General features: G+C 66.4%; 36 protein-coding genes, 3 tRNA genes and 1 pseudogene. 22 read left to right on the plus strand and 18 right to left on the minus strand.

Annotation, left to right across the window (positions count from 1 at the left end; all coding sequences use genetic code 11):
- Positions 1 to 425, minus strand: a 425-nt coding sequence (bcp, locus tag QOD90_RS02380; RefSeq protein WP_526346300.1) for a thioredoxin-dependent thiol peroxidase, incomplete at its 3' end; no start/stop codon positions are given.
- A 107-nt stretch (positions 426 to 532) separates the two neighbouring features.
- Between bcp and QOD90_RS02385 the strand changes: the two genes are divergently transcribed.
- Positions 533 to 760, plus strand: coding sequence for a DUF3618 domain-containing protein (locus tag QOD90_RS02385; RefSeq protein WP_526346302.1), 228 nt, complete (start codon positions 533 to 535; stop codon positions 758 to 760).
- Positions 761 to 770: 10 nt separating this feature from the next.
- Here QOD90_RS02385 and QOD90_RS02390 read toward each other — a convergent pair whose 3' ends face one another.
- Together QOD90_RS02390 and QOD90_RS02395 are read right to left on the minus strand one after the other, a co-directional pair.
- Positions 771 to 944 carry a hypothetical protein gene (locus tag QOD90_RS02390; protein ID WP_526346304.1) on the minus strand — a complete coding sequence of 58 codons (174 nt, stop codon included), beginning with the start codon at positions 942 to 944 and terminating at the stop codon, positions 771 to 773.
- Between the two features lie 353 nt (positions 945 to 1,297).
- Positions 1,298 to 1,373, minus strand: a tRNA-Lys gene (locus QOD90_RS02395).
- 157 nt (positions 1,374 to 1,530) lie between these two features.
- Here QOD90_RS02395 and QOD90_RS02400 point away from each other — a divergent pair.
- Positions 1,531 to 2,754, plus strand: coding sequence for an Ig-like domain-containing protein (locus QOD90_RS02400; RefSeq protein WP_526346306.1), 1,224 nt, complete (start codon positions 1,531 to 1,533; stop codon positions 2,752 to 2,754).
- Between the two features lie 71 nt (positions 2,755 to 2,825).
- Here QOD90_RS02400 and QOD90_RS02405 read toward each other — a convergent pair.
- Together QOD90_RS02405 and orn are read right to left on the minus strand one after the other, a co-directional pair.
- Positions 2,826 to 2,899: transfer RNA gene (locus tag QOD90_RS02405), tRNA-His, on the minus strand.
- A gap of 43 nt (positions 2,900 to 2,942) precedes the next feature.
- Complete coding sequence (gene orn / locus QOD90_RS02410) at positions 2,943 to 3,590, minus strand: oligoribonuclease (RefSeq protein WP_526346308.1); 648 nt, start codon at positions 3,588 to 3,590, stop codon at positions 2,943 to 2,945.
- A 93-nt stretch (positions 3,591 to 3,683) separates the two neighbouring features.
- On the opposite strand from orn, the gene QOD90_RS02415 reads away from it, so the two are divergent.
- A complete protein-coding gene (locus QOD90_RS02415) occupies positions 3,684 to 5,258 on the plus strand; it encodes a helicase HerA-like domain-containing protein (RefSeq protein WP_526346310.1) in 1,575 nt (524 codons plus the stop codon).
- A gap of 5 nt (positions 5,259 to 5,263) precedes the next feature.
- On the opposite strand, the gene cmrA is transcribed toward QOD90_RS02415, so the two are convergent.
- Positions 5,264 to 6,070, minus strand: coding sequence for a mycolate reductase (gene cmrA, locus QOD90_RS02420; protein ID WP_526346312.1), 807 nt, complete (start codon positions 6,068 to 6,070; stop codon positions 5,264 to 5,266).
- A gap of 32 nt (positions 6,071 to 6,102) precedes the next feature.
- On the opposite strand from cmrA, the gene QOD90_RS02425 reads away from it, so the two are divergent.
- Positions 6,103 to 7,407 (plus strand): MFS transporter, encoded by a 1,305-nt coding sequence (locus QOD90_RS02425; protein ID WP_526346314.1) that lies wholly within the window; start codon positions 6,103 to 6,105, stop codon positions 7,405 to 7,407.
- Here QOD90_RS02425 and QOD90_RS02430 read toward each other — a convergent pair.
- Positions 7,404 to 8,168, minus strand: a complete 765-nt coding sequence (locus QOD90_RS02430; protein WP_526346316.1) for an MmpS family transport accessory protein — start codon at positions 8,166 to 8,168, stop codon at positions 7,404 to 7,406. The genes QOD90_RS02425 and QOD90_RS02430 overlap by 4 nt on opposite strands.
- Positions 8,169 to 8,322: 154 nt before the next feature.
- Here QOD90_RS02430 and QOD90_RS02435 point away from each other — a divergent pair, with 154 nt between their 5' ends.
- Together QOD90_RS02435 and QOD90_RS02440 are read left to right on the plus strand one after the other, a co-directional pair.
- Positions 8,323 to 8,538, plus strand: a complete 216-nt coding sequence (locus tag QOD90_RS02435) for a hypothetical protein (RefSeq protein ID WP_526346318.1) — start codon at positions 8,323 to 8,325, stop codon at positions 8,536 to 8,538.
- 23 nt (positions 8,539 to 8,561) lie between these two features.
- Entirely contained in the window at positions 8,562 to 8,717 is a 156-nt protein-coding gene (locus QOD90_RS02440) for a DUF6131 family protein (protein ID WP_526346320.1), read from the plus strand.
- Here the strand turns inward: QOD90_RS02440 and QOD90_RS02445 are convergent.
- Positions 8,714 to 9,331, minus strand: a complete 618-nt coding sequence (locus tag QOD90_RS02445; RefSeq protein WP_526346322.1) for an SACE_7040 family transcriptional regulator — start codon at positions 9,329 to 9,331, stop codon at positions 8,714 to 8,716. The genes QOD90_RS02440 and QOD90_RS02445 overlap by 4 nt on opposite strands.
- 90 nt (positions 9,332 to 9,421) lie before the next feature.
- Between QOD90_RS02445 and QOD90_RS02450 the strand changes: the two genes are divergently transcribed.
- The 5 genes from QOD90_RS02450 to QOD90_RS02470 are packed head-to-tail and all read left to right on the plus strand — an operon-like array spanning position 9,422 to position 15,490.
- Entirely contained in the window at positions 9,422 to 10,972 is a 1,551-nt protein-coding gene (locus tag QOD90_RS02450; protein WP_526346324.1) for a carboxyl transferase domain-containing protein, read from the plus strand.
- Positions 10,973 to 10,976: 4 nt separating this feature from the next.
- On the plus strand, positions 10,977 to 13,028 hold the full coding sequence (locus QOD90_RS02455; RefSeq protein WP_526346326.1) for an acetyl/propionyl/methylcrotonyl-CoA carboxylase subunit alpha: 2,052 nt from the start codon (positions 10,977 to 10,979) through the stop codon (positions 13,026 to 13,028).
- Entirely contained in the window at positions 13,021 to 14,181 is a 1,161-nt protein-coding gene (locus QOD90_RS02460; protein WP_526346328.1) for an acyl-CoA dehydrogenase family protein, read from the plus strand. The genes QOD90_RS02455 and QOD90_RS02460 overlap by 8 nt, the downstream gene beginning before the upstream one ends.
- Positions 14,178 to 14,678, plus strand: a complete 501-nt coding sequence (locus QOD90_RS02465; RefSeq protein WP_526346330.1) for a MaoC family dehydratase — start codon at positions 14,178 to 14,180, stop codon at positions 14,676 to 14,678. Before QOD90_RS02460 ends, QOD90_RS02465 begins: the two co-directional genes overlap by 4 nt.
- Positions 14,678 to 15,490, plus strand: a complete 813-nt coding sequence (locus QOD90_RS02470) for an HpcH/HpaI aldolase/citrate lyase family protein (RefSeq protein WP_526346332.1) — start codon at positions 14,678 to 14,680, stop codon at positions 15,488 to 15,490. Before QOD90_RS02465 ends, QOD90_RS02470 begins: the two co-directional genes overlap by 1 nt.
- 3 nt (positions 15,491 to 15,493) lie before the next feature.
- On the opposite strand, the gene QOD90_RS02475 is transcribed toward QOD90_RS02470, so the two are convergent.
- Positions 15,494 to 16,249 carry an enoyl-CoA hydratase gene (locus QOD90_RS02475; protein WP_526346334.1) on the minus strand — a complete coding sequence of 252 codons (756 nt, stop codon included), beginning with the start codon at positions 16,247 to 16,249 and terminating at the stop codon, positions 15,494 to 15,496.
- Positions 16,250 to 16,435: 186 nt separating this feature from the next.
- Between QOD90_RS02475 and QOD90_RS02480 the strand changes: the two genes are divergently transcribed.
- Positions 16,436 to 16,828: a DUF5994 family protein gene (locus QOD90_RS02480; RefSeq protein WP_526346336.1), complete on the plus strand. Its 393-nt coding sequence runs from the start codon at positions 16,436 to 16,438 to the stop codon at positions 16,826 to 16,828.
- On the opposite strand, the gene QOD90_RS02485 is transcribed toward QOD90_RS02480, so the two are convergent.
- A complete protein-coding gene (locus QOD90_RS02485; RefSeq protein ID WP_526346338.1) occupies positions 16,821 to 18,455 on the minus strand; it encodes a fatty acyl-AMP ligase in 1,635 nt (544 codons plus the stop codon). The two genes, QOD90_RS02480 and QOD90_RS02485, sit on opposite strands and share 8 nt — an antisense overlap.
- A gap of 839 nt (positions 18,456 to 19,294) precedes the next feature.
- On the opposite strand from QOD90_RS02485, the gene QOD90_RS02490 reads away from it, so the two are divergent.
- The 3 genes from QOD90_RS02490 (at position 19,295) to QOD90_RS02500 (ending at position 22,484) form a co-directional block, all read left to right on the plus strand.
- Positions 19,295 to 19,996, plus strand: a complete 702-nt coding sequence (locus tag QOD90_RS02490; RefSeq protein WP_526346340.1) for an SDR family oxidoreductase — start codon at positions 19,295 to 19,297, stop codon at positions 19,994 to 19,996.
- Between the two features lie 275 nt (positions 19,997 to 20,271).
- Positions 20,272 to 21,252: an alpha/beta fold hydrolase gene (locus QOD90_RS02495; RefSeq protein WP_526346342.1), complete on the plus strand. Its 981-nt coding sequence runs from the start codon at positions 20,272 to 20,274 to the stop codon at positions 21,250 to 21,252.
- A gap of 65 nt (positions 21,253 to 21,317) precedes the next feature.
- Complete coding sequence (locus QOD90_RS02500; RefSeq protein ID WP_526346344.1) at positions 21,318 to 22,484, plus strand: hypothetical protein; 1,167 nt, start codon at positions 21,318 to 21,320, stop codon at positions 22,482 to 22,484.
- Positions 22,485 to 22,487: 3 nt separating this feature from the next.
- Here QOD90_RS02500 and QOD90_RS02505 read toward each other — a convergent pair whose 3' ends face one another.
- Genes QOD90_RS02505 through QOD90_RS02515 form a run of 3 tightly spaced genes read right to left on the minus strand, consistent with a single transcriptional unit; the run spans position 22,488 to position 26,619 of the window.
- Positions 22,488 to 24,989 (minus strand): ABC transporter permease, encoded by a 2,502-nt coding sequence (locus tag QOD90_RS02505; protein WP_526346346.1) that lies wholly within the window; start codon positions 24,987 to 24,989, stop codon positions 22,488 to 22,490.
- 4 nt (positions 24,990 to 24,993) lie between these two features.
- A complete protein-coding gene (locus QOD90_RS02510) occupies positions 24,994 to 25,836 on the minus strand; it encodes an ABC transporter ATP-binding protein (RefSeq protein ID WP_526346348.1) in 843 nt (280 codons plus the stop codon).
- 6 nt (positions 25,837 to 25,842) lie between these two features.
- A complete protein-coding gene (locus QOD90_RS02515; protein WP_526346350.1) occupies positions 25,843 to 26,619 on the minus strand; it encodes a hypothetical protein in 777 nt (258 codons plus the stop codon).
- A gap of 353 nt (positions 26,620 to 26,972) precedes the next feature.
- On the opposite strand from QOD90_RS02515, the gene QOD90_RS02520 reads away from it, so the two are divergent.
- Genes QOD90_RS02520 through QOD90_RS02530 form a run of 3 tightly spaced genes read left to right on the plus strand, consistent with a single transcriptional unit; the run spans position 26,973 to position 29,719 of the window.
- Complete coding sequence (locus tag QOD90_RS02520; RefSeq protein WP_526346352.1) at positions 26,973 to 27,797, plus strand: SDR family oxidoreductase; 825 nt, start codon at positions 26,973 to 26,975, stop codon at positions 27,795 to 27,797.
- Positions 27,797 to 28,768, plus strand: a complete 972-nt coding sequence (locus QOD90_RS02525; protein WP_526346354.1) for a tripartite tricarboxylate transporter substrate binding protein — start codon at positions 27,797 to 27,799, stop codon at positions 28,766 to 28,768. Before QOD90_RS02520 ends, QOD90_RS02525 begins: the two co-directional genes overlap by 1 nt.
- Positions 28,769 to 28,798: 30 nt before the next feature.
- Positions 28,799 to 29,719: an EamA family transporter gene (locus QOD90_RS02530; RefSeq protein WP_526346356.1), complete on the plus strand. Its 921-nt coding sequence runs from the start codon at positions 28,799 to 28,801 to the stop codon at positions 29,717 to 29,719.
- 99 nt (positions 29,720 to 29,818) lie between these two features.
- Here the strand turns inward: QOD90_RS02530 and QOD90_RS02535 are convergent.
- The 4 genes and pseudogenes from QOD90_RS02535 to QOD90_RS02550 form a co-directional block, all read right to left on the minus strand.
- Positions 29,819 to 30,611, minus strand: a pseudogene (locus tag QOD90_RS02535) (metal ABC transporter permease); the annotation flags it as partial.
- Positions 30,612 to 30,676: 65 nt separating this feature from the next.
- On the minus strand, positions 30,677 to 31,462 hold the full coding sequence (locus QOD90_RS02540) for a metal ABC transporter ATP-binding protein (protein WP_526346358.1): 786 nt from the start codon (positions 31,460 to 31,462) through the stop codon (positions 30,677 to 30,679).
- Positions 31,449 to 32,240, minus strand: a complete 792-nt coding sequence (locus QOD90_RS02545) for a metal ABC transporter solute-binding protein, Zn/Mn family (RefSeq protein ID WP_526346368.1) — start codon at positions 32,238 to 32,240, stop codon at positions 31,449 to 31,451. The genes QOD90_RS02540 and QOD90_RS02545 overlap by 14 nt, the downstream gene beginning before the upstream one ends.
- Before the next feature lie 417 nt (positions 32,241 to 32,657).
- A tRNA-Arg gene (locus QOD90_RS02550) sits at positions 32,658 to 32,730 on the minus strand.
- 203 nt (positions 32,731 to 32,933) lie between these two features.
- Here QOD90_RS02550 and QOD90_RS02555 point away from each other — a divergent pair.
- From QOD90_RS02555 to QOD90_RS02570, 4 genes are read left to right on the plus strand one after another with little or no spacing between them, the layout of a single operon-like run.
- Complete coding sequence (locus QOD90_RS02555; protein WP_526346360.1) at positions 32,934 to 34,427, plus strand: wax ester/triacylglycerol synthase family O-acyltransferase; 1,494 nt, start codon at positions 32,934 to 32,936, stop codon at positions 34,425 to 34,427.
- Complete coding sequence (locus QOD90_RS02560) at positions 34,424 to 36,079, plus strand: HAD-IB family hydrolase (RefSeq protein ID WP_526346362.1); 1,656 nt, start codon at positions 34,424 to 34,426, stop codon at positions 36,077 to 36,079. Before QOD90_RS02555 ends, QOD90_RS02560 begins: the two co-directional genes overlap by 4 nt.
- A complete protein-coding gene (locus tag QOD90_RS02565; protein ID WP_526346364.1) occupies positions 36,076 to 38,415 on the plus strand; it encodes a glycerol-3-phosphate 1-O-acyltransferase in 2,340 nt (779 codons plus the stop codon). The genes QOD90_RS02560 and QOD90_RS02565 overlap by 4 nt, the downstream gene beginning before the upstream one ends.
- Positions 38,416 to 38,461: 46 nt before the next feature.
- Positions 38,462 to 40,468 carry a bifunctional copper resistance protein CopD/cytochrome c oxidase assembly protein gene (locus QOD90_RS02570; protein ID WP_526346366.1) on the plus strand — a complete coding sequence of 669 codons (2,007 nt, stop codon included), beginning with the start codon at positions 38,462 to 38,464 and terminating at the stop codon, positions 40,466 to 40,468.
- 8 nt (positions 40,469 to 40,476) lie between these two features.
- Here QOD90_RS02570 and QOD90_RS02575 read toward each other — a convergent pair.
- Positions 40,477 to 41,570 (minus strand): phytoene desaturase family protein (locus QOD90_RS02575; RefSeq protein ID WP_526346367.1); only part of this gene is annotated, 1,094 nt, incomplete at its 5' end.

Raw genomic sequence — 41,570 nt, forward strand, 5'->3', positions numbered from 1 at the left:
ACGTTGTACTGGGCGACCTCGATCTTGCCCTTCTCGTCGACGACGAACGTCGAACGGATGACGCCCTGAACGGTCTTGCCGTACATCGACTTCTCGCCGAAGGCACCCCACTCGGTGAGCACCTTGCGCTCGGGATCGGACAACAGCGGGAACGTCAGTCCCTCTGCGTCGCGGAACTTCGCGAGCTTCTCCGGCTTGTCGGGGGAGATGCCGATGACGTCGAGGGCCGCCTCGTTCAGCTCCGTCAGACTGTCCCGAAAGTCGCAGGCCTGCTTGGTGCAGCCAGGTGTGGACGCGGCAGGGTAGAAGTAGACGACGACCTTGCGGCCCTTGTAGTCACTGAGCTTGACGGCCTTGCCGTCGGCGTCGGACAGGCTGAAGGCGGGGGCCTTGTCGCCCACCGCGAGGCGGGGGGTCGTTGGCATGCGTGAATGTCCCTTCGGTCGGCCGGTGCACGACTGCGGTCGTATGGCTGTCGCGTGGCTGCTCTAGGGTAATTCCCCAAGACAGCAACGCGATTGAAGGGGCTGACGTGGCCGACCGGGATCCCGACAAGATCAAGCAGGACATCGACGTGGCGCGCGAGCAGCTCGCGAGCACGGTGGATGCCCTCGCCGAGCGGGCGAATCCCGCGCGGATCGCCGATGACGTCAAGGCAGGCGTGGTGCAGTTCGTGAAGAAGCCCGTCGTCGCGGTATCGATCGCGGGGCTGGGCACCGTCATCGTGCTGGTCGTGATTCGACGGTTCAGGAACCGCTGAAAAGCGGAGGTCAGCGGCGGCGTCGGCCGAAGCGGAAGAAGTTCTTGAACGAGAAGCCGGGCGGGTTGGCCGTGAGGCCGAGCCTGGTGCAGTTGTAGACCACCACGACGCGCTGCTCGCCGTCGGCACCGTCAACCGCGAGGGGTGACGCGACAGTCGAGGCGGCCGCACCTGCGGTGGACATCAGCTAAGACCTCGTTCCTGTCTGGGAAATCATAGCGGTTACCGATACTTATAGCTGTAGCTAACACGATGGTAGCAGTGAATACCCGATTTCGTGTTCTTGAAACCTCGACGTTATCCCAGGTCGGAGCTGACGCCGCCGCAGATTTCGTAGGTAGTTGGCGCAAAAACTAGGCGGTCAGCGCGGATCTCAGCACACGTCTGGCATTGGGGCTAGTAAATCTGAGTAATAATTTACCCTAGCGTCAGTCGCTATCCAAGGATCCGGGTGCTGCCAATCGCGGATTGCATTCAGCCACGTCGTCGGCGTTTGTGCAGAAACCAAAAAATCGGGCCGTCGCCGACCCGATTGTGTGGTGCGCCGTCAGGGTTTCGAACCCCGGACCCGCTGATTAAGAGTCAGCTGCTCTACCAACTGAGCTAACGGCGCGCGTGAGAGACGATAACAGCCTCTGGGCGCTGGGTGAAATCCGAATGTCCGAAGCGCGGGGGCCAGCAAAACCGAGGCGCTCGTGTCGTGGGATTCCCTTACACTACTGGCAAGTAGGTGGGAATTCGGTGTGAACCAGGTCGGAAGGTGTTAGAGCATGTGGCAGGTCCAATCGGCGACCCGTCCACGTCGGACGAGCAACTGGCTGGGGGTCGTTCTCCTGGTGCCCGCCGTCGTGTTCGGCATCAGCGCCTGCAACAGCACGCCTGCCCCGGCGCCCCAGCCTCAGACCATCACCGACAAGGGCACGCCGTTCGGTGACCTCCTCGTCCCCAAGCTCACCGCGTCGGTGACCGACGGTGCGGTGGGCGTGACGGTCGACTCACCCGTGACGGTCAGCGCGGAGGACGGGGTTCTCGGCGCCGTCACGATGACCAACGACGGCGGCGCCACGATCGCGGGTCGGCTCAGCCCCGACGGTCTGCGCTGGATGACCACCGAGCCGCTTGGCTACAACAAGAAGTACACGCTCAGCGCGCAGTCACTCGGGCTCGGCGGCGTGACGAGCCGTTCGATGACCTTCCAGACGCATTCGCCCGAGAACTTGACGATGCCCTACCTGCTTCCCAATGACGGCGAGGTGGTTGGCGTCGGCCAGCCCGTCGCCGTCCGGTTCGACGAGAACGTCCCGAACCGGCTTGCCGCGGAGAAGGCGATCACCGTCACGACCAATCCTCCGGTCGATGGCGCGTTCTACTGGCTCAGCAATCGCGAAGTACGTTGGCGCCCAGCGTCTTACTGGAAGCCGGGGACGACGGTCGACGTCGCCGTGAACACCTACGGCGTCGATCTCGGCGACGGGCTGTTCGGCCAGGAGAACGTCACGACGCACTTCACCATCGGTGACGAGGTCATCGCGACCGCCGACGACGACACGAAGACGCTGACCGTCCGTCGCAATGGCGAGGTCGTCAGGACCATGCCGATCTCGATGGGCAAGAGCAGCACACCGACGAACAACGGCACCTACATCATCGGTGACCGGCTCTCGCACATGGTGATGGACTCCTCGACCTACGGCGTCCCGTCGAACTCGCCGAACGGCTACCGCACCGAGGTCGACTACGCCACGCAAATGTCCTACAGCGGCATCTACGTCCACGCGGCGCCGTGGTCGGTCGGCAGTCAGGGCTATAGCAACGTCAGCCACGGCTGCCTCAACGTGAGCACCAGCAATGCGCTGTGGTTCTACGAGAACACCAAGCGTGGTGACATCGTCGAGGTCTCCAACACCGTCGGATCCGTGTTGCCGGGTACCGACGGCCTCGGCGACTGGAACGTCCCTTGGGAGCAGTGGAAGGCCGGCAACGCCAACGTCTAGCCAGCGCCACCGAGAACGCAGCGTGACCCAGAAAGCAGAAAGTCGGAGGGCGTACACGCCCTCCGACCTGCTGGCTGACTGACGGGACTCGAACCCGCGACAGCCAGGATCACAACCTGGTGCTCTACCAACTGAACTACAGCCACCATGACTGCGTTGCCCGTGAGGGCACTGCAGCGCTACCGATCTTAACCGCTCGGGCGGTCTGCGGCCGAATCCATTTGCGTCGAGTCTTCGGTGGGCGGTCCGAGCTCCGCAGCGACCGCGGCAATGTCGCTGGTCGTGGGTCCAGGGGCGGCCACGAAAGCAGTGCTGCGGTAATACTTCAACTCGCGGATCGACTCGTGGATGTCGGCGAGTGCCCGGTGCGCAAGGCCCTTCTCCGGCTGCCCGAAGTAGATGCGCGGATACCAGCGACGGCACAGCTCCTTGATCGAGCTGACGTCGATCATCCGGTAGTGCAGAAAGTCGTCCAATGCGGGCATGTCCCGTGCGATGAAGCCGCGGTCAGTGCCGATCGAATTGCCGGCCAGCGGCGCGGTGTTGGGCTGCTTGACGTGTCCCCGGATGTAGTCGAGGACCATCGCCTCAGCGGTGGGCACGTCGACGGTGGACGCCCGCACCTCATCGGTCAGCCCCGACTTGCGGTGCATCGTCGCGACCACGTCGACCATTCCGGCGAGCGCCGCATCGTCGGCGTGGATCACCACGTCGAGGCCCTCGCCCAGCAGGTTGAGCTCGCCGTCGGTCACCAGGACTGCAATCTCGATGAGTCGGTCTGACTTGAGGTCGAGCCCCGTCATCTCGCAGTCGATCCATACAAGTTCGTCACGCACAGCGATCAACAGTATTCGCACAGCCCGACAGGGTCCGTCTGGGGCGGCCCCAACCCCCTGCTCGATCGAGGCCCGCCCAGTAGTGTCGCCCGCATGAGTACAGAAGCGACTGCCACCCCCGCGCAACAGATTGCTGCTGGTTATGCCGTCGAAGGACAGGCCCTCGAGCTGGGCTCCGTGGTCGTGGACGGCGTCGCCGACCCGACCGCGCAGGTCCGGATTCCGCTGGCCACCGTCAACCGTCACGGTCTCGTCGCTGGGGCCACGGGTACCGGCAAGACGAAGTCGCTGCAGGTGCTCGCCGAACAACTCTCGGCCGCCGGGGTGCCGGTGGTCATGGCCGACGTCAAGGGCGATCTGTCGGGGCTGTCGCGCCCAGGCACGCCGGGGGACAAGACCACCCAACGGGCCGCCGACACGGGCGACAGCTGGACGCCGACCGCGTTCCCGGTGGAGTTCCTGTCGCTGGGCACCACGGGCATCGGCGTCCCGGTCCGTGCCACCATCACCAGCTTTGGGCCGATTCTGCTGTCGAAGGTGCTTGGGCTCAACGCGACTCAAGAGTCGACCCTCGGCCTGATCTTCCACTGGGCAGACCAGAAGGGGTTCTCCCTGCTCGACCTCAAGGACCTGCGCTCGGTGATCCAGTTCCTGACCAGTGATGAGGGCAAGCCGGAGCTCAAGGAACTCGGTGCGGTGTCGCCGACCACCGCGGGTGTCATCCTGCGTGCCCTGGTCAACCTCGAGGCGGAGGGCGCCGACACCTTCTTCGGTGAACCGGAGCTCGAACCAAAGGACTTGATGCGATTCGACGCGCAGGGTCGCGGTGTCATCACGCTGTTGGAGCTGGGCGCCCAGGCGGCTCGGCCGGTCATGTTCTCGACGTTCCTGATGTGGGTGCTGGCAGATCTGTTCACCACGCTGCCGGAGGTCGGTGACGTCGACAAGCCGAAGCTGGTGTTCTTCTTCGACGAGGCGCACCTGCTGTTCAACGATGCGTCCAAGGCGTTCCTCGAGCAGGTCGAGCAGACCGTCAAGCTCATCCGTTCCAAGGGCGTCGGCGTGTTCTTCTGCACGCAGTTGCCCACCGACGTGCCCAATAACGTGTTGTCTCAGCTGGGTGCTCGCGTGCAGCACGCGTTGCGCGCCTTCACCCCCGATGATCAGAAGGCGCTGACGAAGACGGTGCGCACGTACCCGAAGACCACCGTCTACGACCTCGAGGAGGCGCTGACGTCACTGGGCATCGGCGAGGCGATCGTCACCGTGCTCTCCGAGAGGGGCGCGCCGACGCCGGTGGCGTGGACCAGGATGCGGGCTCCGCGCTCACTGATGGACACCATCGGTCCCGACGCGATCAGCGCCGCGGCGAAGGCGTCCCCCCTGCAAGCCGAGTACGGCCAGACCATCGACCGGGAGTCCGCCTACGAGCGACTCAACGCCAAGGTGGCGCCACCAGAGGCCCCGCCGCCACCCGTCTCTGGCGGCGGGCTGGCCAGCGCATCAGGGAGTGGGAAGATCTCGACGCCCGCGCCGGAAGGCCCCAGCATGGTCGAGGAAGTGATTCAGAGCTCCGCCTTCAAGAGCTTCATCCGGTCGGCGGCTACCGTCGCCGGACGGGAGATCACCCGCAGCGTGTTCGGCACCGGCACGCGTCGGCGCCGCTGAGCGAGCTAGTCGCCACCGAGCTTCTTGTAGACCGCGCCGACGATCGGCGTGACGATGGATCGCGGGGCGTATCCGCTGGCCACCGACATCGCCTTGGACGTAACCCCGGGGACGACGCGCATCTTGTTGCGCGCCAGGCCATCCAACGACAACTTCGCGGTGTGCTCGGTGGAGATCCAGAGGAAGTCGGGGATCAGCTTCTCGACGAGTGACTGCTCGTCGGGATTCGGCAGCTCGGTGCGTACCGGCCCGGGTGCCAGCACGGTGACGTGGATGCCGAGCGGCTTGACTTCGCCGCGCAGCGACTCGCTGAACGTGTTCACGAAGGCCTTGGACGCCGCATAGGTCGCATTGTTCGGAATCGGGGAGTTGCCCGCCGCCGAGCCGGAGATCAGGATGCCGCCCGCACGTCGTGCGACCATCCCCGGCAGCACGGCCAGCACCAGGTCGTGGACGCCGAGCACGTTGAGCTGAACCTGCGCCTTCTCGCCTTCGACGTCGAGGTTGGCGACCGGGCCGAACGTGGCCGTGCCTGCGTTGGCGCACAGGATGGACACGTTGCGCTGCGCGAGTTCGGTGCAGAGTTCGGCGCGTTGGGTGGGGTCCACCAGATCGACCGGGCGCACCTCGACGGTGACGCCATAGCGGTCGGTCAGTCGGCTCGCCAGCCCCGTCAGCACGTCTTCGCGGCGGGCGGTGACGATCAGGTGGTGTCCACGGGCGGCGAGCTCGGTGGCCAATGCCTCACCGATGTTCTGGGAGGCGCCGGTGACGACGGCGCGCGCGTCGGGACTGGGAGCGGGTACGGACATGGCCCAATCGTAGGTACCAATAGAGTGCGGTCATGACCAACCCCGCGGGGACCAGAACCGCGGGGCGACTTCCCGTCGTGGCGTGGGCGTTGTGGGACTGCGGCGCCACCGGTGTGAACGCGATCGTCGTTACGTTCGTCTACTCGGTGTATCTGACCGAACAGGTCGGGGCGGGGCTGCCGGGGGCGACGACGCCCGCGAGTTGGCTTGGCCGGGTGTTGACGATCGCGGGGTTGTTCGTCGCGCTGCTCGCACCGGCCACGGGTGTTCTCGTCGACGCACCGCACCGCCGCCGCACCGTACTGGCCATCCTGACGGGGGTGGTCGTGGCGCTGACGTCGGTCATGAGCCTCATCCGCGCCGACTACCACTACCTGTGGCCGGGATTGGTGCTGCTCGCGTGCACCGCTGCGTTCAGCGATCTGTCCACGGTGCCGTACAACGCGATGCTGCGACAGCTGTCGACCCCGGAGACGTCGGGCCGGGTGTCCGGATTCGGTTCGGCAGCAGGCTACTTCGGCAGCGTCATGCTGCTGCTCGTCGTGTACCTCGGTTTCATCGAGGGTGACGGCGACACCCGGGGCGCGCTGTCACTGCCTCACGACGACGGTCAGAACGTCCGAGCTGCAATGCTTTTGACCGCCGCGTGGTTTGCGTTGTTCGCGCTGCCTTTGCTGATCACGTCGAAAGTCATTGACACCGAAGATCGCCCGCCGGCCGTGGGAGTGTTCGGTGCCTACCGGGCGCTGTGGCTGGAGGTGAAGGGGGAGTGGCGGCGCGACCATCACGTCGTGTACTACCTGTTTGCCAGTGCCATCTTCCGCGACGGCTTGACGGGGGTGTTCTCGTTCGGGGCTGTGGTCGGCGTGACGGTGTACGGGGTGTCGCCCGCCGAGGTCTTGCTGTTCGGTGTCTGCGCGTGTGTGATCGCGGCGATCGGCGCCGTCGTCGGAGGTCTGCTGGATGACCGCATCGGGTCCAAACCGGTGATCGTCGGCTCGCTGATGTCGATGGTCGTGGTGGGCATCGTGCTATTGACCCAGTCCGGTGTCGTGGCGTTCTGGATCTGCGGGCTGTTGCTGTGTCTGTTCGTCGGCCCCACCCAGTCGTCGGCGCGAACGATGATGATGCGGATGTCGACGGAGGGCAAGGAGGGCGTGGCCTTCGGCCTTTACACGACGACGGGCCGGGCCGCCTCGTTCCTGGCGCCGCTGCTGTTCTTCACCTACATCGACGTCTTCGGCTCCGACCGCGCCGGCCTCGGCGGGTTGGTCACCGTGCTGGTGCTGGGACTGGTGGCGATTCTGGGCGTGCGGGTGCCGACCCGTTCGCGCTAGCGGGTCCCCAATGACGTGCACAACGTCAAGCCCGTACCGGTGTTTCGTTGGGTTTCGGTGCCGTCGATGGTGATCGAGCAGGTGAGTTCCCGGCCGACGTTGACGATGCTGACGCTCGCGGAGCTGTTGGCCGCCCCTGCGAGCTGAACCTCCTTGGTCCACGGCAGCAGAACGTTGAACTCGGTCTGTAGAACGCCGCCGCTGTCGAGGTACAGGATGCTGATCGCGCGGCCCTCGCCTTCGACCGTGTAGACGACGGTGTGCGTGTCGCTCGGGTCCGTCTGATCGGGCGGGGCGATTCCGGGCGTAGTCGTCGGCGCGGTGGTGGTGGTTCGCGTCGTAGTGGGCGTGCGAGACGTCGTCGACGGCGCCGTCATGGTCGGCTCGATTGGCGTCTGTGGGGGCGCCACCACCGTGTTCTGTTGCGAGCTGTTGACGATCACCAGTCCGATGACCAGCCCGAGGACGATCAGAAGCGCGATGGCCGCCAGTATCCAGAGCCAGCGCCGCGGGTTGGGACCACCCGGCTTCGGCGGCTCGGGCGGCGGCTGGTTCGGCGGACCGTACTGCCCCGTTGCGTACGGGTTGTACCCGTATGGCGAATATGCCGGAAGTTGCTCGGTGGGCTGGGGCGCGGCGGGCGCCGGGTACGCCGATGGGTACGGCGCCTGCTGGCCGTACGGCGAGCCGGGAAAGGCGGGGTAGTTGTAGGTACCGGGATGTTCCTGGTCCCACCCGTCACGGCTTGATGGATCGGTCATGTCCACCTCATGTCTGCAGGGTACCTGCGCTGGCGACCCGGCCTGCCAGGTCCGATCGGGTCGCGATGGTTCACCGTTGCGGGGTTTATCGCAATTGTCGGCTGGGTAAACCCTAGCGACGCCGCACGGGCGGACAGTGACATGGAGGTCCAGCATGCGAGGAAGCGGAATCATCGGCACGATCGTGCTCGTCTGGTTGCTCATCGGGGTCTTCGCCGCGTATCAACGGGACTACTTCAAGACCGCTGAAACCAATTGCGCAACAGCAGGAACCATCGCTCTCACGGTGGTCGCCGGGCCACTGAACTATGCGGGTGCGAATCCCAAGGTGGCGAACTGCAACGTCAACGTGCCGCAACCCAGCCAGTAACCAACCCGTTCAAAGGAGTCACCATGATTGCCATCGGCGTCATTCTTCTCGTTCTTGGCTTGATCTTCGGCGTGCCGATTCTGACCTATGTCGGCGTCGTGGCCTTGGTCATCGGAGCCATCTTCTGGCTGCTCGGTGCGGCCGGGCACGCGGTCGGCGGCAGGCGCGTCTGGTACTAGGCGTGTCGGGCAGAGGCGAGCGCGGCCAGGGTCATCGACCTCAGCACGGCACGGGACGAGTCGCGCACCGCGCCGGGCCTAACGCTGTGCGGGGTGGAGTTGAGTAACCCGAAGGTCGCGTGTGCCATCAGCCGGGCATCGCTTTCGTCGAGGTCGCCCGACAGTCGACGCAGGACGTCGACCCAGGTTTCGACGTACTGGCGCTGAGCGCGTCGCACCTGGCGCTTCGCCGCGACGGGGAGGTGCGCGAGGTCGCGGTCCTGAATTCGAATCAAGTCGGGCTCGGTGAAGACGAAGTCGAGGTGGAAGTCGATCAGGCGGTCGAGCGCGACGGCTGGGTCGTCGGTGCCTGCGACGACGTCGGTGGCACCTGCCAGCAGTCGGGTGCTGATCCCGACCAGCAGTTCGACCAGCAGTGCTTCCTTATTGGGGAAGTGGCGGTAGATGGCGGGCCCGGTCACCCCGGCGGCCGCGCCGATGTCCTCGAGACGAACGGCCAGGTACCCGTGTTCCGCGACGAGCCGCTCGGCGGCGGCGATGAGCTGCGAGCGGCGATCTGACTTGGCCTTGCTGCGGCGCGTCGTCGTCGGGACCGGCGGTGACGTCTCCACCATTTCCGCCCCCTAGTGCCTGTAGACATTTCGGTTAATGCTCACTAACATACCACCAGTTAGTCATCATTAACTCAAATGAAACGGGTGGGCATGGCAGCGCTCGTATCTCATCGCGACCAACACCTCGCGTTGGTGGAACGGTTGCGCGAGAAGCTCGCCGTCGCCGCACGTGGCGGCTCCGAACGCGCGCGCGAGCGTCACGTCAGCCGGGGCAAGCTATTGCCGCGCGACCGAGTCGACGGACTGCTCGATCCGGGTAGCCCGTTCCTGGAATTGGCACCGCTGGCCGCCGACGGCATGTACGACGACGAGTGCCCCGGCGCGGGGATGATCACGGGCATCGGCCGGGTATCGGGTCGGGAATGCCTGATCGTGGCCAACGACGCGACGGTCAAGGGTGGTACCTACTACCCGATCACCGTGAAGAAACACCTTCGCGCACAAGAGGTTGCGGCCCAGAACCGGCTGCCGTGCCTCTATCTCGTCGACTCCGGCGGGGCCTTCCTGCCGCGGCAGGACGAGGTCTTCCCCGATCGCGAACACTTCGGCCGGATCTTCTTCAACCAGGCCAACCTCAGCGCGCAGGGCATCCCGCAGATCGCCGCCGTGCTCGGATCCTGCACCGCGGGCGGCGCCTACGTGCCCGCCATGAGCGATGAGGCCGTGATCGTGCGCAATCAGGGCACGATCTTCCTTGGCGGGCCGCCGCTGGTGAAGGCCGCCACCGGCGAGGTGGTGACGGCCGAGGAGCTTGGCGGCGGTGACCTGCACTCGAAGGTCTCGGGCGTCACCGACCATCTCGCACACGACGATCGCGACGCGCTGCGGATCGTGCGGAACATCGTCGCCACGCTGGGGCCGCGGACGCCGGCTCCGTGGGACGTCCGGCCGACGGTCGACGCCGTCGCCGATCAGAGCGAGCTCTACGACGTCGTGCCCATCGACTCGCGGGTGTCCTACGACGTGCATGAGGTCATCACCCGCATCGTCGACGGTGGCGAGTTCGCCGAGTTCAAGGCCGAGTATGGCACCACCCTCGTCACCGGGTTCGCCCGAATCCATGGTCACCCCGTCGGGATCGTGGCCAACAACGGCGTTCTCTTCGGCGAATCAGCGGTAAAGGGAGCGCATTTCATCGAGCTGTGCGACAAGCGCTCCACACCGCTGCTGTTCCTGCAGAACATCGCCGGCTTCATGGTCGGTCGCGATTACGAGGCGGGCGGCATCGCCAAGCACGGCGCAAAGATGGTGACCGCCGTCGCGTGCGCGCGGGTACCCAAACTGACCGTCGTCATCGGCGGGTCATATGGTGCTGGCAACTACTCGATGTGTGGGCGCGCGTATTCGCCTCGCTTCCTCTGGATGTGGCCGAACGCGCGAATCTCGGTGATGGGTGGCGAACAGGCCGCCTCGGTGCTGGCTACCGTTCGCGGCGAGATGACTCCCGAGGAAGAAGAAGCGTTCAAGGCCCCCATTCGCGAACAGTACGAACACCAGGGCAACCCGTACTACTCCACGGCACGGCTCTGGGATGACGGTGTCATCGACCCTGCCGACACCAGAACGGTTGTCGGCCTGGCCCTCTCAGTCGTGGCACAGGCTCCTCTCGAGCCCGTGTCCTACGGCGTCTTCAGGATGTGACCCCGTGACCTCTACGACTTCCAAGACCGCGCGGAGTTTCGACACCGTGCTGGTTGCCAACCGCGGAGAGATCGCCGTGCGGGTCATCCGCACGTTGCGGGCCATGGGAATTCGCTCCGCCGCGGTCTACAGTGACGCCGACGCGGGGGCTCGGCACGTCGCCGAGGCTGACGTCGCCGTCCGCATCGGGCCCGCGCCGGCCCGGCAAAGCTATCTCTGCATCGACGCGCTCCTCGATGCAATTCGGCGCACGGGAGCCAATGCGGTCCACCCCGGCTACGGATTCCTCTCGGAGAATGCCGAATTCGCGCAGGCGCTGCAGCGAGCAGGCGTCGCGTTCATCGGGCCACCGGTGACGGCGATTCAGACCATGGGCGACAAGATCGCGGCCAAGGCGGCCGTGTCGGCGTTCGGCGTACCCGTGGTGCCAGGCATTTCCCGGCCCGGCCTCACCGATGACGATCTGATCGGCGGTGCGCCAGAGGTCGGCTTCCCCGTCCTCGTCAAGCCGTCCGCAGGTGGTGGCGGCAAGGGCATGCGGGTGGTGCACCAGGCCTCCGAGCTGCCGGCCGCCCTAGTCTCCGCGCGCCGTGAGGCCGCCTCCGCCTTCGGTGACGACACGCTGTTCCTCGAGCGGTTCGTGTTGAACCCCAGGCACATCGAGGTCCAGGTCGTCGCCGACGGGATCGGCCCAGGGAAGGGCAACGTGGTGCACTTCGGTGAACGCGAGTGCAGTCTGCAGCGCCGTCACCAGAAGGTCATCGAAGAAGCACCGTCGCCGCTGCTCGACCCGGCCACTCGCGCCAGGATCGGTGCCGCGGCGTGCGACACCGCCCGCAGCGTCGACTACTCCGGGGCGGGCACCGTCGAGTTCATCGTCTCCGCTGACCGCCCCGACGAGTTCTTCTTCATGGAGATGAACACGCGGCTGCAGGTCGAGCATCCGGTCACCGAACTGGTGACCGGTGTCGACCTCGTCGAGCTGCAGGTGCGCATCGCGGCAGGAGAGACGCTGCCGTTGACGCAGGACGACGTCACCATGTCGGGCCACGCCATCGAAGCTCGGGTGTACGCCGAGGACCCGGCGCGAGACTTCCTTCCGACGGGTGGGACGGTGCTCGACATCGTCGAATCACGCACCGCAAGAGTTGATTCAGGCATCTACCCGGGCACCGTGGTGGGCAGCGACTACGACCCGATGCTCGCCAAGATCATCACTCACGCCGAGGACCGGCCGTCGGCGCTGAAGGCGCTCGATCGCGCCCTGGCCGACACCGCGGTGCTCGGTGTGACCACCAACATCGACTTCCTGCGCTTTCTGCTCGCAGACCCCGACGTCGCCGCGGGTCGACTCGATACCGGGCTGCTCGACCGTCGCACCCCGGACTACGTCGGGATCCAGGCCAGCGACGAGGAACTGATCACCGCCGCCGCCCGCCGCTGGCTGGCACTGTGGCCCTCCGCGCCGGGGGACCTCTGGGCCGTACCGTCGGGCTGGCGGGTCGGAGAGCGAGCGCCAAGCACGTTCCGGCTGCGCGCGGGCGAACGCACCGATCACGTCCACCTCAGTGGTACCCCCGATGCGGCCACCGCCCGCATCGAGGACGGCGAAATCCATACGCTGTCAGCTAAATTGGTCGGCCGCGATCTGGTCGTCACCATCGATGGGCTGCGCACCGAGTACGTCACCGCCGCCGCCGACGGGACGATCTGGCTGTCGGGCAACGGGCGGACGACCGCGATCGAAGAGGTACGCGAGGCGCCCGTCCGCCCCGACGAGGAACACAGCGGCGACGCCGAACTCGTCAGCCCCATGCCAGGATCGGTGGTCGCCATCGGCCCGGCGGACGGGGCGACCGTCACCGCGGGGACGACCGTGGTCACCGTCGAGGCCATGAAGATGGAACATGCACTGTCCGCGCCCGTCGACGGTGTCGTCGAACTATTCGTCGCCGTCGGCGACCAAGTCAAGGTGGGCCAAACGTTGGCCCGGATCACCGCCGGCGGTGCCGGCAATGCCATGGAAGCCAAAACCGAGGAGCCCAATCATGAGTGACTTTTTGTCCACCGGCACGCTGCCGGATCACTACGAGCAGCTCGCCAAGACCGTCCGCGACTTCGCCAGGACCGTCGTCGCCCCGGTGTCGGCCAAGCACGACGCCGAGCACTCGTTCCCCTACGAGGTCGTTTCGGGGATGGCCGACATGGGATTGTTCGGGCTGCCGTTCCCCGAGGAGTACGGCGGCATGGGCGGTGACTACTTCGCGCTGTGTCTGGCCCTAGAGGAACTCGGCAAGGTCGACCAGAGCGTCGCGATCACGTTGGAGGCCGGCGTATCGCTCGGTGCCATGCCCGTGTACCGCTTCGGCAACGACGCGCAGAAAGAGGAGTGGTTACCACTGCTGGCCAGCGGCAAGGCGCTCGGTGCCTTCGGTTTGACCGAAGCTGGTGGTGGCACCGATGCGGGCGCCACCAGGACGACCGCGAAGCTCGACGACGGGCACTGGGTGATAAACGGCTCCAAGCAGTTCATCACGAACTCGGGCACCGACATCACCAAGCTGGTCACCGTGACCGCCGTGACCGGGGAAACCGATGGGCGCAAGCAGATCTCGTCGATCTTGGTGCCGGTCCCCACCGCGGGATTCACCGCAGAACCGGCGTATGACAAGGTCGGCTGGAACGCGTCGGACACCCACCCGTTGAGCTTCGACGACGTGCGGGTGCCGCAGGAGAACCTGCTGGGTGAGCAGGGTCGCGGCTATGCGAACTTCCTGCGCATCCTCGATGAGGGCCGGATCGCGATCGCCGCGCTATCCGTCGGTGTCGCGCAGGGCTGCGTCGACGAATGTGTCAAGTACGCCAAGGAACGCGAGGCGTTCGGCGTCGCGATCGGAACCTACCAGGCGGTCGCGTTCAAGATCGCGCGCATGGAGGCCCGCGCCCACACCGCCCGCACCGCCTACTACGACGCCGCCGCACTCATGTTGGCGGGCAAGCCCTTCAAGAAGGCTGCATCGATCGCCAAGCTGGTGGCCAGCGAAGCCGCCATGGACAACGCCCGCGACGCCACGCAGGTCTTTGGCGGCTACGGCTTCATGAACGAGTACCCGGTCGCGCGTCACTACCGTGACAGCAAGATCCTCGAAATCGGCGAGGGTACGACGGAAGTCCAGCTCATGCTGATCGCGCGGGAGGTCGGCCTGTGAGCGACAAGCGGGTGATAGTTCAGCGCGGGCTGTGGTTCGAGGAGTTCGAGACCGGCGTGCTGTACCAGCACCGCCCCGGTCGCACCATCACCGAGGCCGACAACGTGCTGTTCACCACGCTGACCATGAACACGCAGGCGTTGCATCTGGATGCTGCCTTCGCTGACGCGCTGCCGCCGTTCAATCAGCGGCTGGTCAATTCGATGTTCACGCTGTCGACTCTCGTCGGACTGTCGGTGGCCCAGCTGACCCAGGGCACCATCGTCGGCAACCTCGGCTTCAGTGACGTGGCATTTCCCAAGCCGATGTTCCACGGTGACACCCTCTACGCCGAGACCGAGATCACCGACAAGCGTGAGTCGAAGAGCCGCCCGGGGGAAGGCATCGTCACGTTCTCCCACGTCGGCCGCAACCAACACGGTGACGTCGTCGCGACGGCGTCACGAAAGACCATGGTGCGCAAGCTTCCTGCGAGCGAGACGGGCGGTGTGAACTGATGGCGCTTGGCAACGATGGGCCTGGGTGGCTGTTCTGCCCCGCCGACCGACCCGAACGCTTCGCGAAGGCCGCTGCTGCCGCTGACGTCGTCATCCTCGACCTCGAGGACGGTGTCGCGGCCAAGGATCGCGACGCCGCAAGAAGGGCGTTGATCGACACCCCGCTGGACCCGGCCCGTACGGTGGTGCGGGTCAATCCCGTTGACACCCCCGACCACGCGCTCGACGTCGAGGCCCTCAGGGGAACCGAGTACACCACGGTGATGCTGGCGAAGACCGAGACTCCCGAACAGGTGCGCTCATTGGCGCCGCTCGACGTGGTGGTGCTCATCGAAACCCCCTTGGCCGCACTGTCGGTCGCCGATCTGGCGCGGGTCGACAACGCCGTCGCCGTGATGTGGGGCGCCGAAGACCTGTTCGCCGTGCTCGGCGGCACGGCCAACCGCCACACCGACGGTAGCTATCGCGACGTCGCCAAACACGTTCGCTCCCAAAGCCTTCTGGCCGCCAAGGCATACGGGAAGATGGCGCTGGACTCGGTGTACCTCGACATCAAGAACCTCGACGGGTTGCGGGCCGAGACCGACGATGCGGTGGCCGTCGGGTTCGACGCAAAGGTGGCCATCCATCCGACGCAGGTCGCGGTGATCAGGGCTGGCTACGCTCCGACCGACCAACAGGTGCGTTGGGCGCACGACGTGCTCGCCGCGGCGCGTGCGGAGCGGGGCGTCTTTCAGTTCGACGGTCAGATGGTGGACATGCCGGTGTTGCGCCGCGCGCAGCGGATCGTCCAGCTCGCGCCAGACGCCTAGCGGCTACGAGCGCCGCTGCGCGGCTGCCAATCGGGCTGCGAAGTCGGGCGATTCGATTGACGCCGCTTGCGGACCGATTTCGACGTCGACCGCCATCCGGTGCTGGTCGGAGTCGACGACTCCCGGGTTGGCGGTCGCGCGCATGGAGGCCTTCGTCGCGATGACGACGTCACGCGGCGCGGACGCGGGACCCATCGCCAGTTCACGTGCAGCGGCGACGGGGTCGTCGGCGACCCGTAATGCCAACCCGTAGCGCACCGATGCCTCCGCGTCGAAGCGCATCCCGAACAACAGCGATGCGCGCGCGACCTGTGGTCCCACCGCCCGCTGCAGCATCCACGTGGCGCCGCCCCCGGGGTGGATGCCGAGCTTCTGAAATCTCGGATCGAACAACGCTGCCGGACCGGAGATCCTGACGTCGGCGGCCAGCGCCAGGTTCAGCCCCGCACCGACCGCGGCCCCGTTGACTGCAGCGATCGTCGGCAAGGAACAGTTCGCCACGGCGAGGAAGCCGTCGTAGATCACCCGCAGGCCCTCGTCGGCGGCCGCTCCGAGGGCCGTCAGGTCAGCCCCGGCGCAGAAGGCCTTCCCGGCCCCGGTGACGATGACCGCGTGGACACCCGCGTCGTTCTCAGCCGAATCGACGGCCGCCCGCAGGGCCGCGGACATGTCGGCGGTGACGGCGTTGCGACGGTCGGGATCGTTGACGGTGATGAGTGCGACGCGGTCCACGACCTGCGTCAGTACGAGATCAGCCACGGGTAGAGGGTAGTGGAACCGAAGCCGCTCCTGGACGACATGCGTAGGCTCATTGGTGAGCCGCTTCGCTCGCCCGACGGCCTTCCTCAATCGCGAAGGATCGCACGTGATGGCCCCCAACCTCTGCGCATCGACGTCGACAGCCGCAGCGTGACCACCGCGCCGTCACGACGAACGGCGAGCCCCGTGCGCCTCACCCTGGGTAGTGCGCTTGGCCGGCGGGTCGACGGCGCGTGGTGGCCCCACTCAAACCAGCTGGCCAGGGAGCTTCCCGAGCTCGTCGGCGTTCTGCATGGCCGGCTCGGCGAAGTAGTCGACATCTCGGTCAACTGGTCGTTGTCCGAGAGCTTGCCTGACCTGAATTCGCGGCATTGGCAGAACAAGCACCAGCACCTCATGGCCGTCAAGGGTCGAAACGCCAGCGCCAACCTGCTGATCATCCCGAGCTTGACACCGGGCACCCTGGCGGGCCTGCTACTGCGGATCGCGGCTGGCCTGCCTCTGACTGCCGCTCATCAGGACACGCCGCTCTTTCGCACCGCCGCGGAGATCATCGACGCGGCGCGAGGTCCTAGTTGACGAGGGCCAATGCGTGCGCGCGCCGCAGCTTTCCCGACGGCGTCTTCGGGATGACGCCCGGCTGGAGCACGACGACGTTGCGGGGCCGCACGTCGACGTCGGCGAAGACCTCGTGTGCCACCTGACGCTCGATCCGGCGGACTTCCTCGACGTCGGCGAAGTCGTTCGATTCGACTGCGACGGCGAATGTTTCACGCGACAGGCCCGCGTTGAGTCGCACTGCGACCGAGCAGCCGGGACGCACGCCGGGCACTCTGGTGGCGGCGCGCTCGATGTCGGTGGGGTAGATGTTCTTGCCAGCCATGATGATGACGTCCTTCACCCTGCCGCAGACGACGATGTCGCCGACCTCGGTGAGGTATCCCATGTCGCCGGTGTCGTACCAGCCCGCCTTGTCCTGGGCCCCGATGAAGCCGGCCATCGTGATGTAGCCCCTGGTGACCGACTTGCCGCGCACCTGGATGACCCCCACCGCGCGGGAGGGAAGTATGGTGTCGTCCTCGCCGACGATGCGGACCTCCAGTCCGTCGATGGGCTGGCCCAACGCAACCAGACGGCGGGTATTGCCCTTCGTGGCGGGCACGGCGCGATGGAGGACCGCCAGCAGATCGGCGTCGACCTCGTCGACGACCATGCCCGCATTGCACTCGGTGAACGACACCGCCACCGTCGTCTCGGCCATGCCGTAGGCAGGCACGATCGCGTCCGGCCTCAACCCGAAGCGAGCACCGGCTTCGCATAGGTCTTCGACGTCGGCCGGGTCCACCTGTTCGGCGCCGGAGAGCGCCCAGCGCAGCGACGACAGATCGAACTGCCCTTCGGTGGCCTGCCTGCGCAGTCGCTTGGCGAAGAGGTTGTAGGCGAAGTTGGGCGCCGCGGTCATGGTGCCCTTGTACTTGTCGATCAGCTTGGCCCACAGCAGGATGTCGCCGAGGAAGTCCATCGGTGTGACCTTGACCAGTTCGGCGCCGAAGTACATGGGCACGGTCAGGAAGCCGGTCATCCCCATGTCGTGAAAACAGGGCAGCCAGCTGACGATCACGTCGGTGTGGGTATCGAAGTGGGCGCCAACGAACATGGCTTCGGCATTGGCCACGATGTTCGCGTGCGAGATGCACACGGCCTTCGGAAAGCCGGTGGATCCTGAGGTCAGCTGCATCAGGGCAAGATCGTCGTCGTCGGTGTCCACGGGGTCGATCGGATCGTGGGCAAGTAGTTGCTCGACGGTCAGCACGCTGATTCCACGCTCGACCAACACGGGTGCCGCAGGCATGAACGGGTCGGACACGATGACGACCTTCGCCTCGATCATCCCGATGACGTCCATGGTCTCCTGCGCCCATCGCTGCAGGTCTGTGCGCGGCGTGGGCTGGTGAAGCATGGTCAGGCTCGCGCCGCGCATCCAGATGCCTTGAGCAGTGGGAGCGATCTCCACCGGGGCGCCTGCCAGAACGGCAACGGCGTCACCATGCTCGATGCCTGCGGCTTCGAGCCCGCCTGCGATGCGACGTGCGCGCTCGTACACCTCTTTCCAGGTGTGCCGAACCGGCGTGCCAGGATCTCCTGTGGTCATTCCGTTGCGACTGGTGCTCGCGTTGGCGAACATGGTCTCGGTGAAACTACTCACGAAAGTCCTTTCGGGCTCTGGCGCGTTCGCGGTGATACAAGACGTGATTTTCGAACTATCGTCCCTCTGTCGAGCACCTTCAAGAGGCTGAGCGGGACTTGGCGCCATTGCCGCGTCGGCAGCACGGATGAAGCAATCATGGACATCGCGCGCCGATGAAGGGCGAAGCGCGAACTCCTGCTGGTTGGTCGGACGCACTGACTGTACAGACTGAACCCCTGAATCGAGACCTGGCGCGGCGATCTGAGGACGATCGACGCCTCGCTGTCAACAGGGTTAATTTCGGGGCGGCAACCGTGATCGGTTGCTCGATGTCCGGCCGTAGCGGTCATCGATCTTGAATCCGTGCCCGACCGTTGTCCAGCATGGTCGCTGAACTGCAGGTTCGCGGAGAAAAGTTGCATAATCAACGACATCGGAGGCGCCTCGCGATGTTCGCGGAGATCTGCACACGTCGTCACATTGCGCCTGATTTCGGGTCGGCTTCGGGTGGACGAGGTCTTCGTCGTAACCCCATGTTCGACCGCGCACTGACACGACATGCCGCGCCGCGCCGCGCAGTGATCAAAAAGTAATGGGGCGCAACGGAAGACTGCCGCACGGTGAAACGGGCGCTTTGATGTTCACAATCGAACGGCCCCTAGTCAACACGCCCACCGAGCACATCGCTCACGCTCCGAGAAGCGCCCTGCACCGAAACCGAAAACTCTGTGCGGCAAGGGAATACGTCGCTTGTGGCGATCGGTGGGTGTGGCGACGCGCAGCCCGTTGTCGAGTGGATCCGGCCCACCTTGCCGGGAGTCGCGGCGCTCCGCGCCCTCAAGGTGCAGGATGATCGGATGGACATCTCCAACGCCACTGCCCTCGTCACGGGCGCGAACCGCGGGCTCGGTCGCCAGTTCGCCACTCAACTTCTCCAGCGCGGTGCAAAGGTGTACGCCGGCGCGCGCAACCCAGACTCGGTCGACGTCGACGGTGCCATCCCACTGGAGGTCGACATCACCGATCCAGCGTCAGTGGCTGCCGCGGTGGAGGCTGCCGGTGATGTGACGCTGCTGATCAACAATGCCGGAATCGACACCGGCTCGAATCTGCTCACGGCAGACCTCGATGGCGCGCACCGGGAGATGGAGACGAACTACTTCGGCACGCTGTCCATGGTTCGGGCGTTCGCACCGGTGATCACAGGCAACGGTGGTGGCGGGATTCTCAACGTGTTGTCCGTGCTGTCGTGGGTGAGCTTCCCGGCCCTCGGCGGATACTGCGCCTCGAAGTCGGCGGCCTGGTCGATGACGAATGCGGTCCGCGCCGAGTTGGTCGACCGCGGGGTCGTGGTCACCGCACTCCACGTGGGCCTAATGGAGACCGACATGGCGGCGGGTATGGACGCGCCCAAGGCCAACCCGGCCGACGTCGCCGCCCTCGCCATCGATGCCGTCGCGGCCGGGGACTACGAGGTGCTCGCCGACGACACCAGCCGCGGAGTTCAAGCCGGCCTCTCCAACGGCGTGGCGGGCCTCTACCCACAGCTTGCGAGGTAAGTTCCCGCGTCGGCTACCGCCTGCGGCTTTCGAACCTAGCCAGGCCGTCGACTCTCGCGCGGCCGCGGCGTACCGCCGTAGGGATTGCGCGGCGGCCTGCGGGTCATCGGCGTGGGGTTTGGCTGCGCACCGTAGGGAAAGCCGGGCCTGGTGTCGTATGTCATCGGTGGGCCTCCATTCGGACGTGCCACCAGTATTGCGCCAACCACCGACGAATCGCGGGTGCCACTCGCCGGCCGGTGTCATGATTCTCCGGTGACTGAAGGTGGCTCCCGATGGGCGTCCTGAGAACGCCGGACGAGCGGTTCGCGAACCTGCCCGACTACCCCTTCCCGCCGAACTACGTTCAGGTCGAGCCCGGGGGCGTCGGCCAGGGGATCGACGCTCTCCGAATGCATTACGTGGACGTTGGGCCCGCGGACGGGCCGGTGGTCCTGCTCATGCACGGTCAACCAACGTGGTCGTACCTGTACCGGAAGGTGATCGGCGTCCTGGCCGAGGCCGGCCTGCGGGTCGTGGCGCCCGACAACATCGGTTACGGACGCTCCGACAAGCTCACGGAGCCAACCGATTACACGTTCGCGAGGCACGTCGACTGGCTGCACGGTCTCGTCTCGGGCTTGGACCTGCACGACGTCACGCTCGTCGTTCAGGACTGGGGCGGGCCGCTCGGGCTGAGTGTGTTGGCCCGCGATCCGGACCGCTTCGCCCGCATCGTGGCCACCAACACCATCCTGCACACGTGCGATCCCGCGCTGGAGGGCGAGCTCACCTGGGCGCACCACGGGGTGGGCACCGGTCGAATGATGTTGCAGGAGACACTTCTCGACTACTTAGCGTTCTACCAACGAGCGCCGGACATCGTGCCGAGCTTCTTCCTCGATGCGGTCGCGGGTCCGCTGCCCAAGGACGTGCTGGCGGCGTACGACGCGCCGTTCCCGGACCGTTCCTTCAAGGCGGGCCTGCGTCAACTCATCGCCCTGATTCCGCTCACGCGCAACGACCCCGGTGCTGCCATCGGCCGCGCCACCATGGCGGTGCTCGAGCAGTGGCAGAAGCCATTCCTCACCGCCTACTCCGACGGGGATCCCGCCACCCAAGGCTGGGACCGCGTGTTCCAGCGGAAGGTGCCAGGCGCCCGCGGACAGAACCACGTGACGATCGAGGGAGCAGGCCACTTCGTCCAGGAGCAACGGGGCGAAGAACTCGGGCGCATCGTCGCGGAGTTCGTTCACACCACTCCATCAGCGAACTAGCAGGGAGCCCTGGCAACCTCGACTGAAGGAATCGTCGGCAGGCGGCGAGGTGGCAGGGGGCATCCGTGGTCAGCGTGCTCGAGCGCGACGATCCGCCGCGCGGCGTGGCGCCCACGTCGCACCGCGTGCGGCGGCGCCGGCGCTGGCCCCGCATCGTGCTCGCGATGACCATCGTTGCCGCGGTAGTCATCGGCGGGTGCGTCGTCGACGCGTTGCGCGTTCCCGGGACGGACGGCATCGCGGCCAAGCTCGCCGAGTGGGGCCGCAGCCACGGCTTCAACTCCGAGGTGACCTGGCTCGAGAAGGAGATGTACCTACGCAATCAGCCTGCGATCGGTGGGCAGCCGGTCGGTGGCATCCCCGCTGCCGCCGGTGTGGTGCCGCAGGCCGCCGCCTCGGCGACGTTGTCCACCGCGCCGCTCGCGCCGCTGGGTGGGACGTCCCCCTTGCCCGATGAGGGCAGCTGGCACACCGTGGTGAGCGTTCGTGGCAAGCCTGCCGTTCAGGTGGCGGCACTGCGTCCCGATGGTCAACACACCTCGTTCGTCGTGGGTGTGCTGCGCATGGACCCCGCCCTGGTGCGGGGTGAACTGCGCCCTGGCACCACCGACCCGGGAGGTACCTGGCGCGCGTCGTCCTCGCTGACGTCCGACGAAATGCGCAGTGTCGCCGTCGCATTCAACGGCGGATTCCGGCTGACCGATCCAAGCCATCCCGGCTACTACAGCCAGGGGCGCACCGTCTCACGGCTGATCGACGGCGAGGCCAGCATGGTGCTGCAGGCCAACGGCACGGCGGACGTCGGTAGCTGGAACAAGGAGGTGCGGATGACGCCCGACGTCGTCAGCGTCAGGCAGAACCTCGTTCCCCTGGTCGACGGCGGCGAGCTCAACCAAACCTGCGCGACCGGAGGTACGAAGGAGTGGGGGACCACCATCGGGCAGACCGCCTTCATTCACCGCTCCGGATTCGGTGTCACGGCAAGCGGAGTCGAGGTCTACGCGGCAGGTCCGGCATTGTCGGTCTGCACACTGGGGCGCATTCTGCAGGATGCGGGCGTCGTCCGCGGCATGGAACTCGACATCAACCCGGACTGGGTGAGCGGGGCCTACTTCCATCCCCAGCCCAGAGGCGCGCCGCAGAGCTTCAAGCTGTTCCCCGACGAGAAGGTGTCTCCGCGGCACTATCTGGATCCGTCGACCCGCGACTGGTTCGCCTGGTTCACCCGCTGACGATCAGTCGACGCTGACCGCTTCGACGATGTTGAGACGTGCCGCGCGCAACGCCGGCGGGACGGATCCGAGCAAGCAGATCGCCAACGCGCCAAGGCCGATGAAGATCATCGACGGGTTGGGCCGCCACGCAACGTCGATGCTGAGCACGTTGGTCAACGCGATGGACGTCAGGTATTGGATGGCGGCGCCAAGGACGAGGCCCAGCAACCCACCAACGATGCCGATTCCCGCCGCCTCGGCAAGGATGGCCTTCAGCGTGAAGCTCCTGGTCGCTCCGATGGCGCGCAGCACACCGATCTCGCGCCGTCGGTCCAGGACCGACAGCATCAGCGTATTCAGCAGTGTGACAGCCGAAACCACGACGACGATCCACGCAATGATGGTGATGACTGCGATTACCTGGTCCAGCGCGCTGGCCACGCCGTCGAGCGCCTCGGCGCCCGAGTAGACGAAGCTCTCGGACGAGACGACCTTGCGGATGGCGGCCTCCACCGAGGCTGGGTCGGCGCCGGGGGCGACGGTGATCTCCAGATCGCTGGCTCCGGGGCGGACGAACCAGCCCTGCATCGCATCCAGGCTCATGGCGATCGTGCCCGTCATCCCGGAGAAGTACGGAACGAGCGCCAGCACGCGCACGGTGCGCTGGCCCGTGGGTGTCTGCAGCGTGATATGATCGCCCGCAACGACTTTCATCGACTTACCGAGGTCGCGCGACAACGCGACACCTTCACCGGCAAGTAGTTCCTGGCGGTCCCGCGGCGCCAACGACGTGTAGATGTCCCGATGTGAATCCGCGGCGACGCCGAGGAGCATCACGCGGGTGTCGCCCACCGTGGCGAAGGCCATCTGATCCGGTACGACGCGTTGCACGCCGGGAACGGCGGCGACGTTGGCCGCTGTCTCCGGCGGGAGGAGTGCCGACGAGTAGTCGGTCGCGGCGGCCGAACTAACCCACACGTCGGCCTTGGCGATCGAGGCGAAGGACGCGACCGTCGAGTCGACCGCGTTGGTGGTGGCACCGGTGACCGCGACGGTCGTGACGACCGCGGTCAACACCGTCATCATCGCGACCCACATGCGCCGTGGCGCGCGTTCGATGGTGGCCGCGCCAAGCACCCCCGCCGCCCCGAATCGACGCGCGACCGCCGCCGCGGCCGCGATGATGGGTCCGGAGAAGGCGAAGCACAGTGCGCTGAAGCCGATGAACGACAACGCGATCGATGCGATGGCGAGCTGCCCAAGATCGGCGGTGACGACGAGGACGGTGACGGTCAGGAGGGACGTCCCGGCAATGCCTGCGATAGTCCTGAGCCGACGCGAACCAGGTTCAGAGGTCGCCGCGCCGCCGGGTGCCAAGGCCTCGATCGGAGCCACTCCGTGGACCTGTCGCGCGGCCAGCGCCGAAGCGGTCAGGCTGGCGGCGACGCACGCCGTCACGGCAAGCGGCACTACCCACATCGGCAGCACGTACTCGAGGCGGGCATCGAGCGTCTGCACCATCGTCGACGGTAGTTTCCCGATGGCGAGGTAGCCGATGACGATTCCCAACACGGATCCGGTGACACCGCCGAGGAAGCCCACCAGCGCGGCCTCGGCGAGCATGTCGGACATGATCATTCGCCTGCGACCACCGAGTGCCCGCATCGTCGAGATGACGGGTCGCCGCGCTGCGATCGCGATGCTCATGGCGTTGTAGCTCAGAAAGGCGGCCACCACCAGCGAGACCGAGGCAGCCAACAGCGTCATCGCCTGCAGGATGGCGAACGAGCTACTTGCCTGTGCGGCACGGAAACTCGGCGTCGCGACAACTGCCCGTCCGTCGAGTGCGGCCGTAACGGCAGTGCGAACCTTGGCCACGTCCGCATCCGGCTTGGTGAACAGCAGGATCGAGTCGAGGCGGTGTTCTCGGCCCGAAATACGTTGCGCGAGTGCGAGCGGCGCTATCACGAAGTGGGCGTCGTTCAGGCGGCGGGCGGCCCGACCGTCGACCACGGCCATCGCCGTCACCGTCGTCGAGCCCGACACCTGGAACTGCGCGCCCTTGGCGATCCCGAGGCCGCCACCCACGATGACGCCGTTGGGCGCCGATGTCACCGGCGTCCCGGCTCCGAGCTGGTCCTGAATGGCGGCCTGGAGGTCGGAGTGCAGTTCGGAGGCATTTTGGGCAAGCCCGATCAGAAGGGCCGGTTGGCCGTCGGCGGTGATTCGCGTCCGGATGAGTGGCACAGCGGCGGAGACGTTTTCGACGCCGTTGACGGTGCCGAGCATGGTGTCGTCGACACCGTCACCGGTTATGCCGGAGACCTCGAGGTCGGCGTCGCCACCGATGCTGGTGGCGAGCCGGTCGATCGAGCCGGTGATCGACCCCGACACGCCGAGGACCGAGACGAGAAGTGCCGCAGCCACCGCGACCACCGCGATCGATGCGACCGCCCGCCCCCAGTGGGTGCGCAGTTCACGGACGTTCAGTACCTTCAGTCGGCTGAAGGCGGGAAGAGGCACCGGGCTAGAACCGGTGTGCCGAATGCCTGCCGCGCCGCCTCGCCGGGTCTGCGACGAGGTGACGCCCGGTGAGCTCGCCGTGGCGCACGTTCGGAATGATCTCGGTCGGCTGGTCGCGCGCACCTGCCGAGTGCCGTCCGCGCGCTGGTGCGGGCCTCGGGACGACGTCGGACGTGACCGCACCGTCCTGCACCGTGATGACCCGATCGGTTTGTGCCGCGGCCGCGAGATTGTGCGTCACCATTACGACCGCACGCTCGGAGCCGTCGGTGCGGGAAACGTCGCGCAGCAGTTCCATGATCGCTGCGCCGGTCGACGAATCGAGGTTGCCCGTTGGCTCGTCGGCAAGGATGAGCGGGGGATCCATCATCAGGGCGCGCGCCACGGCCACCCGCTGCATCTGTCCGCCGGACAGTTCGGCGGGACGATGGTCGATCCGGTTGGCCAGCCCGACGCGGTCCAGCAGGTGGACGGCATCAGAGCGAACTTGGCGTAGTTTCTGCCCGTCGAGCAGCATCGGCAGTGCGACGTTCTCCCATGCCGTCAGGGTGGGCAGGAGATTGAAGAACTGGAAGACGAACCCGATCTGGTGGCGGCGAAACGTCGATTGCTGTTCGTCGGTCATGGTGGCGATCTCGGTGCCGTTGAATTGAATCGAGCCGGAGTCCGGCGAGTCCAACGCACCGAGCAGTTGCAGGAGCGTGCTCTTGCCTGCGCCCGACGGGCCGACGATGGACGTGAACTCGCCACCGATGATTCGCAATGTGACCCGATTGAGGGCGCGGACGGTGTGCCCACCAGTGCGGTACTCGCGTACCACGTTGGTCAGGTCCACTGTCAGCGGCATGTCACCTCACCTCGCGGCGAACTGTTCCAGGCTGGGCATCGTCTTCTCGGCGAAGCAGTCCCGAATCTTCTGTCCCACCTTGCGATTTCGACGCTCGGCGATGCCCATTAGCGATGGAACGTGGGCATAGACCGCCTGATTGTTCGGGGCGTCCATGTGCGTGAACGGGGGCGTCCCCGCGAGCGGTATGAGCGGCAGCCCGAGAATGTCACGCGCTGCCCTGACGACGGGTGCGTCCAGAACTGCCACGAAGTGCTGAATGTTCTCGTGCATCGCGGCTAGGGCGACGACGCGCATGATCTGGACGTGCGTTGCCGCGAGCCTGCGACGGTAGCGGCGGGGGATCGCCGCGGTGGCGCCGTCCCAGCAGCGGTCGAGATCGTCGATTCCGTGGTGGCGCATGACGTCGGCGACCGGGATTACCGCGGGCGCGATGGGGGACTTGATCGAGTCGTCGAGGTCGACGATCGTCTTGAGGCCCGCCGAGGAATTGCGGATCATCCGCAGCACGCCGGCGGGTACCTTGTCGTGCGTGTCGACGGCCATGAAGAACACGCTGCTCTCGTCGTACGGGCCGTACTCCTTCTTCATGGTGGCGGAGTCGTTGCCCCACGAGTCTTCGAAGACCTCGCGCTCGAGCTGTCGCGCGATGTTGGCGTAGGGGTCGGTGCTCTCCAGCGCGAAGCAGGCGAAGCGGTTGCAGCCGAGTTTCTTGGTACCGAGGAATTGTTCTGTGAGCGCGTCGCGCTCGGGATCCGACATGTCGTAGACGTATTCCGTCACTCGTCGGTGCTCCCACCTATCAGCTCGCGTTCCGGCAGGCCGACTGCTGTCGCGGAGATCACCCGGCGCCGGGTTGCGACTGACCATGCCATCCGCCGGGACGAGACGCAAACCCGCCGGACGGGTTCTCAGCGGCCTCCCAACCACACCGCAGGCGCCGAGCAACCTTGCCGCTGCTGCTGGGTAGCGAGGCTGCCTCAATGAATTCAACGCATTAGCAAATATTGATCATCTGCTGTCGCTTACAGTCCTCGCATCACCCGCCACGGACGATGGGACATGTCGATGACGGCCCAGAAATTGGCGGATCCGGCAGCCGGGTGCAGGTTGTGATTCCGAACATCAAGAGAGCAATGCGGCTGGCCGGAATGCGTCCGCTACCAGGATCGTCCGCACGCGCGTCGGTAGATCTGCGCGGCAAGCGGATTCTGCTGACCGGCGCGTCGTCGGGAATTGGTGCGGTTGCGGCGCAGAAGCTTGCCGCAACGGGGGCGACGGTCATCGCGGTTGCACGTCGGGAGGCGCTGCTCGCCGACGTCGTCGAGCAGATCACCGCGTGCGGGGGCAACGCCGTTGCGATGCCAGCTGACCTCGCCGATCTCGATCAGGTCGATGCCCTTGTCAATGCAGTTGGCCCCGTTGACATTCTGATCAACAACGCAGCGAGGTCGATCCGCAGGCCGTTGATCGAGTCGCTGGACCGCTGGCACGACGTCGAACGCGTCATGGCGCTCAACTACTACGCGCCACTGAGACTCATGCGGGGCCTTGCACCCGCAATGATGGAGCGCGGCGACGGGCACATCATCAACATTGCCACCTGGCGAGTCTTGCCGGAGTCCTCACCAATGTTCGCGGCCTACAACGCATCCAAGGCCGCCCTGAGTGCCGTCAGCCGTGTCATCGACACCGAGTGGGGTCACGCCGGCGTGCACTCGGCCACCATCTACTACCCCCTCGTGGCCACGCCGATGATCGCCCCCACCCGCGCCTACGACGGGATTGCCGCACTCACGGCCGAGGAGGCCGCCGGGTGGATGGTGACCGCCGCCAAGACGAGACCGATCCGCATCGCACCTCGAAAGGTGCTCGCGCTTCGTGCGCTCGACGTCGTGGCGCCCCGCACGCTCAACAACGTCCTGGAACGCGAAACCATTCGGATGAACGCGAGGCTTTGATGATCAGATGCGCGGTGGCGGTCGTGCTGGCGACGTCGCTCGTCCTGACCGGTTGCCAGGATTCCGAGTCGACGTCCGCAGGGGAGACCTATCCGTCGGGACCGGTGACGATGACGGCGGGAGCCAACCCGGGGAGTGGATTCGACCTCACGATCCGCTCGGTCGTCGACGCCTTACAGAAGGAGAGGATCGTCAAAGTGCCGCTGCCGGTACAGAATCGACCTGGCGCAAGCGGAGCCGACTTCCTTGCCGCCATGGTGGAGCAGTACCGGGGCGACGACGACCAGGTGTCCGTGACGTCCCTGTCGATGATGATGAACGAGATTCGCGGCACGTCCAAGTTTGGGTTCGCCGACGTCACGATGATCGCCCGCCTGATGACCGAGTACTTCGTCGTCGTCACGGGTCCTGATTCACCCTTCAAGAACCTCGAGGACGCCATGACGGCGATCAAGTCCGATCCTCGCCATGTCGCCGTCGGCGCGGCCAACGACGACGAGGCCCCCTTCGACCTCCTGGTGTCGGCAGCGGGCGGTGACCCGTCATCCGTCCACTACGTCACCCACGAGGGAGGCGGTGACCAGAGCAGAGCGCTGCTCAATGGCGACATCGCCGTTGCCATCGGCGGCGTCAGCGAGTTCATCGGCCAACTGAAGTCCGGACACCTCACCGCACTCGGTGTGCTCGCCGAGAACCAGTTGCCAGGACTTGACGCTCCCACCGCCAAAGCGCAGGGACTCGACGTCACCCTCTCGAATTGGCGAGGCCTCTACGGGCCGCCGGACATGCCGGCGTCCGCGGTGACCTATTGGCAGAAGGCACTCGGCGAGATGGTGGAGTCGCCCACCTGGAAGCAGATCGCCGAAGATAGACAGTTCACCACGACCTTCATGGTCGGTGACGAGTTTCAGACCTTCTTGGCCAAGACCCAGTCCGACGTCACGGCTGCCCTCAAGGCGGCGGGTCGGTGACCCAACTCCGACGTTTGCACGAGTGACGTGGTGACGTCCCAAGAGCAGGGCGCCCACCGACCCGAGAACCTCGCCGCGGGAGCAGCTCTCACGACCGCCGCATTCTTTTGCGTCGCGTTGGTCGGCACCTTGGCGAAGGTGTCGGGGCAGTACACCTCGACCGGGGTACTGCTGCTGGTCCAGAATCTGATCTGTCTCGTATTCATCACTCCCGCGGCGCTGCGCGGTGGTCGGTCGACGCTCAGGACCAACAGGATGGGACTGCACGTCCTGCGCGCGACGACCGGTACGGGGTGCTGGTACGCACTGTTCTTCGCAATCACGCAGATACCGCTGGCCAACGCGACACTGCTGACCTACAGCGCCCCGTTGTGGATGCCGTTGATCGCGTTGGCGGTCTCTCGCCAACGAGTCGCAACGGCGACGTGGATCGGGGCGGGGATCGGCTTCGCCGGGGTGATTCTCGTATTGCAGCCCCAAGGACACGGGTTCGGCATCGGCGAGACGTCCGCTCTCGCAGGCGCACTCTTCTTGGCCGTGGCGATGATGTCAGTGCGGTGGCTCGGAGCGACCGAACCCATCGTCAGAATCCTCTTCTACTACTTCTCGTTCTCCACCGTGTTGTCCATTCCCATCGCCTTGTTCGACTGGCAGCCGGTCACCGGGCAGGCGTGGGGATGGCTGATCAGTCTGGGGTTCGCGCAGTTGCTCTCGCAGCTTCTCATCGTGGTGGCCTACCGGTACGCGTCAGCGGAGAAACTCGGCCCGTTCATCTACTCCGTCATCGTCTTCGCCACCCTGATCGACTGGATCGTCTGGAACCACCCGCCGACTCTGTTCGTCTATCTGGGGGTGGCGCTGGTAATCGGCGGCGGACTCATCGCCATCCGCGCGAAAACCGCTGCAACACAAGCGGTCGTCGTCAACGGGTGTCAGAGTCGCTCGAAGTAGGTGGTGACTCGGCGGGTGACGGCGTTGGCGTAGGTGGCCCGCCCCTGCGGCGTCGCCAGATTGAGGCCGGGCGCTCGCTGCGCGACGTGCTGCCGGGTTGGTCCAATCCCTTGGCCGTGGCTCGCACCCTCCGGTCGGCCAGCCACACCACCAACCACACGGTGCAGGCGATGGTCACGATCAAAAAGCTTGGGGGCATGTTGAACATGGCCGAGGCCGCCAGCCCGGTCCACACCGACACGACGCTGATCACCGTCGACACCACCATCGCCATGACCGGTCGCGGCGTCAGCATGATCGCGGTGGCGGCCGGGGTGACGACCAGTGCGAACAGTAGAAGCGTCCCGACGGCCTGGACCGCCATCGTCACCGTGAGGCCCAACAGCGTCATGAAGATGATCGAAAGGGCCCGCACAGGGAGGCCCTTGGCCTCGGCGACCGGAGCGTTCACCGAGGAGAACAACAGCGGGCGGTAGATGAAGCCGATGCTCACGGCGAGAACCACGAGTAGCCCCGCGAAAGTGAGCAGCTGCTCGTGGGAGATGGCGAGCAGGTTGCCGAACAGGACGTTGGTCATGGTGCTGGAGCTCTTCGTGGCCAAGGAGTTGAAGAAGAGCCCGAGCCCCGTCGCCATCGCCAGTACCGTGCCGGTAGCGACTTCGCGGTCGGCAGCCCGTTTTCCCAGCACGCCGATCACCAAAGCGCCACCGACGCAGAAGATTCCGAGTCCCACCCCTACTGGCAAGCCGACCAATACGGCGCCCGTGGCGCCGGGCAAACCGATGTGAGCGAGCGCGTGGGTGGCGAAGGCGGTGTGCCGCACGATGATGAAGTAGCCGATCAACCCCGCCGCCAGGGCCACAATCGTTCCGCCGATCAGTGCGTTGCGCATGAACGGCGAGGTGAGAATGACCCACCAATTGCTTTGGTAGCCAAGGGCAACCACGTGTGTGGTCACTAGACGCTCCTCATGTACAGCTCACCCAACGGAGTTCGCGCCACCTCGATTGGAGTGCCGTAGAGGTGTGTCAGCAATTCCTCGTCGACGACATCCCCGACCGGCGCGTAGTGGGCGTGGCCGTCGAGCAGATAGATGGCGCTGTCGAGGACCGGCAGCAGCGGGTTGAGGTCATGGGCCACGACGACGATCGTCACTGCCAGCTCGTGATGCAAACGGGTGAGGAGGCCGATGATCTCGCGCTGGTTGCGTAGGTCGAGTGAGGCCAGCGGCTCGTCGAGGATCAACATCTTGGGTTGCGCAACGAGAGCTTCGGCGATCGCCACCCGTTGACGTTGCCCACCAGAGAGAGTGGCGAGTCGGCGATCGGCAAAACCGGAGGCCTCGACCGCTTCCAGCGTCTGCTCGACGCGACGTCGCTGGGTGGCCGACGCACGGCCGAACGCCCAACGAGTTCCCGTCAGTCCCAGCAGGACTGCATCCCGAGCCCGAATCGCGTCCCCCGCGCTGGCGGCATAGTTCTGCGGTACGTAGCCGATCGAGTTGTTGTCGGCCCCCGCAGGACGACCGAAGACGGCGAGTTGCCCCGTGGCGGCTGGGATCAGCCCCAGAATCATCTGCAGCAGGGTCGTCTTGCCCGCCCCGTTGGCTCCGATGACGGCGACGACGCCACCCGCGGGCACCTCGAAGGTGGCCTGCGACCAAATGACCCGACCACCGCGAACGGCGCTGACGTCCTCGAACGTCAGCGCCGCGTCGTCGTGACCTCCGCTAGGCGGCGACACCGAGCGCCTTGGCCAACGCCGAGAGTTGATCGTCCTGCCAGGCTTCGAACGAGGGCTTCCCCGGGGCCACCGTCTCGGTGACCTCGACGACGGGAACGCCAGCCTTCTCCGCAGCGGAGCGGATCTGCTCGGGGATCGAGCCTTCGGTCTGGGTGTTGTAGATCAGTACGTCGACCTGACGATCGCTGAGTGCCTGCTGGAAGGCGGCGATGTCAGCCGGGGATGGATCGGTCTCGTTGGCCGAGGCGGTCTGATACCCGGCTGGGGTCTTGTCGACCAGCCCGAGGGCTTCGGCCTGATAGTCGAAGATCCCCTCGGTCGCGGCATACGACTTACCCGCTGCACCCGCCTTGATCTTTTCGATGAGCCCATTGTAGGGGGCCATCGCCGTCGTGAATGCGGAGCGCCGATCGGCGAAATAGCTGCCTGCCTGAGCGTCCAACTTGGTCAGCTCGGCGGTGACGGCGTCGGCCACAGCGGTGACAGCCGATGGGCGGTACCACAGGTGGGGATTGCCACCGTCGGCCGTCTTGGTGAGCTCGCCGGCGTTGACGACCGGTGCGCTCGACGCGGAGGTCGCGGCGAGCTTGGACGCCCACGGGTCGTAGTCAGCGCCATTGACGACGACGAGTTGGGCACCGGCGAAGGACGCCGCGTCCGCTGGCGATGGCTCGTATTCGTGAGGATCGACCGACGAGCTGGCCAGGATGGTCTTCACGTTTGCGCACTTGCCGCCGAGTTCGGAGACGATGTCACCCCACTGGTCGACGCTGACCACGACGTCGACGGGGGCGGTGGGGCAGTCCGCGGCTGATTGCGCACCTGCACTCGAGCCGGTCTGCGTGCTCCCGGAAGTGCCCGTGCCCGACGAGGAGGTGTCACTCGACGAGCATGCGGCGAGTGCGAAGGGAGCGAACAGCAGGAGGGCGGCGCCGATGTGAGCCGCACGCGGGATGGACGTCATAATGGAAACGATAATCGTTAACAGTAATTTTTGCGAGTCGGCCCCGCGTGCCGCTGACGAGGGGTAGGTGACCGCGCCTCCAGCGTCGGGTCATCAGCGGACGATGGCTTGGGCGCATACAGCGGGAGGTTTTGTCGCGCAGCGCATTCGCGCCGATTGCCGCCCGAGTCTCGCCGTCCGGGCCCTGCGAGTGCACCGGTAACCCCGGGTCGGCACGCGTGCCCTGACCAGCGCCCCCGGCAGGGATCGAACCTGCGACCAACCGCTTAGAAGGCGGCTGCTCTATCCGCTGAGCTACGGAGGCAACCCGGACACTTTAGCCGGATGGCCACGAGCCGATGGATGGCTCATTCCCAGTCTTGGGTCGATGGCCAAGCACGACACCGGGGACGAGGTCGAGCTGTCGGACACAGTCGTTGGCTGATCTCGGCGAACACTGGCGCGCACCGATAGACCGCCGACTACCGTGGGCTTTGCGCGGACTACTACTGAGGAGATCGGCAGACGATGAGCGACGTGCCCGAGATCGACGGGGCCGGACTTCCCGAGGAACTGAGTGCGGTCGACCAGTTGTTGCACCGCGGGGAGGCCAATCCCCGTACCCGCTCGGGCATCATGGGCGTCGAACTGCTCGACGCAACACCGGACTGGGAACGCTTCCGGTCACGCTTCGAGAACGCGTCCCGCAAGGTGCTGCGACTCCGCCAGAAGGTGGTCATGCCGACGTTGCCGACGGCGGCGCCGCGCTGGGTGGTCGATCCGGACTTCAACCTCGACTTCCACGTGCGACGGGTTCGGGTGCCCGCGCCGGGCACGCTGCGAGAGGTGATGGACCTCGCCGAGGTCGCCCTGCAGTCGCCGATGGACATCTCGCGGCCACTCTGGACCGCCACCCTCGTCGAAGGGCTCGCCGACGGCAACGCCGCGACGATGCTGCATCTAAGCCACGCGGTCACCGACGGCGTCGGGGCCACCGAGATGTTCGCCAACATCTACGACCTCGAGCGTGACCCGCCGCCCGCGAAGGTGGCGCCGCTGCCCATCCCCGAGGACCTCTCGCCCAATGATCTGATGCGCGAGGGCCTCAACAAGCTCCCCGGCTCGATCGCCGGCGGCATCGTCGGCGCCATCGGGGGAGCTGCCTCTGCCCTCGGCAAGGCGGTCCGCGATCCGGTCTCCGCCGTCGGTGGCGTCGTCAACTACGCCAAGTCCAGCGCGCGGGTGATGGGGCCGGTGGCCGAGCCGTCGCCGCTGCTGCGCCGGCGCAGCCTGTCCTCGCGCACCGAGGCGATCGACATCAAGTTCGGCGACCTGCACAAGGCGTCGAAGGCGGCAGGCGGCTCGATCAACGACGCTTATCTCGCCAGCCTGTGCGGCGCGCTCCGGCTCTATCACGAAGCCAAGGGCATCCCGATCGCCACGCTGCCCATGGCGGTACCCGTCAACCTGCGATCCGACGACGATCCCTCGGGCGGCAACCGCTTTGCCGGGATCAATCTCGCGGCGCCCGTCGGCGTCGTCGACCCGACGAAGCGCATCCTGAAGGTGCGTGCGCAGATGATGATCAAGCGTGAGGAGCGGGCGATCGACATGGTCGGTGCCATGGCGCCGCTGATCAGCCTGCTTCCCGACTCGATCCTCGAATCGGTGGCCGGATCGGTGGTCAACTCCGACGTGCAGGCAAGCAATGTCCCCATCTATCCGGGTGACACCTTCGTCGCGGGCGCGAAGATATTGCGGCACTACGGGATTGGGCCGCTGCCCGGTGTGGCGATGATGGTGGTCCTGGTTTCGCGGGCCGGGTACTTCACCGTCACCACCCGCTACGACCGCGCGGCCATCGCCGACGAGGCGCTGTGGGCCAGGTGCCTGCAGGCCGGCTTCGACGAAGTGCTGGCGCTCGGCGGCGAAGGACGATCGACGCCCGCCTCTTTCGCCTCCGATGTCTCCGCTCCGACTACTTCGGTGTCCACCTCGGCCAATGGGAGTGCCGCGCAATGAGTTCGCAGAACGGACAACCCACCCGTCCGGGAGACAACGTGATCCTGCGGCTGCCCGGTTCGGTCGCCGAGATCGACGCCAGCCCGCAGGGCCCGGAGGTCGGTGCCTTCTTCGACCTCGACGGCACCCTGGTCGCCGGCTTCACCGGCGTCCTGATGACGCAGGACCGGCTGCGGCGGGGCCAGATGGGTGTCGGTGAATTCATCGGCATGGTTCAGGCCGGACTCAATCACCAACTGGGCCGCTCGGAGTTCGAGGATCTGATCGGCAAGGGCGCCCGCATGTTGCATGGCAACTCGATGAGCGACCTCGACGAGCTCGGGGAGCGGCTGTTCGTCCAACACGTCCAGAAGCGCATCTATCCCGAGATGCGCGCTCTGGTGCGTGCTCACATGGCGCGCGGCCACACCGTCGTGCTCAGTTCGTCGGCGCTCACCGTGCAGGTCGAGCCGGTCGCCAAGTTCCTCGGCATCGAGAACGTCCTGAGCAACAAGTTCGAGACCGACGACGACGGCCTGATCACCGGCGAGGTGCGCACCCCGATCATCTGGGGGCCTGGCAAGGCGCGTGCGGTGCAGGCCTTCTCGGCCAAGAACGACGTCGACCTGGCCAAGAGTTACTTCTACGCCGACGGCGACGAGGACGTCGCACTGATGTACCTCGTCGGCAACCCGCGGCCGACGAATCCTGCTGGCAAGCTGGAAGCCGTTGCCGTCAAACGCGGTTGGCCCGTACTCAAGTTCAGCAGCCGCAGCGGCAGCAGCCCGGTGGCACAGCTACGCACCGCGGCGGGCATCGCGTCTCTGGTCCCCGCGGCGGCAGGCGCCATCGGGCTCGGACTGTTGACGCGCAATCGCCGCACCGGTGTCAACTTCTTCACCTCCACGTGGAGCAGGCTGCTGATGACCTCCATCGGCATCGACCTCAACGTCAACGGGGAGGAGAACCTGACGGCCAAGCGGCCCGCGGTGTTCCTCTTCAACCATCGCAACCAGGCCGACCCGTTCATCGCGGGCCGGCTGGTCAGCGACAACTTCACCTCGGTCGGCAAGAAGGAGCTCGAGAAGGATCCCCTGATGGGCACCATCGGCAAGATGATGGATGCCGCGTTCATCGACCGCGACGACGCCAAGGCCGCCGTCGAAAGCCTGCACAAGATGGAAGAGCTTGCCCGCAAGGGACTTTCGATTCTCATCGCGCCGGAGGGCACCCGGCTCGACACCGTCGAGGTTGGAGAGTTCAAGAAGGGCCCGTTCCGGATCGCCATGGCGACCGGAATTCCGATCGTGCCGATCGTCATCCGCAACGCGGAGGTCATCGCCGAGCGCAACTCGAGCACGTTCAACCCCGGCACGGTGGACGTGGCGGTGTTCCCTCCGATTCCCGTCGATGACTGGACCACCGAGAACCTCTCGGAACGCATAGCCGAAGTGCGCCAGCTCTATCTCGACACCCTCAGGGACTGGCCACGCGGCGCGCTGCCCAGCCCCCCGCTCTACCAACGGAACGCGAAACCCGTCAAGAAGGCGCCAGCCAAGAAGGCGGCCGCCAAGAAGGCGGCCAAGGCGCCAGCCAAGAAGGCCGCTGCCGCAAAGGCGCCGGCGAAACGGGCTGCCGCCAAGGCCAATCCCGTCAAGAAGGGTCGGCCGTGAAGATCACCGCCGACGCCCTGCACAGTTTCACCCCCACCGATGATGCTCTGGTCCTCGCGTCGGTGGACTCGCCCGCCGAGGTCGAGATGCTCGACGACTGGCTGGCCGCGCAACGCCAAGCGCACCCCGACGCCCGCATCGAAGTGCTCCAGCTCCCCACTGACGACGACCCGCCGCCCGCCGTCCTCGCCCGGCTCGTCGAACTCCTCGAGGTCGACGAGGCCCGCTCCGTCGTCCCGGTGCGGGTGTTCTGGATTCCCGGCGGTCTGCCCACCCGTTCCAAGGTGGTGGCCTTCCTCGGTGGCCGCGACACCTATCGTCCGCCGAAGTTGTTGCAGCGCGGCATCCTCCGCAAGGACGCCGCCCGCGCCCGGGTGGTGGCCGGCGAACCGGCGAAGGTGTCCGAGCTGCGGCAAAACTGGAGCGACACCACCGTCGCCGAGAACCCGCGTGACTTCGCCCGGTTCGTCATGCGGCGCGCCGAGCTGGCGATCGAACGCGTCGAACTACGGCTGCTCGGACCGGAATACAAGTCGCCGCGATTGGTCAAACCGGAGATGTTGGCGTCGGCCCGCTTTCGGGAGGGACTCGAGCAGATCCCCGGCGCCACCCTGGAATCGGCGGGGGAGATGCTCGACGAGCTGGCGACGGGATGGAGTCGATTCTCCGTCGACCTGATTCCCACGTTGGGCCGCGCGATCTTCAGCAGAGGGTTCGACCCCAACATCGACTACGACCGTGCCGAGGTCGAGGCGATGCGAGTGGCGCTGGAGAATCATCCTGCGGTGCTGCTGTTCTCGCACCGCTCCTACCTCGACGGCGCCATCGTGCCTGTCGCGATGCAGGAGAACCGGCTGCCTCCGGTCCACACGTTCGCGGGCATCAACCTGTCATTCGGACTGATGGGACCGCTGATGCGCCGCTCGGGCGCCATCTTCATCCGCCGCAAGCTCGACGACCCCTTGTACAAGTACGTGCTGCGGGAATTCGTCGGTTACATCGTCCAGAAGCGGTTCAACCTGAGCTGGGCCATCGAGGGCACCCGCTCGCGAACCGGAAAGATGTTGCCGCCCAAGCTCGGTCTGCTCGCGTACGTGGCCGACGCGTACCTCGCGGGACGCAGCGACGACATCCTTCTGCAGCCCGTCTCGATCAGCTTCGACCAGCTGCACGAGACGGCGGAGTACGCCGCCTATGCCCGCGGCGGCGAGAAGACGCCGGAAGGGCTGTCCTGGCTGTACAACTTCATCAAGGCGCAGGGCGATCGCAACTACGGCAAGATCTACGTCCGGTTCCCGGAAGCCGTCTCGATGCGCAAGTACCTTGGCGAGCCGCACGGCTCGATGACCACCGACGAGGCAGCCAAACGTCTTGCGATGCAGAAGATGGCCTTCGAGGTGGCATGGCGCATCCTCCGCGTCACGCCGGTCAACGCCACCGGTCTGGTGTCGGCGCTCCTGCTCACCACCAACGGGGTCGCGTTGACGCTCGGTCAGTTGCATCACACCGTGCAGGACGCGCTGGACTACCTGGAGCGCACGCACACTCCGATGACCAACAGCACCATTCGGTTGCGCACCCCCGATGGTGTGCGGGCCGCGGTCGACGCTCTGTCCGGCGGCCATCCCGTCACTCGGGTGGACGGGGGCCGCGAGCCCGTCTGGCGCATCGCGCCGGAGGACGAACACGAGGCCGCCTTCTACCGCAACACCCTGATTCACGCCTTCCTCGAGACGTCGATCGTGGACCTGTCTCTGGTGTACGCCGGGCGCGCGGAAGGCGACCGAGTCGAAGCCTTCTGGGCACAGGCCATGCGGCTGCGCGACCTTCTGAAGTTCGAGTTCTACTTCGCCGACTCGGCGGCGTTTCGCGAGCACATCGCGAACGAGATGTCGTGGCACGACGACTGGGAGCAGCACGTCGCCGCAGGCGGTGGTGAGGCCGACGCAATGCTTCGCGCGAAACGGCCGCTGATCGCGGGTGCGATGCTGCGGCCCTTCATCGAGGCGTACGAGATCGTCGCCGACGTGCTCAGAAACACACCACCCGAGATCGACGAGAAGGAGCTGACCAAGCTCGCGCTCGGCGTCGGCGGTCAGTACATCGCGCAGAGCCGGGTCCGCAGCAACGAGTCGGTGTCGGCGCTGCTCTTCGCCACCGCGCGCCAGGTGGTCGCCGACCAGAACCTGCTGAAGCCGGCCGCTGACCTCGAGGAACGGCGCACGGCGTTCCTCGCCGAACTTCGCAGCATTCTCGGCGACATGGACAAGGTCGAGCAGTTCTCGCGTGAGCAGTTCTTCGTCCGCGAGTTGGTCATGCGCAAGGAAAGCGGCTGACGGCAGCCGGTTGGGGCGCGTCAGGAACGCGCCATACGCTGTTGGCATGACCACGACGGAGGCGCGCGCAGCGGCACGTACCAGCACGGTATGGCCGGTCCTGTTCGGCGTCGGTCTGCTCGCCGGCGCGACCGCCGCAGGCATCGCCGCCCTGTCGTTGGCCGACGCGTTGACCGCGACCGGTTTGCCCGACCCCGGCCCCGTCACCAGCTACGGGCTACCGTTCATCCGGGCCGCGGGCGAGATCGCCGCCGTCGTCGCGGTTGGCTCGTTCCTCCTCGCCGCCTTCCTGGTTCCGCCGCAGCGCAACGGCGTGCTCGACGCGTCCGGCTATCGGGCGCTGCGACTGGGGACCGTCGCCTCGGGCGTGTGGACGGTGTGTGCGGCCATGCTCGTCCCACTGACCGTCTCCGACATCACCGGCCAACCACTGACCAGTCGCCTCGACCCGTCGGCGATCTGGTCGGTGGCCAGCCTGATCGACGTCGCGGGAGCATGGCGCTGGACCGCACTGCTCGCCGCGATCGTGACGGTCGTCAGCATCCCCGTGCTGCGCTGGTCGTGGACGCCGCTGCTGTTCGCGGGTGCTCTGGTGACGTTCCTTCCGCTGGTGTTGACGGGTCATTCGTCGGCCGGTGGGTCCCACGACCTGGGCACCAACAGCCTGTTCATCCACCTCGTCGCGGGCGCCGTGTGGGCTGGCGGCCTGCTGGCGCTGCTGGCGCACGCCATTCGCGGTGGCGAGCACGCCGACCTGGCCGCCCGCCGGTTCTCCACCGTTGCGTTGTGGTGCTTCGTGGCGATGGCGGTGTCCGGTGTGGTCAACGCACTGGTCCGAATTCGCCTCGACGATCTGGTGCACACCAGCTATGGCTGGCTGGTTGTCGGCAAGGCCGTCGCGCTGTGCATCCTCGGTGCGCTGGGTTGGCAGCAGCGTCGGCGCGGCGTGGCCGCTCTGCAGGCCAACCCGGACGCGCGTGGCCCGTTGATCCGACTGGCGCTGATGGAGGCAGGCGTCTTCGGCCTGACGTTCGGCATCGCCGTTGCGCTGGGGCGCACCCCGCCGCCACCGCCCGCGGTATTCAACCCGTCGGTGACGGCCGTCGAGATCGGCTACGACCTCGCGGGACCGCCAACCGTCGCGCGAATCCTGTTCGACTGGCGCTTCGACCTGCTTCTCGGCACGGCGGCCATCGTGTTCGCGGGCCTCTATCTGGCCGGGGTCCGGCGGTTGCGCCGGCGAGGCGACAAGTGGCCGCCGGGGCGGATCGTTGCCTGGCTGTGCGGTTGCGCGGTGCTCCTGTTCGCGACGTCGTCCGGTGTCGGTCGCTACATGCCTGCGATGTTCAGCGTCCACATGGCGGCGCACATGTTGCTGTCGATGTTGGTGCCGGTGCTCTTGGTGCTGGGGGCGCCCGTCACCCTGGCGCTGCGGGCGCTGCCCGCTGCGGGCAGCGCCGGTCCACCTGGGCCGCGGGAGTGGCTACTGGCGGCGCTGCACAGCCGGGCGTCGCGTTTCCTGACCAACCCGATCGTCGCCACGGTGATCTTCGTCGCGGGGTTCTACGGCCTCTACTTCGGCGGAATCTTCGACGACGCGGTATCCAGCCACGCCGCCCACGTGGCCATGAATCTGCACTTCCTGCTCAGCGGCTACCTGTTCTACTGGGTCGTCATCGGCGTTGACCCGACGCCGAAGCCGATTCCGCCCATCGCCAAGCTGGCGGTGGTCTTCGGATCGCTGCCGCTGCACGCCTTCTTCGGGGTGGTGCTGATGGGGACCAAGGCCGTGCTGGCCGGCGACTTCTACAAATCGCTGCAGCTAACCTGGAATACCGACCTGTTGTCCGATCAACGACTCGGTGGCGGAATCGCTTGGTCTGCAGGCGAAGTCCCGCTGATCCTGGTGTTGATCGCGTTGCTCGTCCAATGGCGCCGCACCGATCAGCGCACCGCCGTGCGGCTCGACCGCGCCGCCGACCGCGACGACGACGCCGACCTCGCGGCGTACAACGCCATGCTCGCGAAGCTGTCCAAGATGGAGGAGCGCTAAGGCGGCCCTTAGCGCTTGCTCCCGCGCAGTCGCTTCAATGCCGACGTCGCCGCGAGGTGCCCGCTCATCCCGTGCACCCCTGCCCCCGGCGGTGTCGACGCCGAGCAGATGAAGTGGCCGGGAACGCCGGTCCAGTAGGGATCGAGCGTCAACCTCGGCCGAGCGATGAACTGCCGCAAGTCCATTGCGCCGCCGTTGACGTCACCGCCGACCAGGTTGGCGTCGTGGACGACGAGATCCCGCGGAGTGCGGACGTGCATCCCGACGATCCGGTCGCGGAAGCCGGGGGCGAAGCGCTCGATCTGGTCGAGAATCGCGGCGGTCGCGTCACCTGAGTAGTCGTGCGGCACATGGGCGTAGGCGTACAGGGGATGGACGTCACCCACGGACCGGCCGGGGTCCATCAGGTACTGCTGGGCGACGAGGACGAACGGGCGCTCCGGCATGTGACCGGCCGCCGTCGCACGTTCGGCCGCCACGACCTCCTCGAACGAACCGCAGACGTGCACCGTCCCCGCCGACCGGCAGAACTCGTTGAGCCACGGCACGCCTTCGGCCACGGCCAGGTCCACCTTGTACGCCCCTGCCCCGTGTCGAAAGTTCCTGAACGCGCGGTGAATTCGCGTCGGAAGTAGATCTCCGACGATGTCGGCGACCGCGCCGGGGGACAGGTCGAACATCACGATGTCGGCTGACGGCACGTCCGCGCGCGATCCCACCCGCTGGCCGGTCTCGATCGTCCCGCCCGCGTCCACCAGGATCGAGGCCATCGCGTCCGCCAGTCGGGCCACCCCGCCCTTGACCGTCGGCCAGCCGTATCGGTGTGCCACCGCGCCGAACATCAGCGCGAGCCCGGACGTCGGCGGGCGGCTCAACGGCGTCCACGCGTGGGCAGCGTTGCCCGCCCACAGGGCGCGCACTTCGTCGGTCCGCCAGCGCCGGGCGAAGGTGGTCGCCGGGATCAGGGCCTTGGCGCCGAAGGATGCCATCCGCACGGGGTGCCCGGGTATGCCGATCAGCGGGCCGAACACGTCGGGCGCCAGCTCGGGGAAGTGGTCCGACAGGGGTTCGAACAGTCGGCGCCACGCCCTGCCGTCCTGAC

Source organism: Mycobacterium sp. (assembly GCF_032161845.1).
In the GTDB taxonomy this organism is placed as follows: Bacteria; Actinomycetota; Actinomycetes; order Mycobacteriales; family Mycobacteriaceae; genus Mycobacterium.

What these genes read in the sequence shown, in the direction of transcription:
- QOD90_RS02400 (WP_526346306.1), top strand. Translation starts at nt 1,531, where the DNA reads ATGTGGCAGGTCCAATCGGCGACCCGTCCACGTCGGACGAGCAACTGG.
- QOD90_RS02445 (WP_526346322.1), bottom strand. Translation starts at nt 9,331, where the DNA reads ATGGTGGAGACGTCACCGCCGGTCCCGACGACGACGCGCCGCAGCAAG.
- cmrA (WP_526346312.1), bottom strand. Translation starts at nt 6,070, where the DNA reads ATGTCCGTACCCGCTCCCAGTCCCGACGCGCGCGCCGTCGTCACCGGC.
- QOD90_RS02440 (WP_526346320.1), top strand. Translation starts at nt 8,562, where the DNA reads ATGATTGCCATCGGCGTCATTCTTCTCGTTCTTGGCTTGATCTTCGGC.
- QOD90_RS02525 (WP_526346354.1), top strand. Translation starts at nt 27,797, where the DNA reads ATGATCAGATGCGCGGTGGCGGTCGTGCTGGCGACGTCGCTCGTCCTG.
- QOD90_RS02425 (WP_526346314.1), top strand. Translation starts at nt 6,103, where the DNA reads ATGACCAACCCCGCGGGGACCAGAACCGCGGGGCGACTTCCCGTCGTG.
- QOD90_RS02415 (WP_526346310.1), top strand. Translation starts at nt 3,684, where the DNA reads ATGAGTACAGAAGCGACTGCCACCCCCGCGCAACAGATTGCTGCTGGT.
- QOD90_RS02520 (WP_526346352.1), top strand. Translation starts at nt 26,973, where the DNA reads ATGCGGCTGGCCGGAATGCGTCCGCTACCAGGATCGTCCGCACGCGCG.
- QOD90_RS02435 (WP_526346318.1), top strand. Translation starts at nt 8,323, where the DNA reads ATGCGAGGAAGCGGAATCATCGGCACGATCGTGCTCGTCTGGTTGCTC.
- QOD90_RS02570 (WP_526346366.1), top strand. Translation starts at nt 38,462, where the DNA reads ATGACCACGACGGAGGCGCGCGCAGCGGCACGTACCAGCACGGTATGG.
- QOD90_RS02510 (WP_526346348.1), bottom strand. Translation starts at nt 25,836, where the DNA reads ATGCCGCTGACAGTGGACCTGACCAACGTGGTACGCGAGTACCGCACT.
- QOD90_RS02490 (WP_526346340.1), top strand. Translation starts at nt 19,295, where the DNA reads ATGGACATCTCCAACGCCACTGCCCTCGTCACGGGCGCGAACCGCGGG.
- QOD90_RS02555 (WP_526346360.1), top strand. Translation starts at nt 32,934, where the DNA reads ATGAGCGACGTGCCCGAGATCGACGGGGCCGGACTTCCCGAGGAACTG.
- QOD90_RS02460 (WP_526346328.1), top strand. Translation starts at nt 13,021, where the DNA reads ATGAGTGACTTTTTGTCCACCGGCACGCTGCCGGATCACTACGAGCAG.
- QOD90_RS02495 (WP_526346342.1), top strand. Translation starts at nt 20,272, where the DNA reads ATGGGCGTCCTGAGAACGCCGGACGAGCGGTTCGCGAACCTGCCCGAC.
- QOD90_RS02470 (WP_526346332.1), top strand. Translation starts at nt 14,678, where the DNA reads ATGGCGCTTGGCAACGATGGGCCTGGGTGGCTGTTCTGCCCCGCCGAC.
- QOD90_RS02450 (WP_526346324.1), top strand. Translation starts at nt 9,422, where the DNA reads ATGGCAGCGCTCGTATCTCATCGCGACCAACACCTCGCGTTGGTGGAA.
- QOD90_RS02390 (WP_526346304.1), bottom strand. Translation starts at nt 944, where the DNA reads ATGTCCACCGCAGGTGCGGCCGCCTCGACTGTCGCGTCACCCCTCGCG.
- QOD90_RS02430 (WP_526346316.1), bottom strand. Translation starts at nt 8,168, where the DNA reads ATGACCGATCCATCAAGCCGTGACGGGTGGGACCAGGAACATCCCGGT.
- QOD90_RS02560 (WP_526346362.1), top strand. Translation starts at nt 34,424, where the DNA reads ATGAGTTCGCAGAACGGACAACCCACCCGTCCGGGAGACAACGTGATC.